The sequence below is a fragment of the Aliidiomarina taiwanensis genome (genome assembly GCF_003987015.1).
In the GTDB taxonomy this organism is placed as follows: Bacteria; Pseudomonadota; Gammaproteobacteria; order Enterobacterales; family Alteromonadaceae; genus Aliidiomarina; species Aliidiomarina taiwanensis.
This window is the reverse complement of record NZ_PIPQ01000005.1, coordinates 1-56,991: the sequence shown is the minus strand read 5'-3', so window position 1 is coordinate 56,991 and position 56,991 is coordinate 1. Positions and strand designations below refer to the sequence as shown.

At 48.4% G+C, this 56,991-nt stretch carries 56 protein-coding genes and 1 riboswitch (1 of these 57 only partly in view); of the genes, 40 read left to right on the top strand and 16 right to left on the bottom strand.

The genetic code is table 11. The features are described 5' to 3' along the window. Positions 1–551, bottom strand: the 5' end (the start) of a protein-coding gene (locus CWE15_RS08670; protein WP_126757699.1) for a protein adenylyltransferase SelO. It extends 907 nt beyond the left edge of the window; only the first 551 of its 1,458 coding nucleotides appear in the window; the start codon lies at positions 549–551; the stop codon falls past the left edge of the window. A 111-nt stretch (positions 552–662) separates the two neighbouring features. Between CWE15_RS08670 and dgt the strand changes: the two genes are divergently transcribed. Together dgt and CWE15_RS08660 are read left to right on the top strand one after the other, a co-directional pair. Further along, entirely contained in the window at positions 663–2,084 is a 1,422-nt protein-coding gene (dgt, locus tag CWE15_RS08665; protein WP_126757698.1) for a dGTPase, read from the top strand. Positions 2,085–2,171: 87 nt separating this feature from the next. Then, a complete protein-coding gene (locus tag CWE15_RS08660) occupies positions 2,172–2,849 on the top strand; it encodes an META domain-containing protein (protein ID WP_126757697.1) in 678 nt (225 codons plus the stop codon). Positions 2,850–2,854: 5 nt separating this feature from the next. On the opposite strand, the gene deoD is transcribed toward CWE15_RS08660, so the two are convergent. Beyond that, complete coding sequence (deoD, locus tag CWE15_RS08655; protein WP_126757696.1) at positions 2,855–3,568, bottom strand: purine-nucleoside phosphorylase; 714 nt, start codon at positions 3,566–3,568, stop codon at positions 2,855–2,857. Between the two features lie 127 nt (positions 3,569–3,695). Here deoD and CWE15_RS08650 point away from each other — a divergent pair, with 127 nt between their 5' ends. Then, complete coding sequence (locus tag CWE15_RS08650; RefSeq protein ID WP_126757695.1) at positions 3,696–4,229, top strand: PH domain-containing protein; 534 nt, start codon at positions 3,696–3,698, stop codon at positions 4,227–4,229. Beyond that, complete coding sequence (locus CWE15_RS08645; RefSeq protein ID WP_126757694.1) at positions 4,216–5,661, top strand: PH domain-containing protein; 1,446 nt, start codon at positions 4,216–4,218, stop codon at positions 5,659–5,661. Before CWE15_RS08650 ends, CWE15_RS08645 begins: the two co-directional genes overlap by 14 nt. Before the next feature lie 6 nt (positions 5,662–5,667). Here CWE15_RS08645 and CWE15_RS08640 read toward each other — a convergent pair whose 3' ends face one another. Continuing rightward, positions 5,668–6,429 (bottom strand): ferredoxin--NADP reductase, encoded by a 762-nt coding sequence (locus CWE15_RS08640; protein WP_126757693.1) that lies wholly within the window; start codon positions 6,427–6,429, stop codon positions 5,668–5,670. An 86-nt stretch (positions 6,430–6,515) separates the two neighbouring features. On the opposite strand from CWE15_RS08640, the gene CWE15_RS08635 reads away from it, so the two are divergent. Beyond that, entirely contained in the window at positions 6,516–7,418 is a 903-nt protein-coding gene (locus CWE15_RS08635) for an alpha/beta fold hydrolase (protein WP_126757692.1), read from the top strand. A 7-nt stretch (positions 7,419–7,425) separates the two neighbouring features. On the opposite strand, the gene CWE15_RS08630 is transcribed toward CWE15_RS08635, so the two are convergent. After that, positions 7,426–9,288: a M48 family metallopeptidase gene (locus CWE15_RS08630; RefSeq protein ID WP_126757691.1), complete on the bottom strand. Its 1,863-nt coding sequence runs from the start codon at positions 9,286–9,288 to the stop codon at positions 7,426–7,428. Between the two features lie 10 nt (positions 9,289–9,298). Further along, the gene (locus tag CWE15_RS08625; protein ID WP_126757690.1) at positions 9,299–9,895 is read right to left on the bottom strand and encodes a LemA family protein; all 597 of its coding nucleotides are present in this window, start codon (positions 9,893–9,895) and stop codon (positions 9,299–9,301) included. 155 nt (positions 9,896–10,050) lie between these two features. Between CWE15_RS08625 and gmk the strand changes: the two genes are divergently transcribed. From gmk to CWE15_RS08605, 4 genes are all read left to right on the top strand, one after another. Beyond that, entirely contained in the window at positions 10,051–10,692 is a 642-nt protein-coding gene (gene gmk / locus CWE15_RS08620; RefSeq protein ID WP_126757689.1) for a guanylate kinase, read from the top strand. Between the two features lie 67 nt (positions 10,693–10,759). Continuing rightward, the gene (rpoZ, locus tag CWE15_RS08615) at positions 10,760–11,047 is read left to right on the top strand and encodes a DNA-directed RNA polymerase subunit omega (RefSeq protein WP_126757688.1); all 288 of its coding nucleotides are present in this window, start codon (positions 10,760–10,762) and stop codon (positions 11,045–11,047) included. A gap of 127 nt (positions 11,048–11,174) precedes the next feature. After that, on the top strand, positions 11,175–13,289 hold the full coding sequence (spoT, locus tag CWE15_RS08610; RefSeq protein ID WP_126757687.1) for a bifunctional GTP diphosphokinase/guanosine-3',5'-bis pyrophosphate 3'-pyrophosphohydrolase: 2,115 nt from the start codon (positions 11,175–11,177) through the stop codon (positions 13,287–13,289). A 4-nt stretch (positions 13,290–13,293) separates the two neighbouring features. Then, a complete protein-coding gene (locus tag CWE15_RS08605) occupies positions 13,294–13,686 on the top strand; it encodes a RidA family protein (RefSeq protein ID WP_126757686.1) in 393 nt (130 codons plus the stop codon). On the opposite strand, the gene CWE15_RS08600 is transcribed toward CWE15_RS08605, so the two are convergent. Further along, positions 13,683–15,026: a Na+/H+ antiporter NhaC family protein gene (locus CWE15_RS08600; RefSeq protein ID WP_126757685.1), complete on the bottom strand. Its 1,344-nt coding sequence runs from the start codon at positions 15,024–15,026 to the stop codon at positions 13,683–13,685. The two genes, CWE15_RS08605 and CWE15_RS08600, sit on opposite strands and share 4 nt — an antisense overlap. Positions 15,027–15,169: 143 nt before the next feature. Between CWE15_RS08600 and CWE15_RS08595 the strand changes: the two genes are divergently transcribed. Next, positions 15,170–16,696: a carbon-nitrogen hydrolase family protein gene (locus CWE15_RS08595; RefSeq protein WP_126757766.1), complete on the top strand. Its 1,527-nt coding sequence runs from the start codon at positions 15,170–15,172 to the stop codon at positions 16,694–16,696. Positions 16,697–16,709: 13 nt separating this feature from the next. Here the strand turns inward: CWE15_RS08595 and CWE15_RS08590 are convergent, their stop codons facing one another. Further along, on the bottom strand, positions 16,710–17,933 hold the full coding sequence (locus tag CWE15_RS08590) for an EAL and HDOD domain-containing protein (protein ID WP_126757684.1): 1,224 nt from the start codon (positions 17,931–17,933) through the stop codon (positions 16,710–16,712). 117 nt (positions 17,934–18,050) lie between these two features. On the opposite strand from CWE15_RS08590, the gene recG reads away from it, so the two are divergent. The 11 genes from recG (at position 18,051) to hemB (ending at position 28,630) form a co-directional block, all read left to right on the top strand. Continuing rightward, positions 18,051–20,132: an ATP-dependent DNA helicase RecG gene (gene recG / locus CWE15_RS08585; protein ID WP_126757683.1), complete on the top strand. Its 2,082-nt coding sequence runs from the start codon at positions 18,051–18,053 to the stop codon at positions 20,130–20,132. A 76-nt stretch (positions 20,133–20,208) separates the two neighbouring features. Next, entirely contained in the window at positions 20,209–20,961 is a 753-nt protein-coding gene (gene ubiE, locus CWE15_RS08580; protein WP_126757682.1) for a bifunctional demethylmenaquinone methyltransferase/2-methoxy-6-polyprenyl-1,4-benzoquinol methylase UbiE, read from the top strand. Next, positions 20,961–21,578, top strand: a complete 618-nt coding sequence (locus CWE15_RS08575; RefSeq protein ID WP_126757681.1) for a ubiquinone biosynthesis accessory factor UbiJ — start codon at positions 20,961–20,963, stop codon at positions 21,576–21,578. Before ubiE ends, CWE15_RS08575 begins: the two co-directional genes overlap by 1 nt. A 3-nt stretch (positions 21,579–21,581) precedes the next feature. Further along, entirely contained in the window at positions 21,582–23,234 is a 1,653-nt protein-coding gene (gene ubiB / locus CWE15_RS08570; protein WP_126757680.1) for a ubiquinone biosynthesis regulatory protein kinase UbiB, read from the top strand. A gap of 7 nt (positions 23,235–23,241) precedes the next feature. Continuing rightward, positions 23,242–23,457 carry a twin-arginine translocase TatA/TatE family subunit gene (gene tatA / locus CWE15_RS08565; RefSeq protein WP_126757679.1) on the top strand — a complete coding sequence of 72 codons (216 nt, stop codon included), beginning with the start codon at positions 23,242–23,244 and terminating at the stop codon, positions 23,455–23,457. 2 nt (positions 23,458–23,459) lie between these two features. Continuing rightward, positions 23,460–23,780, top strand: coding sequence for a Sec-independent protein translocase protein TatB (gene tatB, locus CWE15_RS08560; RefSeq protein WP_126757678.1), 321 nt, complete (start codon positions 23,460–23,462; stop codon positions 23,778–23,780). After that, positions 23,777–24,520, top strand: coding sequence for a twin-arginine translocase subunit TatC (tatC, locus tag CWE15_RS08555; protein ID WP_126757677.1), 744 nt, complete (start codon positions 23,777–23,779; stop codon positions 24,518–24,520). The genes tatB and tatC overlap by 4 nt, the downstream gene beginning before the upstream one ends. A 14-nt stretch (positions 24,521–24,534) precedes the next feature. Next, the gene (locus tag CWE15_RS08550; RefSeq protein WP_126757676.1) at positions 24,535–24,987 is read left to right on the top strand and encodes a hypothetical protein; all 453 of its coding nucleotides are present in this window, start codon (positions 24,535–24,537) and stop codon (positions 24,985–24,987) included. Then, positions 24,987–25,787, top strand: coding sequence for a TatD family hydrolase (locus CWE15_RS08545; protein ID WP_126757675.1), 801 nt, complete (start codon positions 24,987–24,989; stop codon positions 25,785–25,787). Before CWE15_RS08550 ends, CWE15_RS08545 begins: the two co-directional genes overlap by 1 nt. Further along, a complete protein-coding gene (locus CWE15_RS08540) occupies positions 25,787–27,592 on the top strand; it encodes a sensor domain-containing diguanylate cyclase (RefSeq protein WP_126757674.1) in 1,806 nt (601 codons plus the stop codon). The genes CWE15_RS08545 and CWE15_RS08540 overlap by 1 nt, the downstream gene beginning before the upstream one ends. Before the next feature lie 33 nt (positions 27,593–27,625). Beyond that, positions 27,626–28,630 carry a porphobilinogen synthase gene (gene hemB, locus CWE15_RS08535; protein WP_126757673.1) on the top strand — a complete coding sequence of 335 codons (1,005 nt, stop codon included), beginning with the start codon at positions 27,626–27,628 and terminating at the stop codon, positions 28,628–28,630. 10 nt (positions 28,631–28,640) lie between these two features. Here hemB and CWE15_RS08530 read toward each other — a convergent pair whose 3' ends face one another. Together CWE15_RS08530 and rhlB are read right to left on the bottom strand one after the other, a co-directional pair. Next, positions 28,641–30,194 (bottom strand): Ppx/GppA phosphatase family protein, encoded by a 1,554-nt coding sequence (locus CWE15_RS08530; RefSeq protein WP_126757672.1) that lies wholly within the window; start codon positions 30,192–30,194, stop codon positions 28,641–28,643. After that, the gene (gene rhlB, locus CWE15_RS08525) at positions 30,142–31,407 is read right to left on the bottom strand and encodes an ATP-dependent RNA helicase RhlB (protein ID WP_126757671.1); all 1,266 of its coding nucleotides are present in this window, start codon (positions 31,405–31,407) and stop codon (positions 30,142–30,144) included. The genes CWE15_RS08530 and rhlB overlap by 53 nt, the downstream gene beginning before the upstream one ends. 141 nt (positions 31,408–31,548) lie before the next feature. On the opposite strand from rhlB, the gene trxA reads away from it, so the two are divergent. From trxA to CWE15_RS08490, 7 genes are all read left to right on the top strand, one after another. After that, positions 31,549–31,875, top strand: a complete 327-nt coding sequence (gene trxA, locus CWE15_RS08520) for a thioredoxin TrxA (protein WP_126757670.1) — start codon at positions 31,549–31,551, stop codon at positions 31,873–31,875. A 268-nt stretch (positions 31,876–32,143) separates the two neighbouring features. Further along, positions 32,144–33,406, top strand: a complete 1,263-nt coding sequence (gene rho / locus CWE15_RS08515; protein WP_126757669.1) for a transcription termination factor Rho — start codon at positions 32,144–32,146, stop codon at positions 33,404–33,406. 52 nt (positions 33,407–33,458) lie between these two features. Next, complete coding sequence (gene ubiD, locus CWE15_RS08510; protein ID WP_126757668.1) at positions 33,459–34,931, top strand: 4-hydroxy-3-polyprenylbenzoate decarboxylase; 1,473 nt, start codon at positions 33,459–33,461, stop codon at positions 34,929–34,931. After that, a complete protein-coding gene (gene fre / locus CWE15_RS08505) occupies positions 34,924–35,625 on the top strand; it encodes an NAD(P)H-flavin reductase (protein WP_126757667.1) in 702 nt (233 codons plus the stop codon). The genes ubiD and fre overlap by 8 nt, the downstream gene beginning before the upstream one ends. A gap of 68 nt (positions 35,626–35,693) precedes the next feature. After that, positions 35,694–35,795, top strand: a riboswitch (TPP riboswitch). Between the two features lie 58 nt (positions 35,796–35,853). Continuing rightward, positions 35,854–37,971, top strand: a complete 2,118-nt coding sequence (locus tag CWE15_RS08500; protein WP_126757666.1) for a TonB-dependent receptor — start codon at positions 35,854–35,856, stop codon at positions 37,969–37,971. 13 nt (positions 37,972–37,984) lie between these two features. After that, positions 37,985–38,551, top strand: coding sequence for a nicotinamide riboside transporter PnuC (gene pnuC / locus CWE15_RS08495; protein ID WP_157980739.1), 567 nt, complete (start codon positions 37,985–37,987; stop codon positions 38,549–38,551). Positions 38,552–38,566: 15 nt separating this feature from the next. Beyond that, the gene (locus CWE15_RS08490; protein ID WP_126757664.1) at positions 38,567–39,418 is read left to right on the top strand and encodes a phosphotransferase; all 852 of its coding nucleotides are present in this window, start codon (positions 38,567–38,569) and stop codon (positions 39,416–39,418) included. Here CWE15_RS08490 and CWE15_RS08485 read toward each other — a convergent pair. The 5 genes from CWE15_RS08485 to CWE15_RS08465 form a co-directional block, all read right to left on the bottom strand. Continuing rightward, positions 39,410–40,213, bottom strand: coding sequence for a flagellin (locus CWE15_RS08485; protein WP_126757663.1), 804 nt, complete (start codon positions 40,211–40,213; stop codon positions 39,410–39,412). The genes CWE15_RS08490 and CWE15_RS08485 overlap by 9 nt on opposite strands. A 63-nt stretch (positions 40,214–40,276) precedes the next feature. Next, positions 40,277–41,209: an oxygen-dependent tRNA uridine(34) hydroxylase TrhO gene (gene trhO / locus CWE15_RS08480; protein WP_126757662.1), complete on the bottom strand. Its 933-nt coding sequence runs from the start codon at positions 41,207–41,209 to the stop codon at positions 40,277–40,279. A 128-nt stretch (positions 41,210–41,337) separates the two neighbouring features. Further along, positions 41,338–41,811 carry a Dps family protein gene (locus CWE15_RS08475; RefSeq protein ID WP_126757661.1) on the bottom strand — a complete coding sequence of 158 codons (474 nt, stop codon included), beginning with the start codon at positions 41,809–41,811 and terminating at the stop codon, positions 41,338–41,340. Between the two features lie 114 nt (positions 41,812–41,925). Beyond that, a complete protein-coding gene (locus CWE15_RS08470) occupies positions 41,926–43,746 on the bottom strand; it encodes an ExeM/NucH family extracellular endonuclease (protein ID WP_126757660.1) in 1,821 nt (606 codons plus the stop codon). Between the two features lie 52 nt (positions 43,747–43,798). After that, complete coding sequence (locus tag CWE15_RS08465) at positions 43,799–44,986, bottom strand: chorismate mutase (protein ID WP_126757659.1); 1,188 nt, start codon at positions 44,984–44,986, stop codon at positions 43,799–43,801. A gap of 191 nt (positions 44,987–45,177) precedes the next feature. On the opposite strand from CWE15_RS08465, the gene udk reads away from it, so the two are divergent. The 3 genes from udk (at position 45,178) to CWE15_RS08450 (ending at position 47,830) form a co-directional block, all read left to right on the top strand. After that, positions 45,178–45,810 carry a uridine kinase gene (udk, locus tag CWE15_RS08460; protein WP_126757658.1) on the top strand — a complete coding sequence of 211 codons (633 nt, stop codon included), beginning with the start codon at positions 45,178–45,180 and terminating at the stop codon, positions 45,808–45,810. 30 nt (positions 45,811–45,840) lie between these two features. After that, the gene (locus tag CWE15_RS08455) at positions 45,841–47,052 is read left to right on the top strand and encodes a NupC/NupG family nucleoside CNT transporter (RefSeq protein ID WP_126757657.1); all 1,212 of its coding nucleotides are present in this window, start codon (positions 45,841–45,843) and stop codon (positions 47,050–47,052) included. A gap of 106 nt (positions 47,053–47,158) precedes the next feature. After that, positions 47,159–47,830: an MlaC/ttg2D family ABC transporter substrate-binding protein gene (locus CWE15_RS08450; RefSeq protein ID WP_126757656.1), complete on the top strand. Its 672-nt coding sequence runs from the start codon at positions 47,159–47,161 to the stop codon at positions 47,828–47,830. Between the two features lie 4 nt (positions 47,831–47,834). Here the strand turns inward: CWE15_RS08450 and CWE15_RS08445 are convergent, their stop codons facing one another. Beyond that, positions 47,835–48,800, bottom strand: coding sequence for a hypothetical protein (locus tag CWE15_RS08445; protein ID WP_126757655.1), 966 nt, complete (start codon positions 48,798–48,800; stop codon positions 47,835–47,837). Between the two features lie 177 nt (positions 48,801–48,977). Between CWE15_RS08445 and gorA the strand changes: the two genes are divergently transcribed. The 7 genes from gorA to CWE15_RS08410 all read left to right on the top strand — a co-directional run bounded on the left by gorA (position 48,978) and on the right by CWE15_RS08410 (position 54,240). Continuing rightward, positions 48,978–50,339 carry a glutathione-disulfide reductase gene (gene gorA / locus CWE15_RS08440; protein ID WP_126757654.1) on the top strand — a complete coding sequence of 454 codons (1,362 nt, stop codon included), beginning with the start codon at positions 48,978–48,980 and terminating at the stop codon, positions 50,337–50,339. Between the two features lie 204 nt (positions 50,340–50,543). Further along, positions 50,544–51,284, top strand: a complete 741-nt coding sequence (locus CWE15_RS08435) for an RNA polymerase sigma factor (protein WP_126757653.1) — start codon at positions 50,544–50,546, stop codon at positions 51,282–51,284. Positions 51,285–51,335: 51 nt separating this feature from the next. Continuing rightward, the gene (locus CWE15_RS08430; protein WP_126757652.1) at positions 51,336–51,674 is read left to right on the top strand and encodes a hypothetical protein; all 339 of its coding nucleotides are present in this window, start codon (positions 51,336–51,338) and stop codon (positions 51,672–51,674) included. Between the two features lie 4 nt (positions 51,675–51,678). Further along, positions 51,679–52,101 carry a DUF2231 domain-containing protein gene (locus CWE15_RS08425; RefSeq protein ID WP_126757651.1) on the top strand — a complete coding sequence of 141 codons (423 nt, stop codon included), beginning with the start codon at positions 51,679–51,681 and terminating at the stop codon, positions 52,099–52,101. A gap of 5 nt (positions 52,102–52,106) precedes the next feature. Continuing rightward, on the top strand, positions 52,107–52,379 hold the full coding sequence (locus CWE15_RS08420) for a hypothetical protein (RefSeq protein WP_126757650.1): 273 nt from the start codon (positions 52,107–52,109) through the stop codon (positions 52,377–52,379). A gap of 74 nt (positions 52,380–52,453) precedes the next feature. Then, positions 52,454–52,912 carry a YehS family protein gene (locus CWE15_RS08415; RefSeq protein WP_126757649.1) on the top strand — a complete coding sequence of 153 codons (459 nt, stop codon included), beginning with the start codon at positions 52,454–52,456 and terminating at the stop codon, positions 52,910–52,912. Between the two features lie 50 nt (positions 52,913–52,962). Then, the gene (locus tag CWE15_RS08410; protein WP_126757648.1) at positions 52,963–54,240 is read left to right on the top strand and encodes a DUF2254 domain-containing protein; all 1,278 of its coding nucleotides are present in this window, start codon (positions 52,963–52,965) and stop codon (positions 54,238–54,240) included. A 1-nt stretch (position 54,241) separates the two neighbouring features. Here CWE15_RS08410 and arfB read toward each other — a convergent pair whose 3' ends face one another. After that, entirely contained in the window at positions 54,242–54,655 is a 414-nt protein-coding gene (arfB, locus tag CWE15_RS08405) for an alternative ribosome rescue aminoacyl-tRNA hydrolase ArfB (protein WP_126757647.1), read from the bottom strand. A gap of 87 nt (positions 54,656–54,742) precedes the next feature. Here arfB and CWE15_RS08400 point away from each other — a divergent pair, with 87 nt between their 5' ends. Next, positions 54,743–54,961 (top strand): hypothetical protein, encoded by a 219-nt coding sequence (locus tag CWE15_RS08400; protein WP_126757646.1) that lies wholly within the window; start codon positions 54,743–54,745, stop codon positions 54,959–54,961. Between the two features lie 45 nt (positions 54,962–55,006). Then, on the top strand, positions 55,007–56,428 hold the full coding sequence (locus CWE15_RS08395) for an L-serine ammonia-lyase (RefSeq protein ID WP_126757645.1): 1,422 nt from the start codon (positions 55,007–55,009) through the stop codon (positions 56,426–56,428). Positions 56,429–56,991 lie beyond the last annotated feature (563 nt).

Sequence of the window (56,991 nt, the reverse complement as noted above, 5' to 3'; positions counted from 1 at the left end):
GCATACTGAAAGGTACCAACACGAATATGGCTGCTTGCAACGCGGGTTAAAATAGCACCAGGGGCGGACTCTTCGCGCCGCACCCAGCCTCCCGTAGCAACGGCGGCTAAGGCGCGTGTTGTGGGAACACCAAAGGTATGCATGGTTTCACTGACAAGGTATTCACGCAGCACTGGGCCTATGGGGGAGCGGCCATCGCCTGAGCGTGAATAAGGAGTACGGCCTGCACCTTTTAATTGAATGTCGTACAGTTCGCCCGTTGCTGTTTCGGCTTCGAGCAGAACAATGGCACGGCCGTCGCCAAGGGTTGGGTTAAAGTGACCAAACTGGTGGCCTGAGTACGCTTGGCTAAAGGGTGTGGCCCAACTTGGTACCGTGTTGCCCGCCAAAATAGAGACTGCGGCAGCATGCTCTGAACTGGCAATTTCAGCAGGAAGTTGCAGGCTGTCGGCTAAAGGCTGGTTAAATGCTATCCACTGGGGTTCCGGCACGGGGGTAGGCTTGACCGTGCTGTAAAAGAAGGGACTGAGGCTTAAGTAACGAGCGGACATAGCGAAACCACACCATTAAAAATGTAAGTGAGCCATTACTTTAACATTTTTCACGGACAACCGTATACTGAACCTACTTGGTTACCAATGGCAAAAAGGAGCCGTGAATACATGAGAAACTTTCAGGAAAAAATAAAAGGGGACAGGGAATATTCGTCGCCGGGTGACTTGGAATGGGCTCTTGAAAGTGATCGTGGTCGCATTATTAATGCAGCGCCCATTCGACGCTTACAGCAGAAAACCCAAGTGTTCCCACTGGAGCGAAATGCAGCAGTGCGAAGCCGGTTAACCCACTCTCTTGAAGTGCAGCAAAATGGCCGCTTTATTACCCGAGAGGTCTTTCGGTTGCTGGCAGGTGCAGAGCAAGACTTTGGTTTGAAAGCCTATGCACGAGAGGTGGAGTCGCTGGTTGAAATGGCCTGCCTGATGCACGACATGGGGAACCCACCCTTTGGTCACTTTGGAGAAGCGGCTATTTCTGCGTGGTTTGCAAAAGAACTACCGCAATTAGAGGTATTTAAAACGGAAGAGGCCAGCAAACTAACCCATGAGCTGCAAACGTTTGAAGGCAATGCACAAGCGATTCGCATTGTGGCGAGCTTACAAAAACTGAACCTAACCTATGCACAAACCGCCAGTATTTTGAAGTACACTCGTGCAGGCACGGAAGAAAAACCAGGGAATGACGACCCCCTGTTGGCGCTGAAAAAGAAGCCTGGTTACTACCACTCGGAGCGTGACTTTGTTCACAAAATGCAAGCCGCACTAACCATAGAGCCAGGGCATAGATACCCCTTGGTTTACATTATGGAAGCTGCGGACGACATTTCCTATTGCCTGGCGGATTTAGAAGATGGGGTAGACAAAGGCCTACTGAACGTGACCGAGCTAGCCCAGGCGTTGCAGAGTACTTTTGAAAAGCTTCGAGGCCCCTATGGCGACGCGGAAGTCGCGCACTTTGGCGGAAAAAGTTTTGCAGACTTGATGGCCCAAGCAACTGACAGCGACAGGCAGTCTTTCTTTATTAAATTCCGCGTTGGCTTTATTCACCCCTTAGTTCAGCATGCTGCTCGCGCTTTTGTGGACAACTTACCAGCAATTTATGACGGTCGCTTTCCCCATGGCCTACTTGAAGACAACTCCCCGGCCCATGCAGTGGTGCAAAGCCTTAAAAATGTGGCCGTACATTATGTATTTAGAACGCATGAGGTGGAAACACTGGAACTCCAGGGCTACCAAGTGTTGACGGGTATTTTAGATAAATATGCACCGCTGCTGCACCTCAATAAAGGTGATTTTCAAAAGTTAGTGGCTACAGGCAAATGCTCAAATGTATTGGCAACCTTATTGCTGCGCCGTATACCGGGGGAGCTTTTAAGAACTTATAAGGAGCATTGCGCTGAATTAAGTAGGGAAGACGAAGTGCTTGAGCTGTATTACCGCTGCCGCCTTCTTCAAGATGTGGTGAGCGGCTTAACAGACCAACTGGCACTGGATGAATACCAAACCTTGCACGCCATGGGTCACTACTAAACCCTTTGTTTACACTTAGTCAGGTGTGAGAAGCGGAAAGATGGTCTATGATGAAGGGCATATACAACTAAAATAAAGGCTAAATGTATGAGTAAGTTTGCATTGTTTATTAAAAGTAGCATTCTACTGTTCGTTGTTCCGGTTGTTTTTACGGCCTGTTCGTTTCTCCCCGAGTACGATATTTGGGATGTGTACCCTCACTCATTTGAGCAAGACTGGGTGTGTGGTCAAGTGCCTGTCATGAGCAGTACACGAGGGGACACCATGGAGCTGTACGTGCACGGCAGAAGTATTCCGCTAGAGCGTGTGCAAAGTGCTTCGGGCAGTAAGTACCAATCGAGTACAGAGCCGCACACAACGTTTTGGGTGAAAGCTGACGAAGCTCTGTTTGTATTAGACGGTGAAGACATGCCGTTATGTGTTGCTGGTGGCGCTCAGCCGTCTTTAGAAAACGTGAAGTGGATGGTTACGGAGTTAAACGGGCAGGATGTGTCCGGTGAAAACTTGCACTTTACCTTTCATGAAGACGGAAAGGTGACAGGCTATGCAGGTTGTAATAACTTTTTTGGTCAGTATTCAGCAACAGCAGGTGGCATACACTTTGAACAGTTTGGGGCAACTAAAATGGCCTGTGCAGAAAGCGCCATGGACTTAGAGCTTGAACTATTTGAAGTGTTTAATACCACCGACTTTGTGACGATGGATAACACTGGAGCCTTGGTGATTGTGGCGGGCGATAAAAGGCTACGCGCTGTCGCCCGCTAAAGTCGTTAGTCTTGGCATATAGCATCGAGTGCGAGTTCTATCATGGGGCCAAAGGCTTGTTCTCGCGCTTCGGTGCTTATTCCTTCTTCAGTTACAAGGGAGTCGGACACAGTGAGTAAAGCGCCTGCCTCGCGACCAAGTTGTTGTGCGGTATAGAAAAGTGCAAATGCCTCCATTTCCACAGCGAGTGCCCCGTGCTTTTGGAAGACATCGCGGAAGTTAAAAGCAGGTCCATGGTAAAAAACGTCAGACGTATGCACAGTTCCTTCCTGTAGTGCCACCCCTTGCTTTTGGGCTTGCAAACGAATGCTATTGGTGAGCCCCGGAGAAGGTGCAATGATGCTAAGGGCTTTGCCATTGTGTGCTTGGGCAAAGCTAGAGTCGGTCCAGCTATTAGTGGCTAATAACAAGTCGAGCATGTTCAACTGGTCGGTATAGGCCCCGCATGAGCCCACGCGCAATAGCTTTTGTACATTATACACTTGGCATAACTCCCAAGAGTAAATACCAATACTGGGCATGCCCATTCCCGTTCCCATAACGCTCACAGGCGTACCTTTCCATTTCCCCGAAAAGGCCAGCATGTTTCTGACCTGACTTACTTGGTGAACATCGGTGAGCCAATTCTCGGCAATAAACTTGGCCCGTAATGGGTCGCCTGGTAATAAAATACGTTCTGCGATTTGACCCTTCGCAGCAGCAATATGTGGTGTTGCCATAATTTCTCCACGTAAAATGAACAACTTACCTTGAGTATACAGGTATTTTAAATGCTTGCTTATTGCCGTTATAAATATTTTTGGTGGTATACTGGTTAAAAATAATACCAAAAATAGAGCAGCTTCCATGTATTCAGGATTAGAAAAAAAGCCCGTTGCACGTGCATACAAGCACCTGCTGGCCCTTCATGCGTTCTTTCCGATTGTTATTATTATGGCGGGCTTAGTGGCAGCCTACCTATGGCTGCCGGGCTTAAGCGACCAGGTTCCAAGTGTCGGTTTGTATTTCAGCTTAGGTGGACTTCTCGCTTTGTGGCTTGTATTAGCGTTGGTGTGGGCTCCACGCCGCCACCAAGTCACGCACTACTATGTCGCAGAAGACTTTATTGGTTATGTGGTGGGGGCTGTTTGGCACTCGGAAGTGGTCGTTACCTTTAACCGTTTGCAACACTTAGAAATTGCCCAAGGCCCTATTGAGCGGGCTTTAGGGGTGAGCCGTTTAGTGCTGTATACGGCGGGTGGCGGTATGGCAGATCTTGTCATTCCTGGTTTACCAGTGGCAACCGCAGAAACACTGCGGGACGCTGTGCTCAATATTCTACGAGAAGAAACATTAAGTGACGAGCCGATTACGGAAGCGAAGCGCCATGACAATGCATGAGGCTGATTGGGCACGGCTTCCCCCCGTTGCTGTCATATTCTTCTTTTTAAAAGGCTTAAAGCAACTAGTGAAGCAAGGCTACCAAATGATACCGGCACTGGTGAGTATTTGGGTATTTGCTGAGCCTGTTCGAGCGTGGATTCCTGGTATGTTGTCTGCAGCCGGTACCTTGTTTGTGGTGGTGGCTGTGGTGCGCTACCTGCGCTTTCGATACCAAGTAAGCCCCGAGCGAATTCGCATGAAGCAGGGTGTATTAAAGCGCACTGAGCTGAATTTAGAGATGGCGCGCATTCAACAGGCAGACATTCAATTGCCTTGGTACTTGCGGCCTTTCAACCTGCGTGTGGTTCGTTTAGAAAGTGCAGGCAGTAAAAGCCAAGAAGTTGTGCTGGTGGGGCTTACGCAAGAGCGCGCAGAAAGAATAAAAGAGGCTGTGGATGCTGCGTCGGGATTGTCTGAGGCGACCTCAGCCAGTACCCAACAAGCCCCCCGTAGCACGCAAGGCAGCGAAGCCTTTCAGTTAAAGCTTGGATTAGCAGAAGTGCTAAAAATAGGTTTGATGAGCAACCCATTGCTAGTAGTGGGGGTTATGGCGGGTTTCCTATTTTCGAACAGCGTCACCCGCGATATTCTTGACGGCTGGCTTGAAACCTATGGCAGCTTGTTTAGCGGTACCACTTTTGCGGTTGTATTTTTGCTGAGCATTGTGGTGGGCATACTGGTTTTAGTGGTTCTCGGTACTGTGTTGCTTATGGCGAATACCTACTTTCAGTATACCTTGACCAGAGTGGAGCAGCGCTATAGCTATTCTGCAGGCTTTTTGAGCCGCCTGAACCGAAGCTTCTCGGTGCGCAAACTGCAGGGCGTTGTGGTACGGCAAAGCTTTTTAGCACGTGGGTTAAAGCGTTTTAGTATGGAGCTGGCGCAGGCCGGTGGGATAGGGGGGCGAAAAGAGCGTTTCGTTGTACCTATTGCCAACCAAGAGCAAAAACAGCAATTACTGCACGACTTGAAAATTCCTCCCGTGCGCCACTGGTCGCGTTTGCACCCATGGGCCATAGCTCGTTGGGTTGTGTTGCCGAGTATATTGCTTGGGCTGATAACTGAACCTTGGCTAGGTGTGGTGTGCGTGCCTGTGCTGCTAAGCTTAAAAGCTGTGATGTGGCGCCAACGAGCTTGGTATTACAGTGATGACTGGCTGGCAACCCGAAAAGGCTTTATTGGGCATGTGGAACGTTGGATGCCAAGTGCCAAGCTACAATGTGTGCGTTGGCAGCAGGGGCCCGTGCAAAAACGGCTGGGCATAGGGCACCTCACTATTTATAGCGCTTCGGTGACTTATAAGCTGCGTGATATTCGACAGGCGGATGCGGAGCAACTGCAAGCCGCGCTGGTAGACCAAACGCGGCGCTGCCAATTAAGCTGGATGTAGCAGAGGCTATTTCTGCCAATATTGCTCCAGGGTTACATTGCCAGGTTTGCGGCGCAGGTTTAACGGCATACCGCGTTCGGCAAGTAAGGTGCGGGTGTCGTGGATCATGCCTGGGTTACCGCACAGCATGACTTGCGCCTGTTCATTGAGTGGAATACCTACTTGTTGCTCTAACTGGCCAGAGCGAATTAACGCGGGCACACGGCCGGTAAGTGCCGACGAGGTTTGCTCGCGACTGACCACAGCTTGATAGGTAAAGCGGCCGGGATATGCTTGGCTTATCTCGACCATAAGTTCTTGGTAGGCCAGGTCTTTTTCTTCACGAACCGCATGCACTAAAACGATATGTTTGAACCGCTCCCACACTTCGTTGCTTTGCAGCATGGAAAGGTACGGGCCAAGCCCCGTTCCTGTACCTATCATCCAAAGGCTGTCGGCATTGGGTATGTGCTCGATGGTAAAGAAACCACTGGCGGGCTGGCTTACTTGCACGTCGTCGCCAGGTTGTAGCTGGCGCATGTGAGGACTCACTTCGCCCCCGTCAACGGCGGTAATGAAAAACTCAATAGAGTCGGCTCCTGGTGGGTTGACCAAAGAGTAGGCCCGGTGCAGAAGAGCTTCCTCGCCGGTTTGATCTAGGCTGACGACCCCAAGCCGAACAAACTGACCAGGCTTAAAGTCGAACATGGGTGTAGCAATACGCAAACTAAATAAAGAAGAGTGCCATTGTTTGTTTTCAATGACAGTGCCTTGGACCCATTGCGACATGAAATCTCCTGCTAAAAAAAGAATGGAATAGTGTATATGATGGGGGTAAGTGGAGCAGCATTCAACCAACGGAGTGTAGGGTTATTATGGAAACAGAGGTGCAGGCAGTGTCGTGGCAGCCATGGCAGTGGCAAGCAAAAGAAGGGTTTTGGTTACGGGGTGTACACACGCAGCCCCGTGGGTTACCCGTGCTTCATTTTATTCATGGAAATAGTTATTGCGGGCGCATGTATGAACCCATGTGGGAGTACCTGTACCCACATTTCGACCTCTTTCTTCACGACGCCCAAGGGCATGGTAACAGTGACGTAGGCGGGCGCTTTGTGGGCTGGCGGCGCAGTGCGGAGCTGGCCAAGGAAGTGTGGTTAGCCCACCGCCACTTATGGCCGGATGTACCGCATATTGGTATGGGGCATAGCTTTGGCGGGGTGCTGACCAGTGTGCTTGGTGCAACCAACCCGAACCTCTTTGAGCGGCTTTGGCTGCTGGACCCTATTCTTATGCCACCGCGCTATTTACGCTGGGTGGAGCCCTTGCAGCGTATTGGCTTGTATAAGTTAAACCCCTATTCTGGACGCGCCCGCAAACGACGTGACCATTGGCCAGATCATGAAAGCGCTTATACTGGTTTAGTGGGGCGGGGCATGTTTAAAGGCTGGAGCCCACAAGCCATGCGCGCTTATGTTGACCATGGCATGGAGCAGGTGGAAGACGGCGTGCGGCTGAAGTGCCCGCCGTCACGTGAAGCGGAGATATTCGGTAGCTATATGCCCGGCTTATGGAAGTTGCTTCCCAAGCTAGAAGTGCCCACAGACATTTTGTTTGGCCAAGACAGTTACCCATTTTTACGAGAAAGCCAGCAACGGTTGCTGCAAATCAAACAGGTCACGATGGAAACAGTACCTGGCGGTCACTGTTTTATGCAAGAGCACCCAGAACAAACAGCGCAGCGTTTAGTGCAGCGCTGCGCTGAATTAAGTTTGGCGTAAGCCGTTGTTAGCTTGAGCCGTTTTCTGGAAGTTCAGGTAGCGGCTGGCCAATGCAGGTTGCTAGTGTAAATAGCAGCTTGCGTTCTACTGGCGAAATTGCACCGTCACTGGTTACACAGGCCAACCAAGCTTGCACAAGACGCTCTTTTTGTCGCACGTCCCATTGGTCTATACGGTCCAGAGCGTCGGCAAGGTTGCCAAAGCTTAAGGTGTCTTGACGGTAGGGTTGGAGAGTTGTGCCATATACGCTGGCTGCAGCAGCAAAAGCCTGCTGTGCTTGCTGTTCATTGTCATGGCCATAGTGAGCCAGGATGGACAAACTATATTCCGCATCGGACTGTGCCTTCATACGCACACCAGAAACCCGCTTATTAGGGTGTAAGTCTGCTTGAATATAGCGTTCGACCAACTCGGTTAAACACCATTCATATAAACTGACTTGTTGGTCTACGTCACGCAACGCTTTCAGCGTGGTGAGCAGTAACACCTTTTGCTCCGCAGCAAGCCCTTTTATTGCGGGCATAGCGAGCTCGATTAAAGGCAGCCGCTGCTCGGTTGAAAGGGCCTGAATGTCGGTGTAATTGCGTGCGGCACGTTCAGCCAAGGTTGCGCCATGGGCTTTTTCAATGAGACTCAGCTGTTGCTGCCTGGCACCTGCTTCATCGCATAAAATAAGCGCCAAGGTTAAGGCTTCGGAACCCACCTGTTCACGGGCTTCGGTGCGCGTGGCTTCAGGTAAGCTGGCCAAAATTGCAAGTTGCGTGAGCTTTTCTTGTGGGCTGGCTGGCGCAGCGCTTGAGGCAGCTGAGGACTCGGTTGATGTAGCGGTCGTGGGTTGCGGGCTGTTGGCTTTAAACGTGCCATCCCAGCTTGGTAGCACCCGCTTAATGCGGCTTTCAAGTGGCGGGTGGGTGGCGAAAATGGAAGCCCATTTACTAATAGCCTGCCCAAAAAACAGATGCGAAGCTTCGCTCGCATTTTTGTTTTCAATTTGGCTACCTGCTTGCAGCGCACCAATTTGCTGTAGTGCCCCACCAATACTTTCAGGATCGCGAGTGAATTGTACTGCTGAAGCGTCGGCAAGGTACTCTCGCTGCCGACTCACTGCTGCTTTAATAATGTTGCCAAACAGGACACCTATCGCGCCAATAATAAGCAAAGCGATGCCTAAAAAAGGCAATGCATTGCGGGCGTTATTATTGCTTCGACGGCTAGCCGCACCAAAAGCACTGGTGCGTAAAACAAGGTAGCCTGCGTGGGAAATAAATAAAATGCCATTGAGGATGGCCATTATGCGAATGTTCATGCGCATGTCGCCATTTAAGATATGCGCAATTTCATGGGCTATGACACCTTGCAGCTGGTTGCGGGTAAGTTGCTCGACACAGCCACGGGTGACCCCTATAACCGCGTCTTTGGGGGAGTAGCCGGCCGCAAAGGCGTTTATACCAGGCTCTTGTTCGAGCAAGTATACGGGGGGCACTGGCATATTGGCGGCAATGGCCATTTCCTCCACCACGTGTAATACCTTGCGCTCAAGAGGGTCGCTGCTATTTGGCTCTAAACGCCTACCGCCGAGTTTTTCTGCAACCACTTTACCACCTGGGCGAAGCACGGCCCATTTATACAGCACGGCTAGGCTAATAGCCGAAACGACAACGCCGCATGCAGCGAGAATGATGTCCCAATGGAAGACAAATCCAGTAGTCTGGGCAGGCTGGGTGGCGCTATTCATGCCACCGGCGAAAAACGCCACAACGGCACCTGTCAGCACCACCAGTATGGCCACAGCAACTAGAAATAAAATAATAAGCAGGCGCGTATTGCGCCGTGCTATATCTTGATGCTCAAAAAAGTTCATTTGCGACATGCATTAACCCTTAAAATGAGACCTTGGGTGCTTGCTGCATTTCCGCTTTGTCTTCAAATTCAAGTAAGGAGGCGTCTGTGCTATGGCCAAACATGCCAGCAAATACCACGGTTGGGAACGACTGACGATAGGTGTTGTAGGTCATGACCGAGTCGTTAAATGCTTGGCGTGCAAAGGCAATGCGGTTCTCCGTGCTGGTCATTTCTTCACTGAGTTGCATCATGTTTTGGTTCGCTTTTAGGTCTGGATATGCTTCCATGACCACGTTTAAACGACCCATGGCCGCGCCTAAAGCCCCTTCGGCACCCGCTAACTGAGCCATAGAGCCTTGGTCGCCGGGGTGCTGGGAAGCGTTTTGAAGGGCAGAAGCGGCTTGGTTTCGGGCTGCAATAACGGCTTCTAAAGTTTCTCGTTCATGGTTTAAGTAGCCTTTTGCGGTTTCAACCAAGTTTGGAATTAAGTCGTAACGACGCTTTAATTGCACATCAATTTGCGCAAAGCTGTTTTCGAATCGGTTCTTTAAGGTGACTAACTGGTTGTAAATACGAATAACAACAAAAGCTAGCACCACGATGACGGCAAGAATAATAAGTAAGCTTGTATTCATTGTATGTCCTTCTTGGAGTTGTTTTATTTTGCTTCAGCTTAGCGCAGAAATGGCAGGTGAGGTAGCAGTTTAAGCAACGGAAAGTGGCGTTTTTGGCTGAATTCTTGTAATTTATGCCTTCTTCCTTCATTAGCTCACTTGGAACTTTTTACTTTATGTCGAATGTCAGTGGAAACCTATTTGTCGTTGCAGCTCCGAGTGGGGCGGGCAAATCAAGCATGATCAGTGCCCTGCTAAAGCGTCAAAAAGAACGGGGAAACCCCGACTCCATGCAAGTTTCGGTCAGTACCACCACGCGCGCGCCCCGACCAGGCGAAGTCGACGGTGTGCACTACCATTTTGTGGATGAAGCGACTTTTTTAGAACAAGCGGAAGCGGGTGAGTTTTACGAGTGGGCGAAGGTGTTCGACTACTACTATGGTACGTCGAAAACAGTGATTGAGAAAACCTTAGCCAGCGGTGTCGATGTGTTTTTAGACATAGACTGGCAAGGCACGCGCCAGGTGAAGGCGGCCTACCCGGGGGTGCATACTATTTTTATTCTGCCACCTTCTACGGCAGAGCTAGAGCGCCGACTGCGTGACCGCGGGCAAGACTCTGACGAGGTGATAGCCAAACGTATGGCGAAGGCCCAGTCAGAAATGTCCCATTACGGCGACTTTAGTTACTTGATAGTCAACAAAGACTTTGAAGAGTCCGTGGACAATTTAGAACATATTGTGTTGGCACAGCGCCTGCGGCGGGCGAAGCAGCAAATTAGGCACCAGGATATTCTGCAAGAACTATTGGCGGAGTAATGGTTTTAGCGTATAATAGTTGGTCGTTGTGAAAACGTTACGAATTTAATCGAGGGTGGAGTTTTAGATGGCACGTGTAACAGTAGAAGAAGCAGTAGATAAAATTGGTAACCGGTTTGACTTGGTTCTTGTTGCAGCACGTCGTGCACGTCAATTAGCAAACTACGGAAAGGCTCCACTGGTTGAAACCAGTAATGAAAAAGAAACCGTTATTGCGCTTCGTGAAATTGAAGCCGGCTTAATTGACGCAGCTCGCTTAGACGAAGAAGAGCAAGCAGCACAGTTCGCTCAGGATGAAGCAGAAGTGGCTGCGATGACAGCTATTCAACATAGCGAAGGTCAAAGCCAAAGCTAATATAGCGTGCAAAACCTAAGTAATTCTTAAAAAACGGGCTTTCTAGCCCGTTTTTTATTTTAGTATTGGAAATTTGAGTTGAAACACTTATTCTAAATGTTAGGAAAAAGACGTTTGAGGGCGTGAAGTGTATTTATACGAAGGTTTAAGGAAGCAAGTTGAATCGTATCTGCCACCGGAGCAGACTCGCCGCATTGAGCGTGCGTTTCAAGTGGCCTTCGACGCCCATAGTGAACAGAAGCGTGCCAGCGGTGAACCCTATATTACTCACCCTGTGGCGGTAACGTCATTGCTTGCAGAAATGCGACTTGACCATGAAACTCTTATGGGCGCTTTGCTGCATGACGTGATTGAAGATACTCCAGTGACCAAAGAAGACTTAGCGGAAGAGTTTGGCTCGACCGTGGCTGAGTTGGTGGAGGGTGTGTCTAAGCTCGACAAGCTGCAGTTTGATAGCAAAGAAGAAGCACAAATTGAGAACTATCGCAAAATGATTATGGCGATGGTGCAAGACATTCGGGTGATCCTTATTAAGCTGGCGGACCGAACCCATAATATGCGTACCATCGAATATGTACGCCCTGACAAACGCCGCCGCATTGCCCGTGAAACCCTCGAAATTTATGCGCCTTTAGCCCACCGCCTCGGTATCCACAATATTAAGAACGAACTTGAAACTTTAGGGTTTAAAGGTTTGTACCCCATGCGAGCGCGCTTTTTAGAAAGCGAAATAGCCAAAGCTCGGAGCAAGCGGAAAGCGGTACTAGAACGCACCAAAGAAGAAATTATTGGTCGGCTAGAAGGGTTAGGCGTCCATGCACGTGTGTTTGGACGTGAAAAGCATTTGTATAGTATTTACCAGAAAATGCTGAACAAAGAGCTGAAGTTTCATGAAGTGATGGACATTTTCGCATTCCGGATCGTCGTCGAGTCTGTGGATAACTGTTACCGTTCGCTTGGGGCTGTGCATAACTTATATAAGCCCATTGAAACACGCTTTAAAGACTATATTGCCATTCCTAAAACCAATGGTTACCAGTCGCTGCACACGTCCCTAAAAGGCCCGCAAGGTGTGCCCGTTGAAATTCAAATTCGCACAGAAGAAATGGATTTGATGGCGGACCGAGGGGTTGCAGCCCACTGGTACTATAAAGACTCGGATGATCCGAACACCACAGCGCAAGTGCGTGCACAAAAGTGGATGCAAAGTCTCCTTGAATTACAGCAAAGTGCGGGCAGCTCGTTCGAATTTATTGAAAACGTAAAGTCTGAGCTTTTCCCAGATGAAATATACCTATTCACACCCGAAGGCCGCATTATTGAACTACCTCAAGGAGCCACTGCCGTGGACTTTGCTTATGCGGTGCATACGGATATAGGAAATACGTGTATTGGTGCGCGGGTCAACAATAAAGCCTACTCGCTGAGTAAACCACTGGAAACAGGACAAACCGTTGAGATACGAACGGCACCTGGTTCGCGACCAAATATTGCTTGGCTGAATTTTGTGGTGACGGGTAAAGCGCGTTTAAAAATACGCCAGTTTTTGAAAAACCAACAAGCGGACGAAGCGCTATTATTAGGCGAACGACTATTGCGTGCGGCATTAGGCTCATTCCGATTCGATGATATTCCTGAAGAAGAGTTTATTCGAGTTGCGCAAGAAATGAAGCTAGAAACCCGTGATGACTTACTCCATGAAATTGGGTTAGGTAATTTGATGGGCGTTGCTGTTTCTCGACGCTTAGTGGGCGACCATCAAAAACTTCGAGCGGCAAACGACGGCGAAGAAAGCGGCCGGAGCTTGGCCATAAAAGGGGCCGATGGTTTGTTGTTAAGCTTTGCTAAGTGCTGTCGCCCCATTCCGGGTGACGACATTATTGCCCATGTGTCGCCGGGTAAAGGCTTGGTGGTTCACCGACGTGAATGTAAAAACGTTCGAGGCCACGAAGACGAGCCAGGACGCTACTTCCCAGTGCAGTGGGACAACAAACCGGATACGAAATTTATAACTGAAGTACGGGTAGAAATTGTTAACTTCCAAGGGGCTCTGGCGCGGCTGACACAGCTGATTGCAGAAACCGACTGTAATATTCATGGCTTGACCACAGAAGAAGTTGACTCGTCGATTTACCATATTGATATTGAAGTGACGGTGAAGAACCGCAAGCATTTGGCCGACGTTATGCGCCGTATTCGTAAAATGCAGCATGTTCAACGCGTGTCACGACTAAGGAAATAATAAAATGTCGAAAGTGATTATTAATACCGATAGCGCACCGGCTGCTATTGGCCCTTATTCGCAAGCCGTAAAAATTGGCACCACTGTGTATTTAAGTGGGCAAATTCCCTTGGTACCAGAAACCATGGAGATGGTAAGCGAAGACTTTGCTGAACAAGCCGAGCAAGTATTTAAAAACCTTGCAGCTGTTTGTGAGGCTGCGGGCGGTGAACTGCAAGACATGGTGAAAGTGCAAATTTATTTAACAGACTTAAGTCAGCTTGCCGTGGTCAATGACACCATGGCCCGTTACTTCAGTACGCCATACCCTGCTCGGGCCGCTATTGAAGTAAGCGCCCTGCCAAAGGGCGCTCAAATTGAAATAGACGGCGTCATGGAGTTGCCTTCTACTAACTAAAGAGGCGCCGCTTTTTGAGCTTGCTTGGCCTGTGCTTTAATAGGGCCAAGCAAAAACATGCTGGCCAGCGCAACACTGGCCAGTATAAAGCAGTAGAAAGTGTTCATGCTAACGGCTAAAGGTGAAATGCCAAAGCTAGCACCTACCATCAGCGCTTGAGCACCATAGGGCAGTATGCCTTGCACTACACAAGCGAAAATATCTAAGTAGCTTGCACTTTGACGCGGGGCCACACCTCCGTCAGCAGCAAGACGTTTGCTGACTTCCCCAGAAATAAGAATGGTCACCGTATTATTCGCTACAGCTAAGTTGGTTACAGCCGTAAGCCCTGCAATACCAAGGGCGGCAGAGCGCTCTTTGCGGCGACTAAGGCGGCTGGTTAAACCTTCTACGGTTTGTGCCAAAAACAGCAAGCCACCTTGCTGGCGAATTAAAGCCGACAACCCACCAATTAATAACGACAGTAAAAAAATTTCCTGCATGCTGGCAAAGCCTTTATAAATGTCCTGACTAAAGGTGACCACGGCATAGTCTGTGGCAGCCATGCCGAAAAGGGCAGCTAAAATTATTCCCAGCGTTAACACAACAAAGACGTTCAACCCGGTAACCGCCAGAACAATAATGGCGAAATAGGGCAGGGCCAACCATAAATTGGCTTCAGGAATGGCGATAGCTGCACCGCTGCTTGGGTAAAAGCTTAACGCCACGACTGTGAGTACTGCTGCAGGTACTGCAATGCGCAGATTAGTACGGAACTTGTCACGCATAGAGCAGCCTTGGGTACGTGTGGAGGCAATGGTGGTGTCGGAAATAAAGCTTAAGTTGTCACCAAACATAGCCCCGCTAACCAGAACACCGGCCATGAGTGCGGGCGGAATACCAGCTGCTTGGCTTAAACCCAAAGCCACAGGTGCTAACGCGGCTAATGTACCCATAGAGGTTCCCATGGCTGTGGAAATAACTCCGGCAATCAAGAATATTCCGGGCAGCAAAAAACTTGGAGGAATAACGTGCAACCCCAAGGCGACCATAGCGTCGACACCACCGGTGGCTGCTGCAACTGTAGAAAAAGCCCCAGCTAATAGGTAAATCATGCACATGGTAATAATATTCGGCTCGCCCACTCCTTCCACAAAGGTTTGAATGCGCTGCTCAAGGGCTTCACGGCTGAGCAAAATAGCAAGAATAATGGCAGGCAAAATGGCTACAGGGCTAGGTAGTTGATAAAAAGCCATGCTGACACCGGAAATATGGAAATAAACACCCACACCAAGAAAGAGCGAAAGAAACAGGAAAAGCGGTAGTAAAGCACGTGCGTTCGGCTGGGTAGTGTGGGGCATTTGTATTCTCTCTTTATTTTTAGACGTCCAGAAGTGTATATGTCTTTACATCCTGATTGCAAGAGCTGTTTGTGTTTCCTTTTTTCATGCAAAGAATAGTAGACTGAAGCGAGAGGCACTAATTTAAGGAGTGGGCCATGAGCATAAGCTTAGACGACCTGCATTTGCAGTTAAGAAACCTTCGAGAAGAAGACTACCCACAACTCAAACGTTTAATGGATCGCGTATATGAAGACATAGGCGGCGCTTGGGAAGAGCACACCATTCGTAAGTTGTGTCGCGACTTTCCAGAGGGCCAAATTTGCTTGGAAGACAATGGTGTCATTGTTGGGGTGGCACTAACGGTACAGGTGGTTTATGACCGTTTCAGTAACCCCCACCAATACGACGACTTACTTGGCAAGCGCGACACTATTTTAAATGACGCCGAAGGCGATGCTTTATACGGGTTAGATGTTTTAATTCACCCAGACTACCGTGGCTATCGGTTGGGTCGACGATTGTACGATGCACGAAAAGAGCTGTGTATGCAGCTAAACTTAAAAGCAATTTTGGCAGGAGGCCGGATTGTAAATTACCACAAATATGCAGAGGATATTACGGCGAGCCAGTATTTAGAGCGTGTGCGCCGGCGGGAAATATACGACCCCATTCTTACCTTCCAATTGGCCAATGACTTTACTGTGCGGCGGCTGCTACACAAATACTTACCCGAAGACAAAAAGTCGCACGGTTATGCAACTCTATTAGAGTGGACCAACTTTTTATATGAGCCGGCCGACACCATTATTAGCGCGCGCTCGCGTAATGTGCGCGTGGGTGTGGTGCAGTGGCAAATGCGGGCAGTGGAGTCAGCTGACGAGTTGCTGCAGCAAGTAGAGTACTTCGTGGACGCCCTGTCGAGCTACAAAAGTGACTTTGCTCTGTTCCCTGAGTTTTTTAATGCACCTTTGATGGGCCTAACTAACAAAGGCCAACAAATGGATGCAATTCGCTTTTTAGCAGGATTCACGGAACGTTTTAAGCGTGAAATGTCGCAAATGGCGGTGAGCTACAATGTGAACATCATAACGGGATCTATGCCCATCATGGAGCATGGGATCTTATATAACGTGTCGTATTTATGTCGCCGGGACGGTTCTGTGGAAGAGCAGCGGAAGCTGCATATTACGCCACACGAAAAACGCGACTGGGTGATTGAAGGGGGCGACAAGGTACAAGTATTTGATACAGACGCAGGCCGTGTTGGTATTCTTATTTGTTACGATGTGGAGTTTCCTGAATTAGGCCGCTTAATGGCGGAAGAAGGCCTAGAAATTTTGTTTGTCCCTTTCTGGACAGACACGCACAACGCCTATTTGCGGGTGCGTCACTGTGCGCAAGCGCGCGCTATTGAAAATGAATGCTATGTGGTGATTTGCGGTAGCGTAGGAAACTTGCCGGAAGTGGAAAGTTTGGATGTGCAATATGCGCAGTCGAGTGTGTTTTCACCGTCGGACTTTGCCTTTCCCCACGACGCCATTATGTCGGAAACAACGCCGAACACCGAGATGCTGATGTTTTCGGACTTAAACTTAGACGAACTCCGATATTTGCATAACGAAGGGTCTGTGACCAATTTAAAAGATAGACGGACTGACCTATATAATGTGGTGCGTAAGTGGCGGTAGCTGATATAGCTTGCTATGACTGAGTAGAAAGCAGCAGGTGGTGGCAATAGTCGCTGGCGGTAATGTAGCACTGGCCAATGTCGATGTGCTCAATATGCAGTGCTTTAGTCATGCGGCCAAGTAGATCCCAGTTGCCTTCTTCGTATGTTTCCACGAGGCGTAAGAAGTGACCTGCTTTTCCTTTCTTATGCAACACGGCTTGAATAATTTCTTCGCTGATAGGGATCTGGCGTAATACTTCGACCATGGGCACTTGAAGAAGAACGTCAAGCAAGGAAAGAAACCCGACCATAAAGAAAGAGTTGTCGGTATTGCGCCCCGCTATTAAGCGTTCAACCTCAGACAAAAATAAAGCGCGGGTGAGTGACTTGGCAACCAGCATGTCGGAGTGTTCGTCAGCCATTCGTGCCAATGAGACAAGCGCCACATACTTTTTAATTTCAGACTCACCAACAAACACGACAGCATGCTTGATATCCGTAATTTTACGCCCTTTATTGAAAGCTGCACTATTAACGAACTTCAGCAGAGAGTAGGTAAGAGATAAGTCCTTTTTAATAGCTTCGGCAACATCATGGAAGCTCACGTCGGGCTGGTGTACCTTTGCTAACAGTTGCAGCAAAGTTATTTTTTGTGGGCTCAACACTTTATTTTTAATAATAGTGGGCCGTTCAAAGAAATACCCTTGAAAAAACCTGAAGCCAAGCTTTAAGCAAGCATCAAATTCTTCCTGAGTTTCAATTCGCTCAGCTAGCAAGTCGATATTATTGCGCTTAAATTGTTCAATACGCTTGCCAAGCGTATGAATGGGCTCTTGCTGTATATCTACTTTAACTAATGAAACGTATGGCATAAGTTGCTGCCACTTATTCTCAAAGTCATGGTCATCGAGGGCAAGCTTGTACCCCAGGTCATGGCACAATTTACATGCGGCTATGAGCTCGGGCGTTACTTCGACCGTTTCTAACACTTCAATATAGACAGCTGCTTTGTTCAAAAACCGAGGGAAGTTGTTTAACAGGGTATTGGTGTGGAAGTTAATAAAAGCACGTTTACCTAAGCACACTGTGTGTATGTCACCCATTAAATGCTGCTGAAGCAATACCTTAGCAGTGGCTTCGTCTGGGTCTATGTTAGGAAATACGTTTTTGTCGCTATTCCTAAATAGCAGCTCATAGCCGTAAACGGTCTGTTCACGATCTACGATAGCTTGGCGAGCGATATAGGAGTAAGACATACAATTTTTGCTTTTATTTTGAGCCAATCTTTACAATACGTGATGTCGTGCCATGGGGCAACTAGCCAGGGTATATAAGGCTAGATATACTACATAAAACAACGTGGAACTTACGACATGAAAGCTGCCCCTTTGCATCATATTCCCTTAACCACCTTAAAAGGTGTTGGCCCTAAAATGGCTGAAAAATTAGAGCGTCTGGGGCTGCGCACCATTCAAGACATGTTATTCCATTTGCCTGCCAAATACCAAGACAGAACCAAGTTGTCTGCGGTAGCCAGCTTACGCCCGGGTGACTATGCCACCCTTGTGGCGGAAGCCGTGAATTCCCGTGTCCACATGGGGCGAAAGCGTTCGTTATTGATTAAAGTGAGCGACCAAACCGGCGTGTTAACCCTGCGTTTTTTTCGCTTTTCTGCGGCAATGCAACAGCAATTTGCGGTTGGTCAGCGCATACAAATATATGGGGAAGTAAGGCCCGGCCCAACGGGACCAGAAATGATTCATCCTGAGTTTCATATTCTTGCACCTGGGCAGCAACCGAACCTTCCTAACACGCTAACGCCCATATACCCCTCGACAGAAGGGGTGCACCAGCTGACGTTGAGTAAGCTGGCAGAGCAGGTAATGAGTTACTTAAACCCGGACAGCTTGCCTGAGTTATTACCTACAGAGCTCCAAGAAGGCGCAATGCCATTGCATGAAGCCATACGTACCTTACACTTTCCTTCTGTCGATATTGATATGGCGACCTTGCTGGAAGGAACGCACCCGGCTCAGCAACGGCTAGCCATGGAAGAATTGTTAGCCCACCAAATAAGTATGCTGCAAGCGAGAAGCCTTGCTCAGCAGGTCAATGCGCCTAAAATTCAGCCAAGTAAACAGCTTCAGCAAGCTTTGTTAGAGACCTTACCTTTTACTCCTACGGGCGCCCAGCAGCGTGTAGTGAAAGAGGTGGAAGCCGACTTAATGCAACCCATACCCATGTTGCGGCTAGTGCAAGGCGACGTGGGATCGGGGAAAACACTCGTGGCAGCTTTGGCCGCACTTGGGGCTATTGAAGCGGGTTATCAAGTGGCCTTGATGGCACCCACAGAGCTGTTAGCTGAGCAGCACGCCCGAAGCTTTAGTATGTGGCTAGAGCCCTTAGGTATTAGCGTTGGCTGGCTAACAGGCCGACTGAAAGGCAAAGCCCGAGAAGCGACTTTGGCTGCTTTGGCGAGTGGCGAAATACAATTTGTTGTTGGCACTCATGCGCTGTTCCAAGAACAGGTGCACTTTCACCAGCTGGCCCTGGTGATTATTGACGAGCAGCATAGGTTCGGCGTGCATCAGCGCTTGGCCTTGCGGGAGAAGGGGGAGCAGCAAGGACTTCACCCTCATCAACTGGTCATGACAGCCACCCCTATTCCACGCACGTTGGCGATGACTGCCTATGCGGATTTAGCGACCTCGATTATTGACGAATTGCCTCCAGGGCGAACACCGGTGACCACAGTAGCTATTCCCGATACACGCCGAGATGATGTGATTGCGCGGGTTAAGCACACAGTGGAGCAAGACGGGCGGCAAGTATATTGGGTATGCACCCTTATTGAAGAGTCGGACGTTTTACAATGCCAAGCGGCTGAAGACACGGCTGCGTTTTTGCAAGAAGCTTTGGGCAGTTTGCGGGTAGGTTTGGTGCATGGGCGCCAAAAACCGGCTGAAAAAGAAGCCATTATGCAGCAATTTAAAGCAGGGGAAATGGACGTGTTGGTTGCCACCACCGTTATAGAGGTGGGTGTGGATGTGCCGAATGCGAGCTTGATGATTATTGAAAATCCAGAGCGACTGGGACTAGCGCAGCTCCACCAATTGCGGGGTCGCGTGGGGCGTGGCTCGGTAGCGTCCCACTGTGTCCTTCTGTACAAAAGCCCATTGTCACGTCAGGCGAGTGACCGCTTAGCGGTACTACGAGAAAGTAATGACGGGTTTGTTATTGCTGAGCGAGACTTAGAGTTACGTGGCCCTGGTGAACTTCTGGGGGCGCGTCAAACAGGGTTAGTGCAAATGAAAGTGGCGGACTTAGAGCGAGACGCGCACCTGATTCCTCGTATTCAAACGTTAGCGCAGCGATTATACGCTAGGTACCCCGATCTATCACAAGCATTAATGGAGCGTTGGTTGCCAGACGGAGAACGTTACGCACAAGTTTAATCATGCGCGAGTGTTGGGCAAATGCTCGCCATGGAGTAAACTAGGGCCTATCTATTTGAGGAATTGAGTTGGTTTTATGGAAAAAGATGAAAACACCACCCACTTTGGGTTTAAAACGGTAGATTCCGCTGACAAAGAGCGCTTAGTGGCAGGCGTGTTTGACTCGGTAGCTGCGAAGTACGACATCATGAATGATGTTTTGTCGATGGGCATACATCGTCTTTGGAAGCGCCAAACAATAGATAGTAGCGGTGTGCGCCCGGGCCATAAAGTGCTCGACTTGGCGGGCGGTACAGGCGACTTAACGGCGCGGTTTTCGCGGATTGTCGGCGCAGCAGGTGAAGTTGTGTTGGCGGACATTAACGCTGCTATGCTGAATGTAGGGCGTACCAAGCTGCATGACATGGGCGTTGTGGGTAATGTCTCTTATGTACAAGCGAATGCTGAAAAACTGCCTTTCCCAGACGACTACTTCGACTGCATCACCATTGCTTTTGGCTTACGTAACGTAACGGACAAAGATGCCGCTTTACGTTCAATGCTGCGGGTATTGAAGCCAGGTGGCCGCTTATTGGTGCTAGAGTTTTCTAAGCCTGAGTCAGACTGGCTTAGCAAAATATATGACTTCTATTCATTCCACTTTTTACCGCGTGCCGGCGAGCTAATTGCGCAAGATAAAGAAAGTTACCAGTACTTGGCAGAGTCAATTCGCATGCACCCTGACCAAGAAACCCTCAAAGGCATGATGGAAACAGCAGGGTTTGCACAGGTAGACTACCAAAACATGTCCGGTGGTATTGTGGCCTTGCACCGAGGGTACAAGTTTTAATGTTGAAACACTTGGCGCGCAGCACCATGGAAGCTGCGTTTAATAAGGCACTGCAAGCAGACCCGCAAAGCGCTCAGCGTTTACGCAGTGTGCGCGACACTTGTGTGTGCATTCAAGTGAAAGAGCTACCAGAGCCTTTGACCATGCGTTTTACGGAAGAGCGTGTGTTATTTTTGGGGCCTGACTATGACGCCCACGATGCCAAAGTGGTTATGTCGTTGTTTGATGTGCCCCAACTAGCCGATGCAGCCTTAGCAACACACGCCATTCAGCAAGGTAAACTGAAGGTGGAGGGTGACCCCTTGCTACTGCAGCGGGCTGCTGCAGTTGTGACGGAGTTGAACATTGACTGGGAAGAGTTACTGGCAGCTTACCTTGGAGATGTTCCGGCCTATCTAATAAGTCAACGCCTGCAAAAAGCCATAGAAAAAGCCAAGCAAGTGAAGGTACGCGACCGTGCCTATGAGCTATTAACGGATGAAACGGGACTATTAGCAACCCCGGTGGACATGAAGGTGCTGCATGAGCAGTGCAAGCGAGCAGAACAGAAACTGCAAACCCTGGAGCAACAACTGGCAAAGCTAGAGCCAGCAAAAGCAACAACAAAAGGCGGGTAGTGCGTGCGAGTATTGCGATTTTATAAAATAGTGAGCGTGTTATTACGCTTAGGTATCGACGAGATGATTCCTAAGGACAAGTGTCCTTGGTGGGCCAAAGTGCTGCGCGTCTCGCTATTTTGGCTGCGTAATCAGCATAAAGACAAGCCAATGGGTGAGCGCTTACGCATGGCGCTAGAAACCTTGGGGCCGGTGTTTATTAAGTTTGGCCAAATGCTGTCTACACGCCACGACTTGTTACCGCCCGACATGGTTGCCGAACTGTCGAAACTGCAAGACAAGGTGGCGCCATTCCCGGGAGAGCAGGCACAGGCGGTTATTGAACAAAGTTTAGGTTTTCAACTAAACACTGTATTTGAGTCGTTTGAACAAACGCCACTGGCCTCCGCGTCGATAGCACAAGTGCATGCTGCGGAGTTAAAAGACCGGAAAACAGGTGCGCTAAAGCAAGTGGTTATTAAAGTTATTCGGCCCGATATTCTTTCTACAATTAATGCAGACTTAAATTTAATGGACTCGCTGGCTGTCGTAGCCGCGAAACTACTACCTGACGGGCGCAGGCTCAAGCCCGTTGAAGTGATAAAAGAGTACCGTAAAACTTTACTTGACGAACTAAACTTAGCGCGTGAAGCCGCTAACGCAATTCAGCTGCGTCGTAACTTTGATGACTCAGAACTGTTATACATTCCAGAGGTGTTTAGCGACTTTAGCCGGCCGAATGTGATGGTGATGGAGCGCATTTACGGTATTCCTATAAGTGATGTGGCGGCACTAGAAAAGGCAGGAATTAACTTAAAAGTGTTAGCGGAGCGGGGTGTGGAGGTGTTCTTTACGCAAGTATTCCGGGACAGCTTTTTCCATGCAGACATGCACCCAGGCAATATTTTTGTTGATCCAAACCGTACCGAGTCCCCCCGCTACCTTGCCGTAGACTTTGGCATTGTAGGTACACTGAACCGCGAGGATAAGCGTTACTTGGCAGAGAACTTTATTGCATTCTTTAACCGCGACTACCGCCGTGTTGCTGAATTACATATTGACTCGGGGTGGGTGCCTGCTCATGTGAACGTAGAAGAATTCGAGTCGGCCATTCGCACAGTGTGCGAGCCTATTTTTGAAAAACCTTTAGCTGAAATTTCCTTTGCGCATGTGCTGTTGAATTTATTTAATACAGCGCGTCGATTTGAAATGGAGGTGCAGCCTCAGTTGGTGCTGCTGCAAAAAACCTTGCTTTATGTAGAAGGTTTAGGTCGCAACTTGTACCCGCAGCTCGACTTATGGCAAACAGCGAAGCCGTTTTTAGAGCGGTGGATGAAAGAGCGCATGGGCTGGCCTGCCATGTGGCGTAGCTTAAAAGAGCAAGCGCCACGAATGGCGGAAAAACTGCCAGAAATGCCTATGCTGCTGTACGATACACTAGCAGGCTTGAAGCAACAGCAGCGCAGTGAGCAAGTATACCGAGAAGAACAGCGTCAACTGCAACAGCAGCAAGCGGCTGGACGTTGGTGGAGTTCGCTAGCAACAAGCTTAACGGTTGCCAGCGCTGTCTTTATTGGGTTTGAGCATGAAGGATGGCTGATAGCCAGTTCGTTATTTGTGGCTTTGTTTGCTTGGTGGCAAGCATGGCAAAAGCGAATTAATCGAAAAGTAAAGTGAGGGTGTTATGGGTGGTATAGGAATTTGGCAGTTATTAATTGTTTTGGCCATTGTTGTGCTTCTATTTGGCGGTAAGAAAATACGCTCGTTAGGCTCTGACTTAGGCTCGGCAATTCGCGGCTTTAAAAAAGAAATGGGCGACGAAGAGAAGCCTTCCGTAGAACAAAAAGATGCAGACTTCAGTGAAACGAAAGCTGAGCAAAAAGAACAGACGAAACAGTAATTATGTTTGATATTGGCTTTTGGGAACTCATTCTTATTAGCGTGCTGGGGCTACTTGTGCTGGGCCCAGAACGCTTGCCGGGTGCTATTCGGTCGGTGCAACGCACCTTTGCAAGTATTCGTTCGTTTGGAACCAAAATGCAGGCCGAGTTAAACCACGAGCTACGGGTGAAAGAGCTGCATGAAAACCTGAAAAAAATTGAGTCGGGTGATATGGAGAACTTAACGCCTGAACTAAAGCGGTCTTTAGAAGAGCTAGAGGCTGCTGCAGAGCAAGTGCGAGAGCCCTATGCAAAGAAGCAAGAAAAAAAGGATGAAAAATGAACCTTTCTGAGCCAACGAATCTACTAGATCATCTGGTGGCTTTACGGCGCACCTTGTTACACAGTGTGTTGGCTGTGCTAGTACTGTTTTTGGCCCTTGTGTATTTTGCTCGCGACTTATACCAATTACTTTCAGCACCTTTGTTGGCGGTGTTACCTGCAAATAGCAGCATGATTGCAACAGATGTTGCCGCTCCATTTTTTGCCCCCTTCAAATTGACTTTCGTGGTGGCATGCTTTCTTGCAATCCCTTTTATGCTGTATCAAGTATGGCGTTTTATAGCACCTGGTTTATACCAACATGAACGCCGTTTGGTAATGCCTTTGTTGGTTAGCAGCAGTGTTCTATTTTACGCGGGTGTGGCGTTTGCTTATTTTGTCCTATTGCCCATTGCGTTTGGTTTCTTTACCCGAATGGCCCCCGAGGGTATTACCATAGCCACGGACATTTCGAGCTACTTAGACTTTGTTTTAAAAATATTTTTTGCTTTTGGTTTTGCCTTTGAAATACCCATTGCGGTGGTGCTACTGTGCTGGTCGGGTGTGGTGACGCCGCAACAATTGCGCTCGAAACGCCCCTATGTCATTGTAACTGTTTTCGTTATTGGTATGCTGCTAACGCCCCCAGACGTTATTTCACAAACGTTATTGGCCATTCCTATGTGGTTACTGTTTGAGCTAGGCGTGTTGCTTAGTGGGTGGTATATTAAACCTGAAACGAAAGACGAGAACGCAAAATAATAGGAGTTTCATATATGGGCAAACATCAGCTATTCATTAGCCTTGCCTTCATTGTGACTATTGTGGCATGGATTGCGCCTGCAGAAGCGTCGTATTCTCGCCTTGTAGAGCAATTGCAATTATGTAAGCAAGAAGCTGACAGCCTTCACCGACTGCGCTGTTTTGACAATGTTGCTGCAGCATTACCAGAGCCAGAAACTGTTGCTGCAACACCTGTCGCTGATAAGCCAGTGGCTGAGAACGAAGCAAGTGAAGACTTTCTACGTATTACTGAAATGTGGGAATACAAACGTAATTTGTGGAAAATTCGCTTGGTCAATGGTGAGGTATGGGAAGTCATAGAGGCAGACTCACGCTTTCCGTTTAGTATGAATAATAACTACTATTTGCAGCAAGGAATGTTTGGTTCGCACTATCTACGTACTCCAGGACTTAACACCCGACTACGCATACGGTTAGCGCAATAATGAATTGGGTTGACTGCGGTATTAACTTATTCAGTAGTCAGTTTGAACGTCCAGAGCAAGTGTTAAACAGCGCTGTGCCCCAGGTTGATCGCTTTGTTGTGATTGCGAGCGATGTGGACGAGGCACAGCGTACCGCCTCTTTTTGCGCAGTCACTCCAGGCTGCATAGGTACAGCGGGAGTTCACCCACACCAGGCCGATGAGGCTGCCCCCCACTTTATTCAAGAGTTACGCCAACTAGCCCAACAGCCGGGTATTCGGGCCATTGGGGAATGTGGACTCGACTACAATCGTAACTATTCAGCACCTGCTCGGCAGCGCAAAGTATTTGCAGCACAAGTGGCTTTAGCTGTGGAACTGCAGCTGCCCTTGTATTTGCATGAACGGGATGCATTAACAGACCAGCTGGCCATTTTAAATGAACATAAAGGAGCCCTGCCTCCACTTTTGGTTCATTGTTTCACACAGGGAGCGAATGCATTAGATGCCTACCAAGCTTTGGACGCCTACATAGGCGTATCAGGCTGGGTGTGCGACGAACGAAGAGGGGCGGACCTGCAACAGGCCGTACCTTATATTCACAAAGACAGGTTGCTACTCGAAACGGATGCACCATATTTATTGCCTCGGAGCCTAAAACCGCGCCCGAAAAGCCGAGTGAATGTGCCCAAATGGCTCCCCCATATTGCCGAAACAGTGGCTGCGTTACGTGGCGTCAGCGTGGACGATCTTGCAGCTGAAACGACAGCCAATGCTATCCGTTTATTTGGGGATTGGCCAAGGTATGAGGCGGTGTTGTGATGAACGCGAAGTTCACTGCGTTACTAGCCGGCCTCTTTTTGTTACTGAGTACCAGTGTGCCGACAGCGGTTGCAGAGCAGCTGGGCAGCCTAGAGTACTTACTGGATGAAACAGGTACTTACTCACTGGAGCAAGTCGTTGCTTTGCCGCAACAACACTGGGCTGAGGTACAGGAAGAAAAACTATCGGCAGGCTATGATCAGCGGCCCTACTGGGTACGTGCGTCCATTCCGAACAGTGAGGAACGTCGATTACTGCATATCGCCTACCCATTGCTCGACAGCATTCATGTTTATTTTGTTCAACAGGGCGAGTTGGTCAGTTTCTATGAACTAGGTGACCACTTACCTTTTTCAGCTCGGCCTATCGTGCATGAAGAGTTTGTTGTAGATATACCAAGTCAGAGTCACTTAACCCTCTATTTACGGGTGCAAACCACAAGTGCTTTAAATGTTCCTGTGTATATCACCTCAGAAAAGGCCTTGCATGCGACCCACGCAAAAAGCCAAATGGGCTTCGGTATATACTTTGGTGTTTTGATATGCATGGTGCTTTACAACATATTTGGCTACATCGTTATTCGTGATACCAGTGTTTTTAGCTACTCGGTATTTGTCATAGTGGTCGGTTTAATGACAGCGTCCCTCACAGGGGTGGGCTTTCACTATGTCTGGCCTAATAACATTTGGTTGCAAGAACACGCATTGGTGTTATTTGGCAGTTTAAGCTTTACCTTTGCCGCTATATTTATTCACCAAATGCTGGAAATAAAGGAATACAGCAAGGCCTATTCAAAAGGTTTATGGCTGGTGGGTATTAGTTCCGGTGCCTTGGCGCTTATTAGTGTCTTTTTGCCCTACCATACGGCTATTCGCTTGCTGCTTATTCTTTCTTCCGTGAGCACGGTTTTTATTGCTGTATTGGCGATCGATATGTGGCGCCGTGGTTCAATCTATGCGCGTATATTTGCCTGTGCTTGGGCCGCTTTTTTACTCGCGGTATTTCTGAATTCTTTGGGTTATCTTGGTATACTCGACACGAAGTTTATGCAGAGATACGCCATTATGGCGGGCTCTGGTATTGAGGTGTTGGTTCTCTCTTGGGTGCTGACTTTGCGCTTTTCAAATGAACGCTTGCAAAAGCTTAGTGCCCAACAAGAAGCACTGCGTAAAGCAAAAGAAGCCCAAGAAGCTCAGCGACAATTAAATGAAGAACTCGAAGAGCGTGTTGAAGAGCGCACGTTTGAATTAGGTATAGCACTGCGAGAGTTGCAGCAAGTCAACCAAGAGCTGGAACGTAAAAGCAGTGAAGACGACTTAACGAAGTTATATAATCGTCGTCACTTCGACCGACTACTTACTTCAGAATTTCGTCGAGCATGGCGCAGTGAACAGCCTTTAGCTTTAATTATGCTTGATATTGACTTCTTTAAGCCAATTAATGACAGTCATGGTCACATGATAGGTGACCAAATATTAAGAGGCTTATCTAAACGCTTAAAGCAGGTGGCGAAACGTTCTGGCGACAGTGTTTTTCGTTTTGGTGGCGAAGAGTTTGCGTTGCTCCTGACCAATACGGAAAAAAAGCAGGCTGAAGTTGTAGCTGACAATATTCGTGCTGCAATTAATGGTTCACCCTTCCCAACGGACGCGGGTGACATTGCTATTACTGTCAGTATGGGAGTAGCCGTTGCAACAAATGAAGAATTTGAAGTACCAGAGCAGCTATTAAAAGCTGCCGACGACGCCCTCTATCAAGCGAAAAACCGCGGACGAGATCAAATTGTCTGCGCTGACACTGCGTAAACTCGCCCGTATTCTTTTATATAGGATGTAACTATGACTTTTCCCTATGCAGGATTTCCGTACCGCCGTATGCGCCGAATGCGACGCCATGCGTTTAGCCGTTCCCTTATGGCTGAACATACACTGACTGCGGCCGATTTGATTTATCCGGTGTTTGTATTGCCGGGTGAAGGGCAGCGTGAGGCTGTACCTTCCATGCCAGGTGTAGAGCGTCTTTCAGTCGACTTACTGGTTGAACTTGCGAAAGAGGTTTATGCACTCGGTATACCAGTATTAGCCTTGTTCCCGGTGACACCCCAAGAGGCCAAAAGCGAAGCAGCTGAAGAAGCCTGGAACCCAGACGGGTTAGTACCACAAACCATTCGGGCAATAAAAGCCGCTGTACCAGAACTTGGCATTATGACCGACGTTGCTCTAGATCCATATACCATTCATGGTCAAGACGGCGTTCTAGATGAAACAGGCTATGTCTTAAACGACGTGACGACGGACGCGCTGGTGAAGCAGGCGCTTTGCCATGCGGCTGCGGGCGCGGATATGGTAGCTCCTTCAGACATGATGGACGGTCGTATTGGTGCGATTCGTGAAGCTTTTGAAGAAAGTGGCTTTATTGATGTGCAAATTATGGCCTATTCAGCCAAATATGCGTCGGCATTCTATGGTCCTTTCCGCGACGCCGTTGGCTCGTCTGAGAACTTAAAAGGCGCCGACAAAAAGACTTACCAAATGGACCCTGCAAATAGCGACGAAGCCTTGCATGAGGTGGCACTGGATATTGACGAAGGTGCAGATATGGTGATGGTCAAGCCAGGTATGCCTTACTTAGATGTAGTTCGCCGCGTGAAAGACACCTTCCAAGTGCCTACTTTTGCCTACCAGGTAAGTGGCGAATACGCCATGCTGAAAGCAGCCGTTGACAACGGCTGGCTTGGTGAAGACGCCATTGAAGAAGCTTTGTTGGGCTTTAAACGAGCGGGTGCCGACGGCATTTTAACGTACTTTGCTGTGTGGATGGCAAAACGCTTACAGCAGAAGTAAGCGCTAAAAACTAGCTTATGAGAAGGCCGCCAAAGCTCTGCTGAAAGCGGCTTTCTTCATTTAATAAGCTAGTTAAAAATGGATTTTGGCTGGCAAAGTTGGCAGGTAAATGAAGCTTTAATAAAGGCGGTGCTGCTAAGTTGCTGGTCAAGCGGCATTGGGGTACGGTGTCGTCGCGGCGGCGCTGACAGCAGAGAATACTGATGCGCAAGACACGGCTGAGCAACGCATGTTTAGGCGACACGGGTAATTCTGTTGGCATGATGTCGTCGTCAATAATGCCTACAATGGCGGTTAACAGCTCGAGCAGGTGGTGGCGCTGACGAAGAGTAAACCCGGGCAAGGGCGTGTTTTTTAGCACGTAATGGTTGTGTTGGCCCGCATGTTTGTAGCTAAGGCTATGGCCAATTTCATGCAGGTAAGCCACAGCGCGAGCCAAGGTGCTGGCACTAGGTGGTAAGTGCTGCTGAACGCTCGGGCAAGCGGTAAGCTGAGCAAAGATATTCAATACCCGCTGGCTTTGCTCTGTGTCCACTTGATAATGCTGCGCTAAGCTAGTGAGCGTGCGTAATTGTACGTCGTGGTGCTGTAAATCCGACAACATGCTATACAGCACACCTTCGCGCAATGCGGCCTCAGTAGCTTCCACATAGCTTAAACGCAACTGCCGAAACAAGGCCACTAAAATACATAAACCAGGCAGTAGCACTAAGGCTCGCTCGGGCTTTAACCCTTTCAATTGAATGTCGGTTAAGTTTTCATATTGAGACAGTTCAGCAACAAGCGTTTCCAACCACGGCAGTTTGAAACGTTGGCTGAGTCCGCGGTGTATTGCTATTTCCTGAAGTGCTTTGAAGGTGCCAGAAGCGCCTACCACATGGGGGCGACTGGCATATGCAAAGTTTGCGGCATGCGGAGTAACTAGCTGCTCTGCTGCAGCAATAGCCTGCGCAACCTTGGACGGGCTTATACGACCTTCGGGGAAAAAGCGGGTCATCCAAGCGACACAACCCATGTCCATACTAATTAATTGCTTGGGCTGGAAGCCTTCACCTAAGGCCACTTCGGTGCTGGCCCCCCCTATATCACACACCATTAACTGCTTATGACTTGATGATGTATGGGCAACACCTTGGTAGATGGTTTCAGCCTCAGCCAGCCCAGAAATAATTTCAATGGGGTGCCCGAGCACCTGCTGCATGCGTTCAAGAATGGGGTCGTCTGGGTTTATTTTTCGTAAAGTGGCGGTTCCAACTGCGCGGATGTTCTTGGGGCTGATGTCACTGACACGGTCAGCGAAAATAGCGAGGCATTCGAGCGCGCGCCTTTCAGCTTCTGGGGTAAGTGTGCCGTCGGCACGAATGCCTTCGGCTAAACGAATGCGCCGCTTAATTTTGGCGATGGTGCGTACGGAGCCTGCAACCACACGCACAATAAGCATGTGAAAGCTATTGGAGCCTAAATCGATCGCTGCATAATACTGGTTTGATCGCATAGGCCCCACTTCTTTCTTAATGGCGCTTGTTAGGCCGTGGCCCGGAGCGACGCTGATAGTTTTGTCCACTTTGCATTCTACGCTTTTGAGGAATACGTGGTTTTTTTAAGTCTGTCAGCAATGCTTCCGCATTGTACTTAGTGACAGGTATGGCATGACCTATATAGTCTTCAATAGCTGGCAAGTTATATACATACTCTTCACAAGCTAAGCTAATAGATTTACCACTTGCGCCGGCACGGCCGGTTCGGCCAATACGGTGTACATAGTCTTCACAGTCGTCGGGCAGGTCGTAGTTATACACGTGGCTAACCGAGGGGATATGTAAACCACGAGCGGCGACATCGGTTGCTACTAGAATATCAATTTTACCCTGAGTGAAGTCTTCAAGTATTTTTAGGCGCTTCCGCTGTGGTACGTCGCCGGTTAACAAGCCGACTCTGTGCTGATCGGCGGCAAGCCAATGATAAACTTGGCTGCATGCGTGCTTCGTATTACAGAACACAATAGCTTTGTCGGGCCAGTCTTCTTCAATTAAGGTCAGCAGCAACTTCATTTTGTCAGGCTTGCTTGGGTAGAATAGCTCTTCCTCAATACGTACGCCGGTCATTTGCTCTGGTTCAATTTCAATTGCCGTGGGGTCGTTCATTTGCTCGTAAGCAAGTTCACGCACACGGAACGAAAGAGTTGCCGAGAAAAGTAGGTTTAAGCGTTTGTCGGCGGGTGGCATTTTACGCAGCATGTAGCGCACATCGTCGATAAAGCCCAGGTCGTACATACGGTCGGCTTCGTCGAGGACCACCACGTCAATATTGTCGAGCTGGTAAATACCTTGCTTGTAATAGTCGATTAAACGGCCACAGGTACCAATAACAACATCGACACCTTCTTGGAGTTCGGCGCGTTGTGCGTCGTACCCTTCACCACCGTAAATAACAGCAGTTTTCAGGTTGCAGCTTTTTGCAATGGCAACAGCGTCGTTGTGGATTTGTACGGCAAGTTCGCGGGTGGGCGCCATGACTAAAGCGCGAGGTTGAGTTGAACCCTCGACGCGCTTATCATGTGTCATGAGATGATTAAAAAGCGCAACAAGAAAGGCAATTGTCTTACCTGTACCAGTTTGTGCCTGGCCTGCAACATCATTCGCTTGCAAAGCAACAGGAAGGCTCATCGCCTGTATAGGCGTGCACTGTGTGTAGCCGAGGTTATTTAAAGCATCCAGTACGCTTGGATGCAAACCGAGCTCGGCAAACTTGGTTTCAGTGAGGTGTTTATCTGTCATAAGCAAATCATATCAGGTTTGCGCTTGCATTAGGAAACAGAAATGCTTCTAATATAGCTAGTTAATTATCGTAAGTGATATGATACCTGTGTAGTGAATTTATACACAAGACATACGAAAGCAATTAAGCGGAGATGTAACATGAGTGAGACAATTGTTCAGCTGAGTGACGACAGCTTTGAAAATGACGTACTCAAGGCTGATCAACCAGTGTTGGTCGACTTTTGGGCTGAGTGGTGTGGTCCTTGCAAAATGATTGCTCCAATTCTAGACGAAGTGGCGCAGGAGTTTTCTGGCAAGTTGAAAATTGGCAAGTTAAATGTTGACCACAACAGCCTAACGCCACCGAAATATAATATTCGTGGAATCCCTACGTTGCTCATGTTTAAAAACGGCGAAGTGGTTGGCACGAAAGTAGGTGCTTTGTCTAAAACTCAGCTTGCTGAGTTTATTAACGAGCACGTATAAGCCATTCGAGCTTCAGCAAAACAGCATAAGCACCGCCGAGCAGCGGTGCTTTTTATATTATAAGCTGTTGAAAAACTGGACGCGACGTAATTTTGGTGATACTTTACCCCTAGTCAGCACTTCTCTGGCTTCTAACTACTTTCCCAGAAGCCATCTGAACTAACGATTTCCATATGAACAGCCCCTGGGGCGAAACGTTTTGAACAACATCCTAGGGATATAAATTCAAACCAACTAAGAACCTCTTATTAAGACCAACCTACCGCTTATGAATTTAACTGAACTTAAAAACAAATCTGTCAATGATCTTGTTGAACTAGCCGCAAGCATGGGCATCGAAAATATGGCCCGCCACCGCAAACAAGATATTATATTTGCGATTTTAAAAGCCCACGCAAAAAGTGGCGAAGATATTTTTGGTAATGGCGTATTAGAAATATTACAAGATGGCTTTGGTTTCCTGCGCTCGAGCGACTCTTCTTATCTTGCTGGCCCCGACGACATTTATGTCTCACCAAGCCAAATTAGACGCTTCAGTTTACGTACGGGCGACATGGTGGCAGGTAAAATACGCCCACCTAAAGACGGTGAACGTTATTTTGCCCTCCTAAAGATTAGTGAAGTAAACTTCGACAAGCCAGAAAACTCCCGCACCAAAATTCTTTTTGAAAACCTTACCCCGCTCCACGCAAATGAACGCATGGTGATGGAACGTGGAAATGGCTCCACGGAAGACATTACAGCGCGTATTCTCGATTTAGCTTCGCCTATTGGTAAAGGTCAGCGTGGGTTAATTGTGGCACCGCCTAAAGCGGGTAAAACCTTATTGCTGCAAAACATTGCTCAGTCCATTGCGGCGAACCACCCCGACTGCAACCTAATGGTGTTACTGATTGACGAACGTCCAGAAGAAGTAACGGAAATGCAGCGTCTTGTTAAAGGTGAAGTGATTGCTTCAACCTTTGACGAGCCAGCAAGCCGCCACGTGCAAGTAGCAGAAATGGTAATTGAGAAAGCCAAGCGTTTGGTAGAGCACAAAAAAGACGTAGTCATTTTACTCGACTCCATTACCCGTTTAGCTCGTGCCTACAACACGGTAATTCCAAGTTCAGGTAAAGTCCTCACCGGTGGTGTCGACGCCAACGCTCTGCATAAGCCTAAGCGCTTCTTTGGTGCCGCTCGAAACGTTGAAGAAGGTGGTAGCTTAACCATTATTGCGACCGCTCTGATTGATACGGGCTCGAAGATGGACGAAGTTATTTACGAAGAGTTCAAGGGAACCGGTAACATGGAATTGCACTTGAACCGTAAGATTGCTGAGAAACGAGTTTTTCCAGCCATCGACTTCAATCGTTCATGTACCCGCCGTGAAGAGTTGCTAACAACGCAAGATGAACTACAGAAAATGTGGATTCTTCGCAAGATAGTGCATCCAATGGGCGAAATTGAGGCCATGGAGTTTGTCATAGACAAATTACAAATGACCAAAACCAATAATGAGTTCTTTGAATCGATGAAGCGTTCGAAGTAATCTCTGAATAAGCTATAATGCCACCACTACTTATTAGCGGTGGCATTTTTTTATGAAGTACCGAGATTTACGCGATTTTATTCACTTGCTTGAAGAGCGTGGTGAGTTAAAGCGCATTCAGCATGAAATAGACCCTTACTTAGAAATGACAGAAATAGCCGACCGCACCTTAAAGGCGGGCGGCCCTGCATTGCTGTTCGAAAATCCTAAAGGGCATGCTACACCTGTGTTAGCCAACCTGTTTGGCACCCCAGAAAGGGTTGCGCTGGGCATGGGGCAAACCGATGTGGCGGCTTTACGGGGTGTTGGTGAACTATTAGCTTACTTAAAAGAGCCCGAGCCCCCCAGCGGTATGAAAGACGCTTTTAGCAAACTTCCCTTATTGAAAAAAGTGTTGAGCATGTCGCCGAAGGTACTAAAGAAGGCGCCTTGCCAAGAAGTGGTGATTGAAGGCGACGATGTAGATTTAACGAAAATACCTATTCAAACCTGCTGGCCGGGTGATGTGGCTCCCTTAGTGACTTGGGGTTTAACCATTACTCGTGGACCTTTAAAAAAGCGCCAAAATCTTGGAATTTACCGGCAGCAGCTACTGGGTAAAAACAAACTCATTATGCGCTGGCTAAGCCATCGAGGCGGGGCGTTGGACTTCCGCGAGTTTTGTAAGCAAAACCCCGGCGAGAAGTTTCCTGTGTCGGTGGCCCTTGGAGCAGATCCAGCCACCATTCTTGGGGCTGTGACCCCCGTGCCAGACACTTTGTCGGAATATGCCTTTGCTGGTTTATTGCGCGACAGTAAAACCGAAGTCGTGAAATGCCTTTCAAATGACTTGCAAGTTCCTGCCCATGCGGAGTTTGTACTTGAAGGCTATTTAGACCCGGAGGAAACAGCGGAAGAAGGGCCCTATGGGGACCACACGGGGTACTACAACGAAGTAGACACTTTCCCAGTGTTTACCGTGACAAAAATAACCCACAGGAAAGATCCTATTTATCACAGCACCTATACAGGGCGTCCGCCAGACGAGCCTGCTATTCTTGGGGTGGCGCTGAACGAAGTATTTGTGCCTATTTTGCAAAAGCAGTTTCCAGAAATAGTCGACTTTTACTTGCCGCCTGAGGGCTGTTCGTACCGCATGGCGGTTGTCACCATGAAGAAGAGCTATCCAGGGCATGCTAAGCGAGTGATGATGGGGGTTTGGTCTTTCCTGCGGCAGTTTATGTACACCAAGTTTATTATTGTCTGTGACGACGATGTAAACGCCCGCAGTTGGGAAGACGTCATATGGGCCATGACAACCCGTATGGACCCAGCCCGTGACACTACCTTCGTTGAAAATACGCCGATTGACTACCTAGACTTTGCTTCTCCTGTTTCGGGTTTAGGTTCGAAAATGGGAATGGATGCAACGAACAAGTGGCCCGGGGAAACTGACCGTGAATGGGGCGTACCCATTGTAATGAGTGAGCACGTAAAAACGCGTGTTGACGAAATTTGGAATGAATTAGGAATATTGAATGAATAAGGCAACGCTGACGTGCCAAGTGAGCTTAATAGAGCCCTTAACCCCTTATGTATATAAGGTGCAACTTACGCCTGAGCAGCCGGTAACCTTCACGGCTGGCCAGTATATTATGGTGGTCATGGGGGAGGACGACTTGCGTGCTTTCTCCATCGCTTCATCGCCGTCTCAGGGGCACATGATTGAATTGCATATTGGGGCAACACCTGAAAACCCATATGCTTGGGAAGTGATGCAGTTACTGCAAAATAACTCGCAGATAGACATTAGCGTGCCCGCTGGCGACGCTGGGCTGAAAGAAAGTGAGCGACCACTTATTTTGGTGGCCGGTGGTACGGGCTTTTCTTACGCTTGGTCGATTGTGTTGGCGCATTTAGAGTCGAACTCGCAGCGTGAATTACATTTATATTGGGGCGGCAAGTCACTACCAGACCTGTACAAGCATGAGAGCTTAACGGAACTGGCTGCGACAGACTTTCGATTCCATTACCACCCAGTGCTCGAGCAAACCCCAGCGAACTGGCGTGGGCACCAAGGCTATGTGCATAAAGCGGTGTTAACAGACCACCCAAACTTGGCTGGCTTTGACGTGTACATTGCAGGGCGCTTTGAAATGGTCCGGGTAGCACGAGATGACTTTTACCAGCACGGGCTGCCCGCCGAGCAATTAAATGGCGATGCACTGGCATATTTGTAGCCTAGGAAATACGTAACTAGCGGTTGTGGCGGGTTTTCGATATACTCCGCCGCGACATTCACATGATGTCATTACCAAAGGGGTGCCGAAAGGCTGAGATGCACAAGCTGTGCGAACTCTTTGTACCTGATCCGGTTAATACTGGCGTAGGGATTGGTAACCATAGAACCAATACGACGGATAATAACCGGGTCTCATCTTTTTAAACCTTTAAAAGAAGAGATCCAAATGAATAAATTGACACCTCTTGCAATTTTGGTTGCAACAACCCTTTCTTTAAGTCTACCAGTCGCAGCGTTTGCTGAAGCAGAAGAAGAACAGACCCAGCCAATTGAACGCATTGTCGTGCATGGGCATTTTCGCGCACAAGGGATAGAAGACGTACCTGCCAGTGTCAGTGTGCTGCAACAAGAAGATATTCAGCAACGTAATGCAGAACACCTAGAGCACGCCTTAGCCATGGCGCCTAACGTTAACTTAGCCTCTGGTGCTTCTCGTGGACGTTTCTTCCAAATTCGTGGTGTGGGCGAGCGCAGCCAATTTGTGGACCCAATTAACCCTTCGGTGGGGTTGGTTATTGATGGTATTAACTACAGTTCCTTAGGCGCGGCGGGCACGTTGTTCGACATAAGCCAAGTAGAAGTGTTTCGTGGGCCGCAAACCACACGTTTTGGTGCTGACGGCATGGCGGGTGTTATTTACTTAGGTAGCACCCCAGTGGGTGATGACAGAAACGGAATGGCTGAGCTTTCTGTGGCGAATTACAATTCCTATGGGGCCGGTGTTGCAGCTTCCCATCGATTTAGCCATGACATGGCAGCCCGCGTGAGCTTATACCAATACGCAAGTGACGGTTTTATTAAAAACACGTTTCTTGGCCGCGACGACACGCAAAGCCAAAATGAATTGACCATACGCATGAATGGCGAATGGCATATTAATGACAATTGGCATGCAGACCTGACTTACCATAGGTTTGATATTGATAACGGCTATGACGCTTGGTCACTTGACCGAGACAGAACAACCTTGTCGGACACGCCTGGACGGGACACCCTAGACAGCCACGCAGCCCGCGCTCAATTAACCTTCCATGGGGCCACACATTATACGGCTGAAATGAGTCTGTCGGGCTTAACGGCGGACTCTATTTATGACTTTGACGAAGACTGGGCTTATGAAGGGATACGCCCTGGCTGGGAATATAATTCCTTTGACCAGTACCTGCGTGACCGCAGCCAGTGGGAAGCAGAGTTCCGACTTCTGTCCAAAACACCCTGGATGCTTTTGGGGAATTCAACCGACTGGATAGTGGGTGCTTATTGGCAGCAACGTGAACAAGACCTTACGCGTAACTACACTTACTTAAGTGCTCCGTTTACAAGCCGTTATGACACGAAGAACCAGGCTTTCTATGGTGAGCTTGGGCAACGGGTGAGCGAGCGGTTAAAAGTAACGGCTGGGCTACGCTATGAACAATATAAAAACGACTATGTAGACAGCCGGACTATTACGGCCAAGCCTAACAAAGGGGCCTGGGGCGGGCGTGCGAGTGTAGAGTACACATTGCCTACTACGGGTGTTGTCTTTACCAGTGTGGCTCACGGCTTTAAAGCGGGTGGCGTTAACGGTGAAGCATTGGGCCGCATGGAAGACGAAAAGCTGGACCAGTTCCGTGACTTTTTAGAGTCAAAAGCTGTCTTTGCACCAGAAACCTTAACCACGTATGAGCTAGGCTATCGCACCTACTTGCCGGCCCACAGCTTACGCTTTGAAGCGACGGCGTTTTATAGCTGGCGTGACGATATGCAAGTGAATGCCTACGTGGAACAAGACGCGGTGTTCGTGACCTACTTAGACAACGCTTCTTCGGGGCGTAATTGGGGCCTTGAAGCAAGTGTTGACTATATACCAAGCGACCAACTTCGCGTGTTTGCAAGTGTAGGCTGGTTGGGGTCTGAATACCGTAATTTAGAGCTAGAAGATGGCACAAACTTGACAGGACGAGAGCAAGCACATGCTCCAAACTACCAAGTACATACCGGCATTGAGTGGCATTTTGCGCCTGCTTTTAACCTGCGCGTGGAAGTGGATGCAAAAGACGCCTTCTATTTCTCGAATAGTCATGACGAGCGTGCAGCAGCGCACGAATTAGTTCATGCCCGCTTGAACTACATGTGGAATGACTGGGAGCTGAGCTTGTATGTGCGAAATCTGTTTGATGAAGACTACGCCACACGCGGTTTCTTCTTCGGTAACGATCCGCGCGACGAGTACACCGCTAAAAACTATGTTCAGTACGGAGAGCCACGCCGTATTGGTTTTTCTGCACGCGTACGCTTTTAAGAAGGGGTAAATTGTGCAGGCATTGTTTACATTAGAAACAGTGGCCGTGTTGCTAGCACTCGCTTATGTGGTGCTAGCCATTCGCCAGAACCCGTGGTGTTGGCTGGCATCAGCCCTTGCTGCGGGTATTTACATGGTGTTGTTTTTTGAAGGGCGGCTTTTTATGGAGTCGCTCCTTCAATTGTTTTATATGGGTATGGCCGGCTATGGGCTGTGGGCATGGCGCTATGGGAGCACTGCAACATCAGGCCTGCCTGTCACTCAGCGAAGGCTAGCTTGGCATGGCCTAACTATATCCTTCATACTGGTTGTTACGGTGGCTATAGCCTTTTTATTGCACAGGTTTACCGCTGCCGAAGCCGTCTTTATTGACACGCTTACCACAGTCGCAAGCTTAGTGACCACCTGGATGGTTGCTCGAAAAATAGCAGAAAATTGGCTGTATTGGGTTGTGATTGACGCCATATACGTTTATCTTTTCGCTACGAAAGGATATTTCCTAACTGCTATTCTATATACGCTGTTCTTAGGTATGGCAGCCTATGGTTATTTTTCGTGGCGCAAGCAATCCATTAATTAGAGGTCGATAAAGAGCATGCAAGGATTCCCATGGTGGTGTTTAGAACACTTAGGTGAAGACGCAAAATGGGCCGTTGAAGATATAGGTGCTCATTTATCGAACCGAACCTGGTTAGTAACAGAAAAAAAATCGTGTGCGATGCGAGCTGCTGCACAAAAGTACTTGGTGAAGCAGTTACAACATGGTGAAGAGTTTGCACGCAGTAATAAAGCGGTTATTACCCTAGAGCGGTATATTGCCGAGAAGGGCTTAGGGCCTCGCGTTGTGTTTGTGTCGGAAGACCATAGTGTCATTATTTATGAGCATATAGAACAACCACTTGCCATTGCTTTAGAAAGCCAAACAGCCCGCGTAGAAAAGCTTGCTGAAGCCTTAGCGCGCATTCATCAGTTAACCCCGGAAACCAATCGCATAGGTGTTCGCCAGCAACTTGAGCAGTATTGTCATGCGCTTGCCTATTACAACGAGCAAGAAGCAGAACGCTTGCGTGAGGACATTGCTTCATACCATGACTTGTTTGCTCAGTGTGAGCAGCAACCACAGGTGTTTTGTCATAACGACTTGTCTATGGACCATGTATTCTTAACGCCGGACTTAAAAATTATTGACTGGGAATATGCAGGATATAGTCATCCAGGTATGGACCTTGCCATGACTGTGGTGATGAACGACTTATACGACGAAGAAATAGCTTGCTTGTTAGACAGCTATAATGAGCGTGCAGAGCACAGGGTATTACGGGAAGAGTTACCCGACTGGATACGCGTGGTAGCACTGATAAACCGCGTATGGTTCAAACTTCAAGAGGCTGTTACCCAAGAGGCAACAGCCGATGAAGAAAACCCGGTGGACGAGCTATTAGCTTAGGATAGACAGAGCCAGTTCTGTTTGGGCGTTTGCTTGAGCTGACATAGCAACAGCAGAGTTCTGTAATATTTGGTTTTGAATATTACGTGCAGTGCCCATGGCATAGTCGAGGTCTTGCATGCGAGAGCGCGACGCTTGGGTTGCAATGTCAGTTTGTGTCAGATTACGTGCAGATGCTTCAAAGGCATTCTGCTGAGCTCCATATTCGGCCCGCTGCGTGTTCAGCATATCATTCATAGAGTCGAGCGAGTCCATGAGGCTGCTGGTTGCGTTTGGGTCGGTGAGATCAAGCGTGCTGAGGCTGTCTAAGCCTTGCTGGCGCATATCACGTAGCTCAATGCTTAACGAAGTGTCCCCCGTATTGCCTAATTGAAAGGTGCGCGAGTCGTTCTGACTTAAAAGTGGCACCCCTGCAAACTCAGTACGGTCAACGGTTTGGTATATATTTTCAGTTAATTGAGCGGCTTCTTGCTGCAAAGCTTCGCGGTCTGCATCGGTAAGGGCGCCATTCCCCGCTTGCACCGTGAGCTCGCGAATGCGGTTCACGTCGTCTTGTATATTGGCTAAGCCACCTTCGGCTACGCCCAACATAGAAATACCGTCGTAGGCGTTACCCAACGAGCGCTGGTATGCTTGGCTTTCTGCTGTGAGCCGTTCAATAATTTGCATAGCCGCAGCGTCGTCATGGGCACTTTCTACCCGTTTGCCTGAGGCTAAATGACGCAGGCTATCGGTTTGTTCCTGTTGTATTTGTTGCAACAGGCTTAATGGTTTTGCTGAACTATCAATTTTCATGCGAACACCCCCTACAGTGTTAATCGCTCTGATACACAGTATAGGCAGAAACGCCTAAAGTGTTCAAACTTTAGGCGTGCTTTCTAAGCGACCGTCGTGAATATGCTCTTCACCACGGGCTTTGGCTAACTGTATTTGACGCTCACGCTCGGCAAAGCGCTCTTTTTGGCTGGCTGTGGTTTTGTTGTAGCAGTGCGGGCAGCTTACGCCTTTTTGGTAATGCTCCGAGGCTTTTTCTTCCTCAGTGATAGGCATGCGGCAGGCGTAACACTGGTCGTAGGTGCCTTGCTCGAGTCCGTGTTTAACGGTCACGCGCTGATCAAATACAAAGCACTCGCCACGCCATAGGCTTTCTTCTTCAGGCACTTCTTCTAAGTACTTTAGTATTCCGCCTTCTAAATGGTATACGTCGTCGAAGCCTAGCCCTTTTAAATAAGCTGTAGACTTCTCGCAGCGAATACCGCCGGTACAGAACATGGCAACCTTTTTATGCTTTTTAGTATCTAAATGCTGTTCAACATATTCAGGGAACTCACGAAAGGAAACGGTTTTCGGGTCCACAGCGCCTTCAAAGGTGCCTACGGCTACTTCGTAGTCGTTACGCGTGTCAATAAGCAGTACGTCTGGGTCTTGAATAAGCTGGTTCCATTCAGTTGCTGGAACATAAGTACCCACACTGTTTTTCGGGTCTACCCAGTCTACGCCGAGTGTCACTATCTCTTTTTTTAGCTTCACTTTCGTGCGGTAAAAGGCTTGGGTGTCGCTGTCCGACTCTTTGTGCTCAATGTCGGCAAAGCGGGGGTCGCTTCTTAAATGCTGGAGCACAGCGTCTATGCCTTCACGGGTACCGCAAATGGTGCCATTGATCCCTTCACGCGCAAGTAGCAAAGTGCCTTTGACTTCGTGCTTCACCATCACGTCGTAAAGGGGTTGTTGAAGTTCTTCGTAGTTATTTAGCTCAATAAACTTGTACAGAGCTGCGCATATATATGCCATGTGTGTACCTTTTTCTGCTGCCTGAAACGTAAATTCAGTGCGGTTAAATTCGGCAGGATTATACAGACTAATAGGGCGAGAAACAAAAAAGCCAGAGCAAAGCCCTGGCTTTTTTACGGAAGAGACAATTAACCTAAGTAGGCTGTAAGCATCCACGCGGTTTTTTCTTGCTCAGAAATATAGTCGCTCATGAGCGCCTCTGTACCTTCGTCGCCAGCATCGGCAGCGGCTTCGAGCAGTTCACGCTGTATGCGAATAAGTACTTGGTAGCCATTCAGTAGCTCGGTGACACACTGGCGGCCGTCGGTTAGGTTGGCGACTTCTTTAATTTCGCTCAGCTCTAAATAAGCACTGTAGGTATGCAGAGGCGTTTGACCTAAGGTTTGTACGCGCTCGGCAATTTCGTCAATTTTGGTTAGTAGGTCGTTGTAGGTTTCTTCAAACTTGTCGTGTAACTCAAAGAAGCTTTCACCGCGAATATTCCAGTGAAACCCGCGCACGTTCATATATAAGGTTTGGTAGTTCGCTAGCAGGCTATTTAGCTTTGCTGAAAGACGTTCTGCACTTGCTTTGTCTAATCCAATGACGTTTAGCTGTTTCATAATGGTCCTCTTTGTGTTTCAAGTGAATATGTAACCATCCTAACAGGTTCATTTGCATGAACAAGGGGTTCATGTGAATAGCGCTAATCGGAAATACCGATTAGCGCACTGGCCTTATTCAGGCAATAACGCGCTGTTTATTTCGATGATCACAGGGTCATGGTCTGAACTGCGATACGGTGTCGGCGCGTACCAATCTTGCTGTTGTTCTGGGGTTTTATGGGACAAGCCATATTCAAAGGCAACGGGCTCGTCGGCATTAATGTGCCAAAAGTCGAGGCCTGTCACTGCGTCATACACACTGCTATGCACCAGAATATGGTCTAGGCTGCCCATTTCACCACGGAAAACATAGCTATACCCTTCAGGTTGCAGTCGATTTGCTACGTTTCTATACCCGTTACGACGCAACTCCATTAATGGATCTTCCATGGCGTAGGCATTGAAGTCGCCGAGCACAATATAGTTTCGATGTGCTCGGCCTGTAGGGAAGGTACGTAGCCAATTGGCTAAAGCAGTAGCTGACTCAGTACGTAACTGATTCCAGCAGCCCTGACCGTCGTTGCGATTCCGGTTGGGGTTTTGCATGTCGCGCGGGCAACTGCCTTTCGACTTAAAGTGATTAGCGACAAGCGTAAATTCGGCGCCCGTGCTCCGGCTTTTAAAGCTTTGCGCTAAAGGTGGCCGACTGCCCATATCAAACGGGGGAGTGTCAATAAATGCCGCTTGACCTATTTCGTCGAGTTTGTCAGCCCGATAAATAATAGCTTGGGTGATCACGTCGCCGCCAACCTTTTCGCTGTCCACACGCACGTAGTCGTAAAGCACGCCCTGTGGTGCGGCTGCTTGCATGCCACGCGTTAAATCGGCCACGGCACTTTCACTGGTGTAGCCATTGTTGGCCATTTCCATCAGTCCATATACGTCTGCGTTTATAGCAACCAAGGCTTGAATAATGCGGTCCCGCTGACGCACGAATTCCGCTTCGGTTTTGGCGCCGCGAGGCGTTGGGAAACCGCCGCTGGTTGCGTCGCCGTTGAAGTAATTAAGCACATTAAATGCTGCAATACGTATATCGCCTGTTTGAGGTAATTCCACTTGTGCAGGGCGAGGGTTTGTGGCTTCAAAGCGCGGCTGGCTGACGGGGTGGATATGGTAGGCGTCGCCTATTTTTACCAGCACTCCTTCAATGTCGTACACGGTGTCGCCAGAGCGTACTGGATTGTCAATGTGCAGCCCGGGAGTTGGGTAGGGTACCTGATCAGGGTTTTCTTGGTCTGAACCGTCGTCGAGTACTATTCTTCGGCGAAGGTTGTCACTGGCTAAGTCGCGTGCGCCTGGGCCAGGCAGGCTAATTTGAGTGGGTACCCAAAGCCGCTCGGTGGCGAGGTCTAATGTGCCAAAACGGGCAAGTTGATAGTGGCCAACAACCGTCATGGGTTGAGCAAGGCGGACGCGTTGGTGAAGGAGTGCGTCAAGTTGCGCCACATATTCAAAGGGTAATGCTAATGTCTGGGTACTAACCGTTTCGTTGCGACTACAGCGTGTGAACGAAGTGACATTATGCAGGGCAACACCCCCGCTGTAATCTGTTTTCTCGCCTTCAATGCGGACCCGGTCGCCTTCGCGAACTTGCGACGCTGTACTGCTGTAATGAATGAACATGGCTGCGGGCGTTGCTGAAGTGGCCATGTGGGCAGGAGACTGAATAAAAAAACCACCTAACTGGCTTGGCTCTTGGAAGCTAGCGCTGACCACACCTTCGACAATGTAGTGGCCTGGGGCTTGTTGCCCAAGCGCTGCAATATCAGTTGCGGGTGCTCCACAGCGTTCGGCTATAGGTAGCGGGGTCGTGTCGGTTGAGGGGGTGCTATTACATGCGCTCAGTATAGTGAATAAGCAGAGCGCCAACAGTGCACGGTAAAAGCTAAGCATGAACAAGGCCTTTTTGTTTTCAAAAATGAGGTAAATTATTGCAAACTATAGTCTAAAACGCATTGGTTTGCTCGCTGTTTTGCACCGAGTCAGCAAGGGGTTGAGGCGCGTTTGTAGCTTTAATTCGCTCGTCAGGGTAACAACCCAATACTTTAATGAAGCGCGTCATAGCGGCCAGCTCTTTTTCTGCACTGAGCCATTCTGGCGCGTGGTTATTAACTAATACGTCCACATAGAAAAGCTCTTCCCACGGATTGCCAGGCATGGGTCGCGACTCAAGCTTCGTCATGCTTATGCCATGGGAACGTAGCACCATTAAAGCGTCTACAAGTGAACCTGCCTGATTGTGTGTTGCCATAATCAGACTGGTTTTTGCAGGTAGCTGGTTAGGGACCCTTAAAGGGTCTCGGCTGACCACAATAAAGCGCGTATGGTTTTCTGCCTGGTTCGCCATGTTATGAGCAAGTGCCACAAGCTCGTATAGGGCACCGCCACTTTGAGGACCTATCGCTGCTGAATGCGGGTTGTTGTCTTCCGCAACCTGGCGCATAGCATGAGCAGAAGATGCTTCTGGAACTAGGGTGACGTTGTTGAGTCGGCTCAGAAAGCTAGAGCATTGGGTAAGGGCTTGGGGGTGAGCATAAATGACGTGGATGTCGTCTAAGGCAGTGCCAGGCTTAACGAGTAAGTGGTGGTCTACCACTAAATACGATTCGCCAATGATATGCAGGTGAGTATGCCGCAGTAAGTCATAAACATCGTTAATGGAGCCCGAGGACGTGTTCTCTATGGGCAAAACACCCAAGGTTGTACGACCGTCTTCAACGGCAGATATAACCGCTTGGAAGGTGTCGCAAGTATAACCTTCGAAGGTGCAATTACGGCGGTGTGCATAACTTTGAGCCGTTAAGTGGGAGTAGGAGCCAGGCATACCTAGGTGTGCAATGGCGAGAGTTCCCTGTTCGTTGCCTTGCTGAAGCCAAGCGTGCTGCGTTAACACAGAGTCTTCAATAATAATTTGGTACAGGCGGGTTAAATATGCAGGGTCTAGGCCCATGTCTTGCCCCATTTCCATGAGGCGAATAAGCAGTTCCGCTTCACGTCCTGTGTCACGGACCGTGCCACCACGACTGGCTTTGTCTTTGGCAACATCGAGGGCTAATGCGCGGCGCTTTGCTAAGCATTGCAGCAGCTCTTTATCGAGAGACTCAATTTGTTCACGTAATACAGCTAAATCCACGTTGATTCCTTTTGGCGCTAGGTCTTTAGCGTTAAGAATGCACCGGCCTAATTTGAATGGCAAGCTCCGTTTTATGCCGTGTTTATGCTGCTTTCCTCGCCAATGCGCTTTTAACTGTTTATATATTTCGTAAAATTAGCGATAATGCAGCGCTATTCTACTGTATTCATTCTGTGCTAGAAGGGTTCTTCGTGGGAAACACAACCGTAATTGCTATTGCCGGACCGTCGGCGTCTGGAAAAAGTCTTTTTGCTTCAACAGTATACCAAGAGTTGGTAGCCGAGTTGGGTGGTGAGCGTATTTCGGTCTTGTCGGAGGACGCGTACTATCGCGATCAGAGTCATTTAGCCATTGATCAGCGCGTGTTGACAAACTACGACCACCCAAGTGCGTTTGAACATGAATTATTAGTAGAACACTTAAAAAAGCTGCGTGCAGGTGAAACCGTTCACATGCCGCAATACAGCTACCGTGAACACACACGGGTTGAAGAAACAATTGAAGTAACTCCAGCCCGGGTTATTTTAGTAGAAGGTATTTTGCTGTTGAACGACCCGGCACTTCGAGAGCAGTTTGATATTTCGGTATTCATGGACACCCCCTTGGATATTTGCCTATTGCGTCGAATTAACCGTGACATTGAAGAGCGTGGCCGTAGCTTGACCTCTATTACAGAGCAATACGAAAACTACGTGCGCCCAGCGTTCTTTAACTTTATCTCGCCTTCCAAAAACTATGCCGACCTTGTGGTTACGCGCGGTGGACAAAATGAAATTGCCATCGATATTATTAAAACTAAAATTCGCCAATTGCTTGCCGAATAAGAACTTTAACTAAACAGTAGGATACTTTTTATGATTGGCCTCTTAGGTATGTTGTTTTTACTAGGCGTTGCGTACGGGTTTTCCAGCAATCGCTCGAAAATAAACTGGCGTACCGTAGGTGGTGCTTTTGCCTTACAGGTCGGGTTGGCTGCCTTTGTTTTGTACTTACCGTTTGGACAAGACGTATTAGCAAATATGTCGAATGGTGTGGCGTCTGTCATAGGGTACGCAAATGCCGGTTTTGAGTTCTTATTCGGAGAAATTGGCGCTTATTCGCAAGGCTTTATTTTTGCCATTCATGTGCTTGGCGTCATTATATTCTTCTCGTCACTTATTGCTGTGCTGTATCACATTGGCGTGATGTCTTGGGTTATTAAAATTATTGGTGGTGGCCTCCAGAAACTGCTCGGCACAAGCAAGCCTGAGTCTATGTCAGCTGCGGCGAATATCTTTGTAGGACAAACAGAAGCACCATTAATTGTTCGCCCCTTTATACCGACCATGACGCGTTCCGAGTTGTTTGCAGTGATGGTGGGCGGCCTGAGTTCTGTATCGGGCTCCGTGCTGGCAGGCTATGCGGGTATTGGGGTAGAGCTAAAGTACCTTCTAGCCGCTTGTTTTATGGCGGCACCCGGTGCCTTGCTGATGGCCAAAATACTCATGCCAGAAGTAGAAAAGCCTGTAACCGATTTAGGTCAAATGCCACAACCAGAGCGGCGCGCGAACGTTATTGACGCAGCAGCCTCGGGTGCTTCGAGTGGTTTGGAGTTAGCCCTAAACGTGGGAGCTATGTTATTGGCTTTTGTTGCGTTAATAGCCCTTGTGAATGGAATTCTAGGCTGGGCGGGCGGCTTTGTTGGCTACGACACCTTAACCTTACAAGCCATTTTCGGTGTAGTGTTTAAACCGTTTGCTTGGCTGCTTGGAGTGCCATGGGAAGATGCAGGCCTAGCGGGTAGCTTTATTGGCCAAAAGTTGGCCATTAATGAGTTTGTAGCCTACCTGGACTTCGTTAACTACAAAGACGGCATGGACCCACGTTCACAAGTTATTGTGACCTTCATGTTGTGTGGTTTTGCAAATATTTCGTCAATAGCCATACTGCTTGGCGGCCTAGGTGGCATGGCGCCAAACCGACGCAAGGACATTGCACAGTTGGGCGTGAAGGCCTTACTGGCAGCGACATTGGCTAACTTTATGAGTGCGTCTATTGCGGGTATATTCTTCACATTATCTGGTTAAATCGAACGATACAATCGAATTTATGCACTAGACGCCCGTGCGGAACTCAACCAAAATGCCCTATAGAGCAACTCTATAGGGCGTTTTTTTACGGAGACTATGAATAATGAAATTCACACGACGATTGACGGTGTTTTTTGTTGCACTTATCAGCCTTTTTACCTTACATGTGCAGGCACAAGAGGTTCAGAACCCTTACGTGATGCTGGAAGAAATAGCAGACACCATGGTGGCACGCATTGGCAATGAGCGCGCCCAAATTGAAGCTAACCCAAACTACTTGCGTACCATTATGGAAGAAGAGCTGCTACCGCATTCGGACTACCAGTTTGCAGCGCGTATGGTATTGGGGCGTAATTGGCAACGTTTGAATGACACACAAAAAGAGCAATTTGTGCAAGCGTTTCGTGACTACCTGGTAACGACGTATGCGCGGGTTTTCACTCAATACGACGAGGCGAAGCATACACTTGAGTTTGGCCGTGAAGAGCCTTACCAAAATGAACGCCGAGTAGTGGTGCGTGCACAACTCATAGAAGCAGGCGGACGCCCACCTGTGCGACTGGACTTCCACTTACAGCGTCGCACACCTACTTCACCTTGGTTAGCCTTTGACTTAGTAGCTGAAGGCATCAGTATGCTGAATGCGCAGCAGTCAGAAATGCAGGCGTCGTTACGTCAGCGCGGTATAGATGGCACCATTAAGTTGCTGCAAGACAGAGCAAAGGTTGACATAGACCTGAACGAAGAAGTGAGCTTAGACGACTTTAAAAACTAGCAGGTTAGTCTCCGTACCACATGGCAAACTCTACGCCAAACATCCAGCTAGGTTCCCGGGCCTCGTGAAGCTCCTCACGGGGCCAGTGGAAGCCACCCCAAAGCTCTAAGAATAACCAGTCACGAAGCCATTCTTGACGGTGAATAAAACGAATGCCGACATCGTGAATTGCAACATCATGTTCGGTTTCACCAAATATATACACCTCACTGGCGATGGCCTTTTCTTTGGCATATAAGTGGTAAATAGCGGTTCTATGGTGCCAGCGCACGCCTTCGGTACGCTCAGCATAGGTTAAGTCGAGGCTGGTGCGGGCTAACCAAGTTTGTCGCATGCTGGCTTCCCAGTCGACTCGCTCATTGATACCGAAGCCGTCACTGTCTCGCCAAAATAAACTGGTTCGTAGCCGGAGTTGAGAAAAATTGGAAACCCGCCGCTGCCACAAGTGTCTAGCTTGCGTATAGAGGTCGGCCTTTAGGCCGCCACGAATACCGGCGCTAAAATAAAGCCGGTCGGTTTCGCCATAGTTTGGATTAAAGCCTAAGCCAATAATCCATTCTTCGTCATGGGCACCAGGGTCTATCACTGAGCCTCGGTAACTTGTTTGGCGGTCATTCACAATGTCGTCAAAATTACCGCGACCTATAATGGCAGAAAAACGTTGTTTGGCTTGTGGTAGGCGAAATTGAGCACGGAAGCTCGAGTCGACCTTCCAGCCTTCATAGCCGCTCCATTTAGGGGTTATGGTGAGCCGGCCTTGGGCGTCGTAATCCTCGTTGCTAGTGGTGCCGTCGCCGAAAAACCGGTCGAACCAGCGAGCCGTGTTGTCGACGGTGCTTTCAACGCCACCTTGGAGGCTGTCGATCCACTCTTTCTTTTGTTCTGGATCAGGTTCGCTGGCAGTCACCGTTGGCTGCCAAGCGCAACAGGCAAAAAAAAGTAAAGCCGAGTATGGACGGAAATAAAGCACCCTCAAGGTTCCTTTCGTTAAATCCTGCAGAGCTATAACTGAGGTTAAGTACATGTTAAAAAAATAGCAACGAAATTATGGTGAGAACTAAGTAAAGAGGGTAATAAAACTAGGTTTGCAGCGCTAGCCTTTGAATGCGATCATAGCTGCATAGTATCTGATTATATGAGAGAGAATATGACACAAAGACATTTTGATTATTTGAGTATTGGTGCAGGAAGCGGCGGTATTGCTTCAGCAAACCGTGCAGCCATGCGTGGGGCAAAAGCCGCAGTGATTGAAGCAAAGGTCGTGGGCGGTACCTGTGTAAACGTAGGCTGCGTACCAAAAAAAGTCATGTGGTTTGGTGCTCACATAGCAGAAGCTATTAAATATTCCGAAGCCTATGGTTTTAATGTAGAGCAAAAACCTTTTGACTGGGGCCGTTTAGTGCAAAGTCGTGAAGCTTACATTGAACGTATTCATGGTGGTTACCACAGAGGCTTTGAAAGTAACCAAGTGGAGTTTATTGAGGGCTTCGCCAAGTTTGTGGGGCCTAACACAGTAGAAGTTAATGGTGAGCAGATTACAGCGGACCACATTACCATTGCAGTGGGTGGGCGTCCGACGATACCGAATGTCCCAGGAGCGGAATATGGTATTGACTCGGATGGTTTTTTTGCCCTCACAGAACAGCCTAAAAAAGCTGTGGTAGTTGGTGCTGGCTATATTGCGGTGGAATTAGCACAAGTGTTAGGTGCACTGGGTACCGACTCGCACCTATTGGTGCGCCGCGATCGTCCCCTCCGCTCTTTTGAGCCAGCGATTATTGATCAGTTGCTCGAGCGTATGAAGCAAGACGCGACCGTCACTTTACATACCCAGTCGGAGGTGGCAAAAGTTGAAAAGCAAGCCGACGGTACATTGCACGTGCATACGGTGAGCAATGAAGTGATTACAGACGTTGACTGCTTGGTGTGGGCAATTGGTCGGGAGCCTGCCACTGACGCGATTAACTTGGAAGCAGCTGGCGTAGAGGCTGACGAGTGGGGCTATATTCGCACGGACAAATACCAAAACACTAACGTGAAGGGTATTTATGCTGTGGGTGATATTACGGGTGAAGCAGAGTTAACACCTGTGGCCATAAAAGCAGGTCGCCAATTAGCCGAGCGCTTATTTAATAAAGACCTACCCGACGCGCATATGGATTACAGCTTAATTCCAACCATCGTTTTTAGTCACCCGCCCATTGGTACTGTAGGTCTTACAGAGCAAGAAGCGATTGAAAAGTATGGTGAAGCAGAAGTGAAAGTGTATAACTCAAGCTTCGCGGCCATGTATAACGCCGTCACACCGCACCGGGCACTCAGCACGTTCAAACTGGTTTGTGCCGGCAGCGACGAGAAAGTTGTAGGCATGCACGGTATTGGCGAAGGCATGGATGAAATACTGCAAGGTTTTGCCGTAGCCATAAAAATGGGAGCCACCAAGGCGCAATTTGACGAAACCGTTGCCTTGCACCCAACCAGCGCAGAAGAGTTTGTCACCATGCGCTAATAGGCGTTCGAACTCATGAGCTTGAGCCCACTGCCGCCTGGTGGTGGGCTACAAGCGTGAGACTTTGTTAAGCGAGCCCCCCTCCTCATTGCAGAGCCTAGGTTCCTTGCCATACTAGATTTAACAGTAGCTATATTGCACCCGTCGGGAACAAGTTTCTTCCTGGTGGCATCTATGAGGTTAAAGCAGCAAGGGAGCAAGTGTATGGCGAACCAGTCGATTACCACCAAGCGCATAGCCGGCGTGTCTGAATACGGGCGATTGTCAGACATGCAGCTGGCACATTGTATTCTTGCTGAAGACCTTATGGCTTTTGAATTTTTAATGCGCTGCTACAACCAAAGGCTGTACCGTACAGCTCGGAGTATTCTACAAAGTGAACAAGAAGCAGAAGAAGCCGTGCAGGATGCTTATATAAAAGCCTACGGGGCTCTATCGAGCTTTCGTGCAGAGGCACAGCTGGCAACTTGGCTTACGCGAATTGTTGTGAACGAGGCCTATATGCGCCTGCGGAAACAACAGCGCCGTACAAGAATTGCAACCGAATCTCATCTAGAAGCCATTCATACTGCCGAACCTGCCGACATGCAGGAGACCTTTGCTATGTATACAACGCCTACTGAGACCCCTGAGCAAGCAGCTCATGCGGCACAAATGCGTCGGCTCATTGAAGAAAATATTGATAAGTTGCCGGATGACTTTCGCAGCGTGTTCGTGTTGCGTGCGCTAGAAGACTTGTCTGTAACTGAAACATCCGACTGTTTAGGCATACCAGAAGCGACAGTGCGGACACGTTATTTTCGAGCAAAGAACTTACTTCGTGCAGCTTTAGCCCGCGAGTTTGATAGTCATTGGAGTGATGCGTTTGGGTTTGCAGGCGAGCGTTGCCATCGTATCGTTGGAGCGGTTCTAAAAAGGGTGCGGCAAGATAAACATCAGAAATAAGTGAGTGTACGAATTAGCAAGTGTTAGCTCAATGAAACTGGGAGAAGACCAATGATTCACTATATATTGATTGTGTTCGGTGTCGCTGCCCTAGGCGGCTTAATATTAGCGGCCAGTGTGTTACGTGACAAACTAGCTCCTTGGGTACTGTCGGTAGTGCACGCGCTGCTTGGAGCAACAGGCTTGGTATTGCTTGTTATCATGCTGGTGCAGGGCTCTGCCCCCCGCCAAGTATTGGTAGGCTTTGTGCTCTTGTTGTTAGCTGCCCTAGGAGGCTTCTTATTGGCTTCTTTTCATTTAAAAAAGAAGCTGCCTCCGAAATTCTTAGTGTTTCTTCATGCAGCGGTCGCTGTCGCTGGCTTCTTCACTTTGTTGAGTTTGGTGCTCTAAGAACATGCGCCATCCACTCCATCCAGTGCTTGTGCACTTTCCTGTATCGTGCTGGTCACTGGCGGTCTTAACCGATATTGCCAACCTGTTCTTTGGTGAGCTTTCTTGGCGTTGGTCCAACCCCTTATTACTTGTAGGGTGTGGAACGGGCGTAGTGGCCATGCTTGCAGGTTTCATAGAGTTCATGCGGGTACCGGAAGGTGCGGCACTGCGCGATGCCTATTGGCACATGGGGCTAATGGCACTCGCCCTGGTGCTCTTTACATTACGTTTGCTGTTAGGTATTGAACAATTTCAGGTTCGAGCCCCCGAGCCTGTGCTATTGTTAATAAGTGGCGTCGGATTTTTGTGCTTATTGGTTGGAGGCTGGTTCGGTGGCCGCTTGGTATACCACCACGGCGTGGGACAGGACAACAAAACAAGGTAAGCCAAATGAATATTGAAAAGCTCACCATATCAAAACGCAGCACTTATACGGTACTTGCTATTACATGTATTGTGTTGCTTACTCCCTTTACGGCGATGTTTTTTACCCAGGAAGTGAACTGGGGCGTTTTAGACTTTGCTGTAGCGGGCGGTTTACTGTTTTTCTTTGGTTATGTGCACCAAGTGCTGACTGCAGGCTCGAAAAGCCTCGCAATGCATATTCTGATCAGTGGCGTGGTATTTGCCCTATTGCTCTTGGTATGGTCGCAACTCATTTAACTGTGCTGTGTTAGAATAGCCCACCCGGTAGTTTTGTTAATGGCTGGGTTCACTTCATAAAGAGAGACAGTGCATTGACTAATAATGATATTTTACGCCGACTGCGGTACGCCTTTGACTTTAAAGATGGCACCATGGTTGAAATCTTTGCTGCAGCAGACGTAGCAGTAAGCCAAGAGCAAGTTGTAGACTGGTTGCGGAAAGACGAAGACAAAGGATTTGTAACGTTAACAGATAAAGAGCTTGCGATATTTTTAAATGGCCTTATCAACTTTAAGCGTGGTAAGCGAGAAGGCACCCAGCCACAGCCAGAAGAACGCTTAACGCACAACATGGTGCTTCAAAAGTTGCGTATTGCTTTAAACCTAAAAGCAAATGAGATGCTAGATATCTTTGGTTTGGTTGACTTCAGAATAAGTAGCCATGAGCTGAGTGCATTTTTCCGTAAGCCTGGGCATAAAAATTATCGCGAGTGCAAGGATCAAATATTGCGCAACTTCTTACAAGGAGTGCAGCAAAAAGCTCGCCCATAAACAGATTTGTTGTTAAACCTAGTTGATACGAACTTCAATCAAGGACGTTGATGATGGCAACATTGATTTCATTTGAACGGCTCCGCTTTTTGTTTAATCGCTTGAAAGAGCGACTATGGGTCAGGCCTTTAGTTGTTTGTCTATTGTCAGTAAGTGCTGTGCTTTCAGCCAAGTTAGCAGATGGAACCCCGTTAGGCTCATATTTCCCAGAATTATCTATAGAGTCTGTGCAAGCATTACTGTCTATTATGTCTGCTAGCATGCTAGTGATAGCAACTTTTTCTGTGGGTTCAATGATATCGGCATACTCTTCTACCAGTAACACAGCGACTCCCCGTGCTTTTTCACTCGTACTCGCCGATGATGTTTCTAAAAACGCGCTATCTACGTTTGTAGGTTCATTTATTTTCAGTGTGGTTGCAATTACGGCCGTTAAAAACGCCTTCTATGGCAAAGCTAGTTTGTTTGTACTGTTTGTGCTGACGGTCGTTGTTTTTGCTATGGTCATTGTGACCTTTGTGCGCTGGGTCGACAGTATTGCCCGGTTAGGGCGTGTTGGCTCTACTATTGAAAAGGTTGATAATGCCGCTCTTGCGTCACTACTCCGCCGCCGTAATGCCCCTTTGTTGGGCGGTATTCCTATAACAGAAGAAGCACAACCTGGTAAAGAGGTGCATTGTTCTCGAATAGGCTATGTACAGCATATCGATATGGTTGCTTTGCAAGCGTGGGCAGAAGAGTTCGACGTGATAGTTGAAGTGGTGGCTTTGCCTGGCACCTTTACAGCACCGAACCAAGTATTAGCTTATGTGAGACAAGCCTCTCAGGATATTGCTGACAAAGACCTATCTCGATTAACCAAAGCGTTCCAAATTGGCGATGACAGACTCTTTGACGATGATCCAAGATTTGGTCTCGTTGTGCTATCAGAAATTGCCGGACGAGCGCTTTCACCAGGCATTAACGACCCGGGCACAGCCATTAAAATAATAGGCACCTTGATACGTTTAATTTCACAGTGGAATGAGCCTGCACCGGACAACTGCCACAAAAAAGTATTATACGACCGAGTTGCGGTACCCAGCCTTTCTGTACCAGACATGTTTGATGATGCATTTACCGTGATAGCTCGTGACGGAGCTGGTGTTGTTGAGGTGGCTGTTCGGCTACAGAAGGCGTTGTGTTCTTTGGCCTCACTTGGAGATGAAGATATTAGCAAGTCAGCAGAGTACCATGCTGGCTTAGCCTTAAAAAGAGCAAGGAAGTCACTTGATATTGAAGAAGATATTGCCCATGTTGAAAAAGCTGCAGAATTTTGGTGTCAATAAATTAAATATCAACCTTGCGCCGTAAAGCCTTTGTTTTTCCTCGTTGTGTTTTCTGGTCCGTCCGCTTTCGTCGCGCACTTCTGCTAGGTTTAGTAGGTGTGCGCGGTCTGTTCACGCGAGTTGCCTCAATAATAAACTGCTGTAAGCGCTCAATTGCATCGAGCCTGTTTTGTTCTTGGGTGCGGAGGCTTTGTGCTTTTATAACCAGCACGCCCTCTTTCGTTATGCGTTTGTCGTTGCTGGCAAGCAGCCGCTGCTTGAGCTCATCGTTTAAACTTGAGGCTGGAATATCAAAGCGCAGGTGTATTGCAGAAGACACCTTATTGACGTTTTGCCCACCAGCACCTTGTGCCCGGATAGCGCTAATTTCTATCTCGTTGTCGTGAAGGCTGATAGTATTGTTAATAATAATCATGATTTAAAGTCGCTCAGAATTTGAATTGTGCATCATAGAGCATAATGTGGCGTACGAACTGGGTAGGGCTAGTGTATAGGAGGAGGTATGACACGTCCAAAAGAGCATGGCATAGGGAGGTTTTCAGCATTGAAAACGTCCATAGCACTTGGTGACCTTGACTCTGTTGTTCGGTTGCTTGGCTCCGAGCCTTTATTAGACTTAGAGAAAAGCTATCTTTTAGACTTGGCAAAACTAAATAATAATGCCGAAATAATAAAAGTCCTTGAAGCCCTGCCTGTGAAAAAGAATGAAACACACAAGTAGCATACAAGAATACATACACTTTTGATGAAGGTGGTTGAAGTTAACATGACCAAACGATCGATAAGCGTTTTTGAAATTATAAAAGTAGGCATAGGGCCTTCGAGTTCACATACAATGGGCCCGTGGAAAGCGGCCGAGCTTTTTTTAGACCGTATCCGTGCAGAGCGTAGTTTGTCTGATGTGGCTGAGGTGTATGTTGAGTTTTTTGGTTCACTTGCAAAAACAGGTATAGGCCACGGCACGGATATAGCGGGCATGCTTGGGCTTTCCGGTGAAGACTTCGAGGTGATTGATACAACGCAAATTACCAATAAGGTTGAGGCGATTAAAAACAGCGAAATCCTTCGCTTAGGCGGGGAGGTGGAAGTGCCTTTTGTGTATGGGCATCACCTCGTGCTGAATATGAAGAAAAACCTCGACTTTCATCCGAATGGTATGATTTTCAAGGCTGTGTTTAAAGATGGTACTGAGTTAGAGCAAGACTACTACTCCATAGGGGGTGGCTTTGTGACCACCCAAGAAGCCACCTCGGTGGATGAAGTGGCCACCCGCACAAAATACCCGTGCCATTTAGCAGAAGACGTTGAACGCTATTGTGAAGAGCTAAATGTGTCCTTTTCAGAGCTGATTTATATCAATGAAGAAGCTTGGCGGAGTAAAGCAGAAACGCAAGCCCATGCCTTGCGCATTTGGGACAATATTAAGGACTGTATTTATAAAGGAGTTTCACAAGAGGGCGAGTTACCCGGCGGACTGCGCGTGGTACGCCGAGCGGCAGCTTTAAGTAGAAAGTTACTGGGTGGAAGAACCTTCGACAACCGGCACGACTGGTTTAATGCTGTGGTAGAAACAGAAGCTAGCTTTGACAACATAAATAAGTGGATTTCCTGCTTTGCCCTTGCGGTGAACGAAGAAAATGCCAGCTTCGGTCGCATTATTACAGCGCCTACCAATGGTGCAAGTGGCATTATTCCTGCGGTGCTCATGTATTCGCAAACCTTTACGGAATTTACCGGCGACGAAAACATTATTCGTTTTTTGCTGGTTGCGGGCGAAATTGGCACCTTGTTTAAAAAGAATGCCACCATCTCGGCGGCTATGGGAGGGTGCCAAGCAGAAACCGGCGTGTCCTCTGCCATGGCTGCTGCAGGCTTAACTGAAATTATGGGCGGCTCGACAGGCCAAGTATTAATGGCCGCAGAAATAGCCATGGAACACCACTTAGGCCTGACCTGTGACCCGGTTGGTGGCTTGGTGCAAATTCCTTGTATTGAGCGCAACTCGATGGGGGCTATTAAAGCGATTACCGCAGCCAATATTGCGATAGAAAGCGACCCAGCGAATGCCCGTGTTACTTTAGACGAAGTGATTCAAACCATGTGGGAAACGGCTCAAAGCATGAACGAGCGCTTTAAAGAAACCTCCGAAGGGGGCTTAGCCATCGCTGTAAATATTGCAGAGTGTTAAGTAATAACCATTAGCCCAGGCTAATTGATTGAAAATGCGATGAAAATGAAAAGCACGCCAGCAGACCGCCGGCGTGCTTTTTTTATTGTTCTTTGAATGCGGCAGAGCACGGAACCTTATTGACAACTGGGTAGTAAGTAATCAGGATGAAAGTGAAGGGTTTAAAAGTAGCCCACTGGCTAAGGTGACACGAATGTTTGAAGAGCTTCAAAATAAACAAATTAAAGTTTATATAAATTGTTCACAGTGGAACGAATATTACCTTACAGGTGACTTTCTAAAAGTAAAAGATAATTGGATGTATCTCGACCGGAAAGGTCGCACAGAAATAATATTAATAGAGTCAATAAAGAGGATAACTATTCTTAGTTAACTCCAAAAGGGATATTGAATGCCTGAATTCAGATAATAACCGCAACACTCATGTAATGGGATCGGTCGAAGGGAGGTCAGCTACCGACATGTGGTAGTCTTACTTTTCGACCAAAAAAAGTGAGTTCCAACATGAGTTATCGGCAGCTGACCGAGGGACAACGATACCAGATTTCGTTGCTTCTCTCAGA

What these genes read in the sequence shown, in the direction of transcription:
- dgt (WP_126757698.1), top strand. Translation starts at nt 663, where the DNA reads ATGAGAAACTTTCAGGAAAAAATAAAAGGGGACAGGGAATATTCGTCG.
- CWE15_RS08660 (WP_126757697.1), top strand. Translation starts at nt 2,172, where the DNA reads ATGAGTAAGTTTGCATTGTTTATTAAAAGTAGCATTCTACTGTTCGTT.
- deoD (WP_126757696.1), bottom strand. Translation starts at nt 3,568, where the DNA reads ATGGCAACACCACATATTGCTGCTGCGAAGGGTCAAATCGCAGAACGT.
- CWE15_RS08650 (WP_126757695.1), top strand. Translation starts at nt 3,696, where the DNA reads ATGTATTCAGGATTAGAAAAAAAGCCCGTTGCACGTGCATACAAGCAC.
- CWE15_RS08645 (WP_126757694.1), top strand. Translation starts at nt 4,216, where the DNA reads ATGACAATGCATGAGGCTGATTGGGCACGGCTTCCCCCCGTTGCTGTC.
- CWE15_RS08640 (WP_126757693.1), bottom strand. Translation starts at nt 6,429, where the DNA reads ATGTCGCAATGGGTCCAAGGCACTGTCATTGAAAACAAACAATGGCAC.
- CWE15_RS08635 (WP_126757692.1), top strand. Translation starts at nt 6,516, where the DNA reads ATGGAAACAGAGGTGCAGGCAGTGTCGTGGCAGCCATGGCAGTGGCAA.
- CWE15_RS08630 (WP_126757691.1), bottom strand. Translation starts at nt 9,288, where the DNA reads ATGTCGCAAATGAACTTTTTTGAGCATCAAGATATAGCACGGCGCAAT.
- CWE15_RS08625 (WP_126757690.1), bottom strand. Translation starts at nt 9,895, where the DNA reads ATGAATACAAGCTTACTTATTATTCTTGCCGTCATCGTGGTGCTAGCT.
- gmk (WP_126757689.1), top strand. Translation starts at nt 10,051, where the DNA reads ATGTCGAATGTCAGTGGAAACCTATTTGTCGTTGCAGCTCCGAGTGGG.
- rpoZ (WP_126757688.1), top strand. Translation starts at nt 10,760, where the DNA reads ATGGCACGTGTAACAGTAGAAGAAGCAGTAGATAAAATTGGTAACCGG.
- CWE15_RS08605 (WP_126757686.1), top strand. Translation starts at nt 13,294, where the DNA reads ATGTCGAAAGTGATTATTAATACCGATAGCGCACCGGCTGCTATTGGC.
- CWE15_RS08600 (WP_126757685.1), bottom strand. Translation starts at nt 15,026, where the DNA reads ATGCCCCACACTACCCAGCCGAACGCACGTGCTTTACTACCGCTTTTC.
- CWE15_RS08590 (WP_126757684.1), bottom strand. Translation starts at nt 17,933, where the DNA reads ATGTCTTACTCCTATATCGCTCGCCAAGCTATCGTAGATCGTGAACAG.
- recG (WP_126757683.1), top strand. Translation starts at nt 18,051, where the DNA reads ATGAAAGCTGCCCCTTTGCATCATATTCCCTTAACCACCTTAAAAGGT.
- ubiE (WP_126757682.1), top strand. Translation starts at nt 20,209, where the DNA reads ATGGAAAAAGATGAAAACACCACCCACTTTGGGTTTAAAACGGTAGAT.
- CWE15_RS08575 (WP_126757681.1), top strand. Translation starts at nt 20,961, where the DNA reads ATGTTGAAACACTTGGCGCGCAGCACCATGGAAGCTGCGTTTAATAAG.
- tatA (WP_126757679.1), top strand. Translation starts at nt 23,242, where the DNA reads ATGGGTGGTATAGGAATTTGGCAGTTATTAATTGTTTTGGCCATTGTT.
- tatB (WP_126757678.1), top strand. Translation starts at nt 23,460, where the DNA reads ATGTTTGATATTGGCTTTTGGGAACTCATTCTTATTAGCGTGCTGGGG.
- tatC (WP_126757677.1), top strand. Translation starts at nt 23,777, where the DNA reads ATGAACCTTTCTGAGCCAACGAATCTACTAGATCATCTGGTGGCTTTA.
- CWE15_RS08550 (WP_126757676.1), top strand. Translation starts at nt 24,535, where the DNA reads ATGGGCAAACATCAGCTATTCATTAGCCTTGCCTTCATTGTGACTATT.
- CWE15_RS08545 (WP_126757675.1), top strand. Translation starts at nt 24,987, where the DNA reads ATGAATTGGGTTGACTGCGGTATTAACTTATTCAGTAGTCAGTTTGAA.
- CWE15_RS08540 (WP_126757674.1), top strand. Translation starts at nt 25,787, where the DNA reads ATGAACGCGAAGTTCACTGCGTTACTAGCCGGCCTCTTTTTGTTACTG.
- hemB (WP_126757673.1), top strand. Translation starts at nt 27,626, where the DNA reads ATGACTTTTCCCTATGCAGGATTTCCGTACCGCCGTATGCGCCGAATG.
- rhlB (WP_126757671.1), bottom strand. Translation starts at nt 31,407, where the DNA reads ATGACAGATAAACACCTCACTGAAACCAAGTTTGCCGAGCTCGGTTTG.
- trxA (WP_126757670.1), top strand. Translation starts at nt 31,549, where the DNA reads ATGAGTGAGACAATTGTTCAGCTGAGTGACGACAGCTTTGAAAATGAC.
- rho (WP_126757669.1), top strand. Translation starts at nt 32,144, where the DNA reads ATGAATTTAACTGAACTTAAAAACAAATCTGTCAATGATCTTGTTGAA.
- ubiD (WP_126757668.1), top strand. Translation starts at nt 33,459, where the DNA reads ATGAAGTACCGAGATTTACGCGATTTTATTCACTTGCTTGAAGAGCGT.
- fre (WP_126757667.1), top strand. Translation starts at nt 34,924, where the DNA reads ATGAATAAGGCAACGCTGACGTGCCAAGTGAGCTTAATAGAGCCCTTA.
- CWE15_RS08500 (WP_126757666.1), top strand. Translation starts at nt 35,854, where the DNA reads ATGAATAAATTGACACCTCTTGCAATTTTGGTTGCAACAACCCTTTCT.
- CWE15_RS08490 (WP_126757664.1), top strand. Translation starts at nt 38,567, where the DNA reads ATGCAAGGATTCCCATGGTGGTGTTTAGAACACTTAGGTGAAGACGCA.
- CWE15_RS08485 (WP_126757663.1), bottom strand. Translation starts at nt 40,213, where the DNA reads ATGAAAATTGATAGTTCAGCAAAACCATTAAGCCTGTTGCAACAAATA.
- trhO (WP_126757662.1), bottom strand. Translation starts at nt 41,209, where the DNA reads ATGGCATATATATGCGCAGCTCTGTACAAGTTTATTGAGCTAAATAAC.
- CWE15_RS08475 (WP_126757661.1), bottom strand. Translation starts at nt 41,811, where the DNA reads ATGAAACAGCTAAACGTCATTGGATTAGACAAAGCAAGTGCAGAACGT.
- CWE15_RS08470 (WP_126757660.1), bottom strand. Translation starts at nt 43,746, where the DNA reads ATGCTTAGCTTTTACCGTGCACTGTTGGCGCTCTGCTTATTCACTATA.
- CWE15_RS08455 (WP_126757657.1), top strand. Translation starts at nt 45,841, where the DNA reads ATGATTGGCCTCTTAGGTATGTTGTTTTTACTAGGCGTTGCGTACGGG.
- CWE15_RS08450 (WP_126757656.1), top strand. Translation starts at nt 47,159, where the DNA reads ATGAAATTCACACGACGATTGACGGTGTTTTTTGTTGCACTTATCAGC.
- gorA (WP_126757654.1), top strand. Translation starts at nt 48,978, where the DNA reads ATGACACAAAGACATTTTGATTATTTGAGTATTGGTGCAGGAAGCGGC.
- CWE15_RS08435 (WP_126757653.1), top strand. Translation starts at nt 50,544, where the DNA reads ATGGCGAACCAGTCGATTACCACCAAGCGCATAGCCGGCGTGTCTGAA.
- CWE15_RS08430 (WP_126757652.1), top strand. Translation starts at nt 51,336, where the DNA reads ATGATTCACTATATATTGATTGTGTTCGGTGTCGCTGCCCTAGGCGGC.
- CWE15_RS08425 (WP_126757651.1), top strand. Translation starts at nt 51,679, where the DNA reads ATGCGCCATCCACTCCATCCAGTGCTTGTGCACTTTCCTGTATCGTGC.
- CWE15_RS08420 (WP_126757650.1), top strand. Translation starts at nt 52,107, where the DNA reads ATGAATATTGAAAAGCTCACCATATCAAAACGCAGCACTTATACGGTA.
- CWE15_RS08410 (WP_126757648.1), top strand. Translation starts at nt 52,963, where the DNA reads ATGATGGCAACATTGATTTCATTTGAACGGCTCCGCTTTTTGTTTAAT.
- arfB (WP_126757647.1), bottom strand. Translation starts at nt 54,655, where the DNA reads ATGATTATTATTAACAATACTATCAGCCTTCACGACAACGAGATAGAA.
- CWE15_RS08400 (WP_126757646.1), top strand. Translation starts at nt 54,743, where the DNA reads ATGACACGTCCAAAAGAGCATGGCATAGGGAGGTTTTCAGCATTGAAA.
- CWE15_RS08395 (WP_126757645.1), top strand. Translation starts at nt 55,007, where the DNA reads ATGACCAAACGATCGATAAGCGTTTTTGAAATTATAAAAGTAGGCATA.